Consider the following 54,968-nt stretch of genomic DNA (forward strand, 5'->3'; position numbering starts at 1 on the left):
CGATCGTTGCGGACGACCGTGCGTCCGCTGAGTGTGTCCGGGTGCCGGTCAGGGCAGCACGGCGGGCATGGTGTCCCACCCGCGGACGGTCGAGGTCGTCGACATCCGGGCCGCGGCGAGGTCGACGTCCCATTCCGGGAAGCGTCGTAGCACCTCTTCGAGGGCGATCCGTCCCTCGAGGCGGGCCAGGGCCGCGCCGAGGCAGAAATGTGCGCCGATCCCGAATCCGAGATGGGGTTGTGGCGGGCGGTGGATATCGAAAAGGTCGGCGTCGGGCGGGAATCGGCGGTGGTCGTGGTTGGCTGCCCCGATGAGAAGCATCATGACGCTGCCCGCGGGTACGCGGTGCCCGTAGTGTTCGATATCGCGGGTGACGTAGCGTGCGGCATGGGGCGCCGGCGGTTCGAGGCGGAGTAGTTCCTCGATCGCCCGGGGGATCAGTCCGGGGTCTTCGGCGAGCTCGCGGCGCTGGCCGGGGTGTTGGGCGAGAACCTTGCCCGCCCAGCCGATCAGCCGTGTCGTGGTCTCGTTGCCGGCGCCGGCCACCACGTTCACATACATCAGCAGTTCGTCGCGCGTGAGCCGCCGTACGGTGCCCGTTTCGTCCTCGAACTCGACGTTGAGCAGTTCGGTCACGATGTCGTCGGAGGGATGTTTTTCTCGCCAGTCGATGTATTCGGCGAAGATCCGGCCGTCGTCCAATCCGTCCGAGGCTGCCGTCATGGGGCGGCCGTCTTCGGTGGACACCTGCGAATTGGAGTGGTCCCGGACCGCCTCCTGGATTTCTTCGGGGATGCCCAGGAGCATGCAGATCACTCGCATGGGCATGGGGGCACCGAGGTCGGCGATGAAGTCGAATCCGGTGCCGCCGACGAGGGGGTCGAGGCTGCGGGCGCAGAATTCGCGCACCATCGGTTCCAGCCTGCTGATCGTGCGCGGCGTGAACATCCGGGCCACGAGCCGGCGATGGATGTCGTGGCGGGGCGGGTCCTCCATCACCAACAGCCCCGGCGGGATCTCGATACCGGCCTTGATCAGTTCCAGGACGTTGCCGCGGCCGGAGCTGTAGGTGGCGGTATCGGACAGACAGCTGTTGACGTCGGAATACCGGCTCAGCGCGTAGAAGTCGTGTTGTTCGTTGTAGTACAGCGGCTTCTCTTCGCGGAGCCTGCCGAACATCGGGTACGGGTCGGCGATGAGACCCGTGTCGTAGGGATCGAAGAAGACTTCGCTGGTTGCGGGGACGGTCATTGCCGTCGCTCCTCCCTGGGAGTGCCTACCCGAGTACATCGGTTCACCTCGGGCGGCTTGTCGGTCATCGCTCGGCGAGCGGCCGAGTGTCCGGACCGTACTTAAGATACGGCCATGCCACTAACATACGGACTCGTATGTGAAGTTGTCAGGCGTATGCGGTTTTTCTTTTGGCAGGATGGTGCGATGGTGGAGCGCTGGACCCGGGAACGACGCACCGAGCACACGCGCAGCCTGCTCGTCGACGCGGCCCAGGAGGTCTTCGCCGCCAAGGGCTTCGGCGCGGCGAGCCTCGACGATATCGCTGCCGCCGCCGGCTACACGCGCGGAGCGATCTATGTGCATTTCAAGGCGAAGGAAGATCTCTTCCTGGCCGTCCACCAACGGTATTGGCGGCGCTTCTTCGACAACTTCACCGAACTGCTGACCGCGGTCACCGAAATCGGCGAGGCCGAACTCGCCGAAATCGCCGGACGGTGGCGCCGGCTCGCCGAGAGCGGCGGCGCCCAGCAGGCCGCGCTGGGTTACGAATTCACGCTCTACCTGCTCCGAAATCCCGCGGCCCGCGCCCGCGTGGTAGCGCAGCAGCAGCAGGTCCACGACGAGCTCACGGCCTTCATCGTCGAAAGCCTCGGCAAGCTGGGTGCCACACTCGCCATTCCGGCTTCCACGTTCGCGCAGATACTGATCGCCACGAGCGACAGCATCATGCTGGCCGCCGAATTGAACAACACCGACCTGTACCGGCCGGTCCTCGAGCTGTACACGGCGGTCATCACCGTGCCTTGACCGACCGTCCTGGGGATCGGGATATCGCGCGGCCGGCACGATGGCCACGACGCGGGTGTGGTCGGCGGGATGCGTGCTCCTGCCGGGTCGCCGCCCTCAGGAGCCGGATTCTCCGTTACCGCGAGCAAGGGCCTGTGGGCCGTACCGGGAGGAGATCAGGGACCAGGGTTCGGCGTAGGGGCCACGGTGTTCGAAGCGCCGCTGCAGGGCCAGGGCGGTGCGGATCGCCGGCCGCAGGAGGGGGCCGGTCGTGCGGAGGGCGGCGCGCAGGAAACGCGGCTGGGCCCCGGCGACCCACGCGACCGTCTCCGGCCAATCGTGCCGTTGGAAGTCCAGCAGCGCTTGTGATTCCGTGGTGTCGAACCAGCCGGTGAAGGCCCATCCCCGGTCGTCGCCGGGGTTGCCGGGCAGGCTTGCCGACGGTCCGAGCCGGCCGATGCCCATGGCTTCGAACATGGAATCCTCGACCTCGCGGTGGGTGTGGACATAGCTGTCGTTACCGGCGATGAGCAGTACTTTGCCGTCGATGCTGTCGCGGCGGCCGGCAGCGTTGGCGAAGGCGAGCGCGACGTCGCGGGCATCGACGCCGTGCAGCCGGTTGTCGCCGGGGGTCGCGCGGATGAGCACGAGATGATCGGCGTTGATACCGGCGGTGGTATCGGGGGACAGCACACCGCCCAGCCGCAGGAAGGCATGGGGCAGACCGCTGCGGGCGATGACGCCTTCGGCCAGTACCTTGTCCTCGCCGTACTGGTCGATCGGGGCCACGGGTGTTTCCGCGGTGATGCGTTCGGGATGACGATGCGGATTACGGGAACCGTAGACCGCGGCGCTGGAAGCGAACAGCAGCAGCGGTGCGGCCGGTAGCTGCCGACCGGCGTGTACCAGGTTCTCGGTGCCGCCGACATTGATCTTCCGGGCCAAGCGGGGATTGCGATAGGACTGCGGGGAGAACATGGCGGCCAGATGGATGATCGTGCCGGGGTGGTGGTCGCCGACGAGCGTCTCGACGGCGTCGCGGTCGAGCAGATCGGCGAAGTGTGTGCGCAGGGCGCCCGGTTGTCTTGCCGCGACCAGTTTTTCCGCGGTGGCCAGGGCGGTGCCGGTGCGCAGATCTGTGGCCACCACGGTATGTCCCCTGGACAGCAGGAGTTCGGTGACGCGTTTGCCGACCTGGCCGAATGCGCCGGTGACGAGGACGGGAGCGCTCATGGTGCCTTCTTTCACGCCGGCCCGCGGGAAAGGTGTGCAGCCACGGGAATTCGCAGGAGCGATGCGAGCCGTCGAGGAGGGGGCGTCAGGGGAGTTTGACGACGGATAGATACATTTCGAGGATCGGCCGGTAGAGGTCGATATCGTCGAGTTGGCTTCCGAGTATCACGGAATCGCTGGTGGCGATGAGGACGTGGGCGAAGGCCAGGGGAGTGATCGTCAGGCTGCCACCGACGCGTTCGAGGTTCTCGGCGACGAATGCGGCGAGCTCTTCGGCCACTTCCAGTCTCTTGGCCGCTACGCGCGCGCGGGCCTCCGGATTGCGCAGGAGATAGAGGCTGAACTCGTGCCCCAGTGCGGCGTGTTCGGCCCCGCGGTCGCGGCCGAGCCGGCGCCACCGTTCGGCGACCCGGTCGAGTTCGTGCGGCCCCACCGCGGTGACGGTCGAGAGGACCTCGGAGAAGTTGTCGAAGTAGCGGCGCCAGTATCGGTCGCTCACCGCCAGGAACAGCTCTTCCTTCACCGAGAAGTGTTTGTAGATGGCGCCTTTCGTATAGCCGGCCGCGTGGGCGATGTCGTCGAGGGTGGCTGCCGCGAAACCTTTTTCGGCGAACACTTCCTCGGCGGCATCCAGGAGGAGCACACGGGTGCGTTCCAATCGCCGTTCTTTCGTCCAACGCTCGACCACGCGTTCGATCCTAACATGGATCTCAGATACCTATTGTGACTCCAGATACCCATTGGTATCTTGGCGGAGGGCCGGATGCCGGAACAGGCAGACCGCCGCGGAAGACCGACTTCCGTTGGGCGCCGGTGGTATCGAGCGCATCGCGGAGTCGCCGCCGGCGGCGAGCCGGCCCGTGAGCGCTGCGGAACGCAATCCAGAAGGGGCAGTTGCATGAGCGAACTGTCGAACGAGAAGACTCCCCAGATCACCGAGACCATCGGCGATGCGAAAACCCTGGGCACCCAGAAACGGCAGGTGAACAAGGGCATCTACCTCTGGGCCACCGCCGGCGGGCTGATCCTGGCGCTCCAGGTGTATGTCTGGACCAGATGGGTCACCGGCCCTTATTTCGAGCGGGTGCCCACCGGCCCGAACGATCCGCCGTTGCTCATGAAGACGATCCTGAGCATCTGGACGGCGGGCGTCCTGATCGGTTTCCCCATCGCCATCTACTGGTGGATCATCAGGCCGTGGTGGCGCGAGCGCCGGATCACCCTGGACGGCATACTGCTGGCGTCCATGGGCCTGATGTTCTTCCAGGACCCGTTCCTGAACTATGTGAACACGTGGTGCACGTACAACACCTGGATGTTCAACAGGGGGTCGTGGGCACCGCACGTTCCGGGCTGGGTATCGCAGGAGGAGCCGGGCGCCCAGGTCGCCGAACCGCTACTGATGAACGTCCCGGGTTACGCATGGGGCGTGCTGCTCATCACGATCGGCGTGTGCTGGTTCATGCGGAAGGTCAAATCGCGCTGGCCCGGAATCAGCAACCTCCAGTTGGTCGGCGTCACGTTCGCATTCACCTTCGTCCTCGACTTCGTCATGGAAGGCTTGGTGCTTTTGCCGCTCGGGCTCTACACCTTCCCGGGCGCAATCCAGTCGTTGTCGGTCAACGCGGGTCACTACTACCAATGGCCGATCTACGAGGGCCTGATGTGGGGCGCGGTGCAAGCGGGCCTGGCCTGCCTGCGTTTCTTCACCGATGATCGCGGACGCACGATTGTGGAGCGCGGGATCGACCAGGTTCGAGGTGGTGTCGTCCGCCAGCAGCTCACCCGATTCCTGGCCATCTTCGCCGCCGTGAGTGCGATCTTCTTCGTCTTCTACAACCTTCCCGCGCAATTGGTCGGCCAGCACGCGGATCCCTGGCCCGAAGATATCCAGGAGCGTTCGTACTTCACCGGTGGTATCTGCGGGGAAGGAACAGACAGGCCCTGCCCCCATCCCGATCTGCCGATGCCACGCAACGACTCCGGGTACATCAACAAAGACGGTGAGCTCGTCCTTCCGGACGGAGTCGAGGTTCCCAAGATCGTGCCGTTCCAGCCGGAGGACTGATATGCCGACCACAGCCACAGCCACAGCGGTGAGCCGCCCCGGCGTGCAGCCACCGTTCTACCGGGCGGTCGGAGACGAGGCGGAAGTATTCCGCGCGGCCGCCTGCCAGGGACTGCCGGTCCTGTTGAAGGGCCCCACCGGTTGCGGGAAAACTCGCTTCGTGGAGGCCATGGCGCACGAACTCGGCCGCCCGCTGATCACCGTCGCCGGCCACGAGGATATGACCTCCGCGGATCTGGTGGGCCGATTCCTGCTCAAAGGCGGCGAAACGGTATGGGTCGACGGCCCGTTGACCCGCGCTGTCCGCGAAGGCGGTATCTGCTATCTGGACGAGATCGTGGAGGCGCGGCAGGACACCACGGTGGTCATCCACCCGCTCGCCGACCATCGCCGCGAGCTGCCCGTCGACCGGCTCGGCACCACGGTGCCGGCGGCGCCGGGATTCCAGCTGGTGATCTCCTACAACCCCGGATATCAGAGTGTCCTGAAGAACATCAAGGAGTCCACCCGGCAGCGATTCATCGCGATCGAACTCGGTTTCCCACCACCCGATATCGAGCGGGAGGTGGTGGCGCGGGAGGCCGGGGTCGCTCCGGAGATCGCGAACTCCCTGGTAACACTGGGTAATGCCATCCGGAATCTGGAGGGATCGCCGCTGCGCGAAGCGTCCTCGACCAGGATGCTGATTCTGGCCGGATCGCTGGTGGCGGGTGGGCTGAGCCTGCGCGCCGCCGTCCGGTCGGCAATCGTTCGAGCGCTGTCCGACGATCCGGATATCGTCCGAGCCCTCGGTGAACTCGCGGACGCCGTCCTGCCGTCGTCATGACCGCAGCCGAAGCGGAAGGTCCGGAACGGTTCCGGCTCCTCGCGACCTTCCTGGCCGGCCGGTCCGTCGCAGTAGCGGCGGCCCCGGCGGGCCAGGCCGCATATACCGACGGTGACGCCGTCTTCGTATCCGCGGGCCGGCCGGGCGCCTATCAGCGCAGTGAAGTACTGGTGCAGTGTGCTCTACTCCGGGCGGGAAGCCTCGACCCACGTGTGGTCAAGAGGCTGCGGGGGCGTCCGCACGTCGCGCGCCGCTATCTGGCGCTCGAAGGCAGGCGAGGGCTCACCGAGCTCGCCCGCCACGTTCCGCTCGCCGCCGCGCTCGCACCGTACGGGGAAGCGGCCACCGCCGCCGCCGGCGAATCACTCGACCTCGCCAGAGGTAAGGCGGTGATAGCCGAGCCACCGGAGTGGTTCGGGGTGATCGAACCCACGCGATTGCTGAAAGCGGGCAGCGGACCGAGCGCCCGGGCGACCGATAAAGACCTGCGGCTGGAATTCGATCTCCCCGAACGGGCCGAGCCCGAGGACGACGACGAAGACAACGACCCGGAGGGAAACGGCACCAGCCGCATTCTGAAACTGTTCGAAAACCCCATGGTCAACTCGGAGAAGCTCGCCGATCTGCTGCGGAAACTGCTCGGCACTTCGCGTGCTTCCGGTGACAGCGATGCCGGTGCCCAGATGCGGGCCGGATCCGTTCGGCGGGGCCGTACGGCCAGTGGCGACGCCCGTCCGCTGCCCACCCCGATCACATTCGTGGTCGACGGAAAACCCGGTGCCGTCACCGGAACAGGCGGAGCGTGGTACCCGGAATGGGATGTCCACGACAACCGGTACCGGCCCGAGTGGTGCCGGGTCCTGGACTTCCCGCTGACCACCGCCGCCGATACCTCCGCCGCCGCCGTCCCGCACGACGAGATGCTCCGGCGCCGGCTGGCCCGGGTCGGCCTGGGCCCCAAGGTGCTACGCCGGCGTCCCGACGGAGAAGAACTCGATATCGACGCCTTGCTCGATCTGGTCGTCGATATCCGGTCGGGCCACTCGCCGGCGGAGAACGTATACGCCGAAACCCGCAAACTCGCCCGCAATCTCGGTGTCCTCATCCTGTTCGACACGTCCGGTTCCGCTACCGATACCGATCCCGACGGTCTCGCCGTCCACGAGCACCACCGTCGCGCGGCCGCCACCCTCGCCGCGACGCTCGAGGAGCTGGGTGACCGTGTCGCCGTCTATGCATTCCGCTCCGACAGCCGCCACGCCGTCCACCTCGCGGCGATCAAAACCTTCGCCCGGCGGTTCGGCGCCGTCGAGCGTGCGCGCCTCGCGCAACTCGAACCTTCCGGCTACACCAGGCTCGGTGCCGGTATCCGCGGTGCCGGGCGCATTCTCGATACCGAAGCGGGCACACCGTATCGCCTGCTGCTCGTTCTCACCGACGCCCTGCCGTACGACCACGGTTACGAAAGCCGCTATGCGGAAGCCGATACCCGCAAGGCGGTCGACGAACTGCGCGCCGACGGGATCGCGAGCCTTTGCCTGACCATCGGCGCGGCCACCACCACCGACACGCTCGAACGCGTCTTCGGCCCGGGCGGATACGCCGACGCCGCGACGCTCTCCGGCCTGAGCCCGCATATGGACGAGTTGTTCTCGGCGGCGCTGCGCGAACTCAGCGCGCCGAAACCACGAGGCAGGTGAACGGCACCGAGTTCTCGCCCTCGAAAGGAAACAGCAGTGGACACAGAACAGCAATCGGCGGACTCCGCTCGGGCCCGCAAGGTCTATCACTTCGACCGCCATACTCCGGAGTACCGGGGCAGATTCGCCGCGATCACCCGGGAGATGCACGAGAAATGCCCGGTGGCCTGGACCGAAACCCATGGCGGTCATTGGGTCGCCGCCGGTCACCGGGAAGTGTTCGAACTCGCGCGGTGCCCGCATGTATCCAACGATCGCGACTACAAGAACGAGCGCCGCGGGTATCTCGGCATCACTATTCCGTTCGCCGAGACCCCGATGCCGATGCGTAACGGCATCTTGGAGATGGACGATCCCGAGCATCGGCGGTTCCGGGCGGTGCTCAACCCGTACCTGTCACCGAGTGCCGTCCGCCGGTGGGAGCCCTTCACCGATGAGCTGGTGCGGGCGTGTCTCGACGAGAAGATCGAGTCCGGCCGGATCGACTTCGTCGACGGTCTCGCCAATATCGTCCCCGCCGTCGTCACTCTCGGCATGCTCGGGATTCCGCTCGAGAAGTGGGTCGTCTACAACGAACCCTCGCACGCGGTGGTGTACACCCCACCGGATTCACCCGATCGGGAACGGGTGCAGGAACTGAACATGGCGATGGGCCTGGACCTGCTGGCGAACCTGCACGAGATCCGCGAGCACCCGCGGCCCGGACTGATCGACGGTCTGGCCCGACTGGAGATCGACGGTGAGAAGCCCGAAGATATCGATCTGCTCGGGATGCTGGGCCTGCTCATCGGCGGCGGGTTCGATACGACAACCGCGCTGACCGCGCACTCGCTGGAATGGCTGTCCGAGCATCCGGCCGAGCGGGAAACCCTCAGTCGTGAGCGCGAGCTTCTGCTGAACCCGGCGACCGAGGAATTCCTGCGTTACTTCACCCCCGCACCCGGTGACGGCCGGACAATCTCCGCGGACTGCGATATCGCCGGCCAGCGCTTCGAGGAAGGCGAGCGGCTGTGGTTGTCCTGGGCGATGGCGAACCGGGACCCCGCGGTGTTCCCGGACCCGGACACCGTGGTTCTGGATCGTAAAGGTAATCGGCACACCAGCTTCGGTCTCGGTATCCACCGTTGTATCGGATCCAATCTCGCGCGCACGGTGTTCAAACGGATGCTGGTGGCAGTGCTGGACCGCATTCCGGATTTCCACTGCGACCCCGAGGCGACCGTGCACTACGACACCATCGGTGTGATCCAGGGGATGCGCAAACTGCCCGCGACGTTCACACCGGGCCGCCGTTCGGGGCCGGGGTTGGACGACACACTCGTCGTCCTGGAACGGATGATCGACGAACAGGGGCTCGCCGCCCCGGTCACCGCCGGATCGTGATCGCGTACCCGGCCGGGGGCGTAACCGGCCGGGGCGATTACTCGCCGACGCCCCGGAGAGCTGCCGATTCGCAATATGGGGCACTAGCGGAAAACGTCTCATATGACGCAGACTGGGCGGATACAGAACACCGGTAGCGCTGCACCGGTGGCGGGATCCGAGGGGATGCGAATCGATGAGTCACGAGGAAAGCGGCCTACCGGACGGTCGGAGCACTGTCGCCGGTATCGATACCGAGCGGGTCACCGCCTGGTTTGCCGACCATATCCCGGGGGTCGTGCCGCCGCTGGGGTTCGATCTGATCACCGGCGGCCGGTCCAACCTCACCTATCGCGTCCACAACGATGGATACGGCGCGCGCTGGGTGCTTCGCCGGCCGCCCACCGGGAACGTCCTCGCCTCCGCGCACGATGTCGTGCGCGAGTTCCGGATCCTCGACCTGCTCGCGGGGACCCGGGTTCCCGTTCCTCCGGTCCTCGGGTATTGCACCGACCATGCCGTGACCGGTGCGGATTTCTATGTCATGGAATACGTGGACGGTATCGTTCCCGACAACAGCGAATCCGCCGCCGTGATCCCCCGGGCGTCCCGGGCCGCCCTCTCCCGCAACATCATCGACACGCTCGCCGCCGTCCACGCTGTCGATACGACGACCGGACGGCTGGCCGAACTGCGCAGGCCCGGTAGCTATCTGGAACGCCAACTGCGCCGCTGGCACCGCCAGCTCACCGCCGGCGGTGTCGGTCCCGGGCCGATCTGGGAGGTCCACGACCTGCTCGTCCGCCGGATGCCGGGCGAACGCTGGACCGGGATCGCCCACGGCGACTTCCGGCCGGGAAACCTGCTGATCGGGGCCGATGGAACCGTGCGCGCGGTGCTGGATTGGGAGCTGTGGACCGTCGGCGATGTCATGGCCGATATCGGCTGGCTCACCACTGCCTGGACCTCGGCCGAGCCGTTCGGGTGGGCTCCGGATCCCGCCGAGGGCTACCTCGACATCGACACGGTGCTGTCCCGTTACGCCGACATCACCGGCAGGTCTCTCGACGATCTGCCCTATTACCGGGCCTTCGCGCTGTGGCGGTTGGCAGCCATCGCGGAGGGGGTATCGGCGCGGTTCCGTGCCGGAGTGATGGGCGAGCAGGAAATCGACGTGCCGGAGCTGGCGGAGCGGCCCGCGCGGCTCGCCGAATCCGCTCGCGCGATCCTGAACGGCTGAACGATCAGCGGCTCACTCTCGAGCCCGGCCGGCAGTGCGCGATGCCGAAGCCGTCGGAGCGGTCGGCGGTGTGTCCGCCCCCCCGTGCCGGCGAGGCGGGTCTCGGTGGCGAATGGCGGTTGTGTCAGGCGAGGGCCTCGGTAGCGGCGGTTCCGGTAGCGGGTTCGTCGTGGTCGGACAGGCCGAGGCGGAGATGTTCGCTGTGGTAGACGGCCTGATCGAGCAGTTGCGCTACATGGTTGTCGTAGAGGCCGTAGACGATGCTGCGGCCCGAACGGGTGCCGGTGACCAGGCCGAGATTACGCAGTAGCCGGAGCTGATGGGATACCGCCGACTGTTCCATGCCCACGGCTTCGGCGAGTTCGGAGACTGCGCGCGAACCTTGGCGGAGTTCGGTGAGGATCAGTAGCCGGCTGGGGGTTGCGAGCGCCTGAAGTGTGGTCGCCACGCGCGCGGCGGACTCGGCGTCCAATCGCGCGGCGGGCCGGTCGCGGCCTTCGACCCCATGTCCCATGACCGTAGAGTCTAGCTCACTGTTATTGAATAGATGAAGACGTGTTCATTTATTCTGTTATGGTGGGCCGCCGTGCTCCGACCCTCTGGAGGTTTCTCGTGGTTTCGACCACTGCCACGTCCCGCCGACCGGCTGCCGCGCCGCAGGCGCCGCCGCGGCGAACCGGGCTGTTCGCGCTCCCCGAGGCGCACTGGGCGGGCGCAGCTCTGGTCCTTTTCCTGCTGGGCTCGGTCACGCAATGGCTGGGTGCACCGGCGTGGCTCTGGTGGGCGCTGTACCTGGCCTGCTATGTCACCGGAGGGTGGGAGCCGGGCCTGGCCGGCCTGCGGGCCTTGCGCCGGAAAACACTCGATGTGGATCTGCTGATGGTGGTCGCCGCCGTCGGTGCCGCGGCGATCGGTCAGGTCCTCGACGGTGCGCTGTTGATCGTCATCTTCGCGACTTCCGGTGCCCTGGAGGCCCTGGCCACAGCGCGGACCGAGGATTCCCTGCGCGGACTGCTGGACCTGGCTCCCGATACTGCCACCCGGCTCACCGCGGACGGCGGCGAGGAAACCGTCGAGGCCGTCGATCTGGCGATCGGCGATGTGATCCTGGTACGCCCCGGCGACCGGATCGCCGCGGACGGGACGGTGACCGCCGGTGCCGGCGAAGTGGATCAGGCCACGATCACCGGCGAATCGATGCCGGTGGACAAGTCCGCCGGCGACGAGGTGTATGCCGGAACCCTCAACGGCACCGGCGCCCTGCGGATCCGGGTGGACCGCCGCGCCGAGGACTCCGTGGTGGCCAGGATCGCCGGACTGGTCGAAGAGGCCGGCCGGACCAAAGCGAAAACTCAGCTGTTCATCGAGAAGATCGAGCAGCGTTACTCGGTGGGGATGGTCGCGGTCACCCTCGCCGTCTTCCTCCTGCCGCTCCTTTTCGGCGCCGACCTGCAATCCGCGCTGTTGCGCGCCATGACATTCATGATCGTCGCGTCACCGTGCGCGGTGGTGCTGGCGACGATGCCGCCGCTGCTGGCCGCCATCGCCAACGCCGGCCGGCACGGTGTGCTGGTCAAATCCGCCGTGGTGATGGAACAACTCGGCACGACCACCCGCGTGGCCTTCGACAAGACCGGTACGCTCACCCGCGGCGTCCCCGAGCTCACCGAAATCCGGCCACTGCCCGGAAGTCTCTTCGCCGAGGAGCAGATCCTGCGGCTGGCCGCGGCCGCCGAATACGGCAGCGAGCATCCGCTGGCCGGTGCCGTCGTGCGTGCTGCCCGCCGCCGCAGCCTCTCGCTGCCCACCGCCACCGAATTCGTCTCCCGCCCGGGACGGGGTGTGTCGGCGCTGGTCGACGGCCGTTCCGTCCAGGTCGGCGCCCCCGCCGTGCTGGCCGGCGTCACCGATCCGGCAGTTGCCGAGGTGTATGCACTCGTCGACGACCTCCAGCAGCGCGGGAATACCGCCGTGGTCGTCCTGTGTGAACGGAAACCCATTGCCGTTCTCGGGCTCACCGACGAGCTGCGCCCGGAGGCTGCTGCCGCGGTCTCCGGAGTCATCGGATCGACCGGCACCACACCGGTATTGCTGACCGGCGACAACGAGGCAACCGCCGGCCGGCTGGCCGGACAGGTGGCCATCACCGAGGTGCATTCCGGGCTCCTGCCCCAGGACAAGGTCGCCGCCGTGCGCAGGTTGGAAAGCGGCGGTGAGCGGGTGACCGTGGTGGGTGACGGTGTGAACGACGCGCCCGCCCTGGCCGCCGCCCACGTCGGGATCGCGATGGGCCGCACCGGATCCGACCTGACCCTGCAGACTGCCGACGCGGTGGTTGTCCGGGATGATCTGACCACCGTTCCCACCGTGATCGCGCTGGCCCGGCGGGCCCGGCGGATCGTGCTCGCCAATCTCGCAATCGCCGGTACCTTCATCGCTGTCCTGGTGCTCTGGGATCTCATCGGGCATCTCCCGCTCCCGTTGGGCGTGGCCGGCCACGAGGGGTCCACGGTGATCGTCGGACTCAACGGTTTGCGTCTGCTCAGCCGCCGGGCCTGGCGCCGGGCCGAACGGAGCAACGGGAGACGATCGGTCGCCGGAAGCCCTCGGTGACGGCTGTGCCACGCCCGGGTCGGGATGCGCTGACCGTCGTCGCCTTTCCGCTGCGTATCGGGCGCCGCCGTGCCCCGGAAAATCGGCGGCGTCGAAGTACTTTCGTCGTTTTCTCACGACGCCGTCCTATGTAGAATATGATTCTACCCATTGCGCGAACATGAATCTCTATGAGAAGAATGCAATTCTCATGAGGGTCGCGTCAGCCCGCATCAGACCGTGAAACGCGAGCCGGGCACCCCGCGGGTGCCGGGCCGGACGGTCGCGCGCTCCGGAAAGGCGAAGGTGGATGATGTTTTCCATCGTGAGGCGACTGGGCAGAGGCCTGCTGGTGGTCCTTCTGGTCACCCTGGCGGTCGTGGTGCTGCTGAGTTTCGCCCCGGGATCGGTCGCGGAGGCCATCCTCGGCGACGCCGCCACACCGGAAGCCGTCGCGGCGCTCAACAGCAAACTCGGCCTCGATGAGCCACTGTGGATGCAATACCTCAGCTGGATCGCCAATGCCGCCCAGGGTGATCTGGGAACCTCACCGCTCACCGGACAATCGGTGACAACGGCGATCACCGAGCGGTTGCCGGTGACGTTCCAGCTGGCCGCGATGTCACTCGTCATCGCACTGGTCAGCGCGGTCTTCCTCGCCGTGATCTCGGCGATGCGGCCGGGAAGCCCGGTCGACCGGGGGACCGCCGCGCTCTCCTCTGTTTTCCTCTCGGTACCCGCGTTCGTCGCCGGCCCGGTCCTCATCTACTTCTTCGCCGTGGAACTGGGCTGGGCCCCGGTGGCTGGATGGAACCGTATCGGTGACGGGATCGGGCTGAACCTGCAGTCCGCCCTGCTGCCGGCCATCGCGATGTCGTTGATGGAGATCGCCGCATTCCACCGGTTGCTGCGTACGGACCTGATCACCACTCTGCGTGAGGATTTCATCGGGGCGGCCCGCGCCAAAGGGATGAACGAATGGTACGTGATGTTCCGGCACGCGCTGCGCCCGTCGTCGTTCTCGCTGATCACCCTGGCGGGCATCAACCTCGGGCGCTTGATCGGCGGGACGGTGATCGTCGAAACGCTGTTCTCGCTACCCGGACTCGGCCAGTTGCTCGCCTCCTCGATCGTCTCCCGGGACCTGATCATGGTGCAGGGCATCGTCGCGTTCATGGCGGTCGTCTACGTCGTCATCAACATCCTGGTCGACTCGAGCTACGAGCTGATCGACCCGCGGGTCAGGAAGGTGGCCACGGTATGACCCGAGCCGAAGTCCGGATCGAGCGCGAGCAGCGGCTCGAAGGGCCGGAGAAACCGGAAGTCCCGCGGGTACGCACACCTCGCTCGATAGTGGTGTACCTCTCCTACGCCTGGTTGTTCGTGATGATCGCGGCGGCGATCTTCGCCGACCTGCTGCCCTTGGCGTCGTATTCGGTCCCGGTCGGCCCACCGCGGCAACCTCCGCAACTCGGATCACTCGATCTCCTGGCCGGTACCGACAATCTGGGGCGGTCGATGCTGTCCCGGTGCGTGTACGGCGCCCAGGTGTCGCTGCTGATCGGTACGGTCGCGACTCTCATCGGCTCGGCACTCGGGTCGAGTATCGGGATGCTGGGCGGCTATTTCCAGAAACGCACGGATGCGGGCATCCGGTTGCTCAGCGATACGATGCTGGCGTTCCCGCCGCTGATCCTGCTGATGGCGCTGACGGCGGTCTTCGCCCCGGGCCTGGGCACCCTGATGGTCGGCCTCTCACTGATCATCATCCCCTCGTTCATCCGGCTCGCCCGCGCGAACACGCTGACGTGGACGGCCCGGGAGTTCGTACTCGCCGCCAGGAACATGGGTGCCGGGCACGGCCGGATCCTGGGCCGGGAAATCCTGCCGAATGTGCTGCCACCGCTGCTGGCGTATCTCCCGATCGTCATGGCGGCGCTCATCGTCGCAGAAGGATCGCTGAGCTTTCTCGGGCTCGGCATCCCACCCCCGACACCGAGCTGGGGCGGCATGATCTCCGACGGCAAGGACAGTCTTGCCACCGCACCGCATCTGGTCTTCGTGCCCGCCGCGGTCATCTTCTGCACCGTTTTCGCCTTGAACCAGGCGGGCGACCACCTGCGTGGCCGGTTCGATCGCACGATGCGCGACTGACATTCCGCCGCTTCTTTTCTCGCTTCTCCTCTGAGAGGAACAATGATGTTCCGACAATCGCTCTTTCGTTCGATCGCTGTGTGTTGCACCGCTCTCATCCTGGCCGCCTGCGGCGGAACCGGAGCAGTCACCGGCACCGGCCCCGGCGGCGATCCGGTGGCCGGCGGTACCGCCCAGATCACCCAGATCAGTGAACCGCGCACCCTCGACCCGGTTGCCATGGGAAACCAGTGGGTGATCAACGCGTTGCTCGGCAACGCCCTGTACGGGACGTTGATGGTCAACGATCCCGATAGCGGGGAAATCGAATACACCATGGCGACCGGCTTCGCCACGCGAGACGGGGGCACCACATTCGATTTGACGTTGCGCCCGGATCTGCGGTTCTCCGACGGGACCCCGCTGGATGCGGCGGCCGTGAAATACAACTGGGACCGGTTCCCCGACCCGGCCAACGGATCGTCCTATGTCGAGGATGCGGCGGTGATCGCGGCGACCGAGGTCGTGAACCCGACCACGCTGCGGGTGACGATGCGGCACCCGATACCGCATTTCGCCTACACCATCGTGGAAAGTTCGATGAACTGGATCGCCTCGCCCCGGGCACTGCAACCGGGGCGTGCCGCCTTCGACCGTGCCCCGGTGGGCGCCGGCCCGTTCACCCTCGAGCGATGGGCACGCCAAGATGTGATCGAGCTCGTCAAGAACCCGCAGTACTGGGATGCGCCGAAACCGTACCTCGACCGGATCGAGCTGCGCACCTCCGGCGACTCCGTCCAGGGCTACAACACGCTGATCAGCGGTGGTTCCGACGTGATCATCAGCTCCAACTGGGGAAGTATCGAAAAGCTGGAGAATCAAGGCTTCCCCACCGCCGTTTCGCCGCTGCACGGCGGACAGCACCTGTCGCTGAATATGCGGCGCGCGCCGTTCGACGATGTCCGCGCCCGCCGGGCCGTCGCGGCCGCCCTCGATGTGAACGCGCTCAACCTGACGATCTACAACGGAAGCGGGGAACTCCCGACCACGCTGTTCCGCGAAACCTCCCCGTACCATGCGCCGGATCTGCCCCTGGACACGCACGATCCGGCGACCGCGCAACGGTTGTTCGACGAGCTGGCGGCCGAGGGCAAGCCCGTGAAGTTCACTTACACCACCACCGCGCAGACGGAGAACCGGCTGCTGGCGGAAAGCGTCCAGGCTCAGCTCAGCGCGTTCGACAATGTCGAAGTCGAAGTGGAGGTCATCGATATCATCGATCTGATCAAGCTGCGTTATACGCACGATTTCGACGTGATGACCGGCGGCGCGTTCTTCGACGATCCCGAGCCGCGACTGGGCACGGCCTTCCACGGGGACTCGAGCCGCAACACCGCCGGTATCGACGACGAGACTTTGAACGCGGCACTCGATACCGGCCGGACGTCGACGGATGTGGAGCAGCGCAAGGCGGCCTACCGGACGGTTCAGGAACGGTTGATCGAACTGATGCCCGCCATCTTCTACACCCGCACTGTCGCGGGCGCCGCCACCGGGAAGAACGTCGGCGGCCTCACCATGTACGGCGCCGGCTCGGTCCGGCCGGAGGAGCTGTGGATCGCCGAGTAGCGGGCAGGTCCCGAGGAGAGCTGAGAACCATGACTGCTCAACCGAATCTGCAGGTGCGAAACCTGCATACCTATATCAGTACCGAACGCGGTGTCGTGCGAGCGGTGGACGATGTGTCCTTCGATGTCGACCGCGCTCAGGCACTGGGCGTGGTGGGTGAATCGGGATCCGGGAAGTCGGTGATGGCCCGGGCGATCATGGGCCTGCTGCCGCCACGCGCCGGATACTCCGGGGAGGTGATGTTCCGCGGCCGGAATATCCTCGCGCTGTCGAAGAAGGAGAAGCTCGACATCTGGGGAAAGCAGATCGCCATGGTTTTCCAGGACCCCGGGCGGTCGCTCAATCCGGTCGTACGCGTCGAACGCCAGCTCACCGAAGGCATGCGCAAACACCTGGGAACCGGCCGTTCCGAAGCGAGAACGCGCGCCCTCGAGCTCCTGCGCGAGGTCGGGGTTCCGGATCCGGAACGGCGGCTACGCAACTACCCGCACGAGATGTCCGGTGGGATGCGGCAACGAGTGATGATCGCCATCGCCCTGGCCTGCGAGCCCGACCTGCTGATCGCCGACGAACCGACCACCGCCCTGGATGTGACGATCCAGCGGCAGATCCTCGACCTGCTGCGCCGCGTGCAGCGGGACCGGGGGATGTCGCTGATGCTGATCAGCCACGACCTGTCGGTGGTCGCGGGTCGCACCGACCGGGTGTCGGTCATGTACGCCGGGCGGCTCGCCGAATACGGCGCAACCCGGCAGGTCTTCACCGCCCCTCGCCACCGTTACACCCGGGCCCTGATGGATGCCACGCCGACGATCGGTCGCGAGCGGTACGCCCCACTGCGGCTGATCGAGGGCGGCTTACCGGATCCCGCAGCACCGCCTCCGGGCTGCCGGTTCGCGCCGCGGTGCGGCCACGTCGCAGATGAGTGTCGCGAGGATCCCGGCCCCGCGCTGACCGAAATCGCCGCGGACCACTCGGTGGCGTGCGTGCATCCGGTTCCCGGAACCGCAACAGTCCCTTCGAAATCCGGTGGTGATATCCATGGCGGGTAGCGGAGCCGCGCATCTGCGCGACGAGCCGGCGCTGCTCAGCGTCCGAGACCTGGTGGTCGAGTACGACACCGACGGCGGGACCGTTCAGGCGGTGTCGTCGGTCAGTTTCGATGTGCTACCCGGCGAAACCCTCGGAATCGTCGGGGAATCGGGGTGTGGGAAGTCTACGACCGGCCGGGCCGTACTCCGCCTCGACAAGCTGAACTCCGGCCGGATCGCCTTCGCCGGCGAGCAGATCGACGAGGCCGACGGTCGCCGCATGCGTACGCTGCGGCGCGAGATGCAGATGATCTTCCAGGATCCGGTGGCCTCACTGAATCCGCGCAGGCCGGTACGCGATATCGTGGTCGAGGGCTTGGCCGTGGCCGGGAAATCTGCGGACGAACGCGAGTCGACGTCCGAGGAAGTGCTGGCGAAGGTCGGGATAGACGAGCGGCTCGCCGGTTCGTTACCCCGGCAACTGTCCGGTGGTCAGGCTCAGCGTGTCGCGATAGCGCGGGCGCTGGCCGTCGGTCCCCGGCTGCTGATCTGCGATGAACCGGTATCCGCGCTGGATGTCTCGGTGCAGGCGCAGATCCTCAATCTCATTTCCGAGCTCAAGGCCGAATACGACCTGACCGTGGTGTTCATCAGCCATGACCTCGGTGTCGTGCGCACGATCAGCGATAACGTCATGGTCATGTACCTCGGCAAGGTATGCGAATTCGGCGACGCCATCGAGGTGTACGACAACCCGGCACATCCCTACACCAGGGCGTTACTCGATTCGGTACCACTCGCCGACCCCGAGGAAGGTTTCGCGGGGCCGGCGCTGGCGGGTGATATTCCCTCACCACTGGCACCACCACGCGGCTGCCGTTTCCGCACCCGCTGCCCGTACGCTCAGCAGCGGTGCGCAGAGGAGGAACCCGAGGTCCGGGAGGTCCGGCCGGGGCAGTATGCCGCCTGCCATTTCCCGCTGAGCGAAGCCTGAGCCCGAATTCTCCGCTCGGTGTCACCGATAACGCAGCGGAGCGAATAACGCCCACAGTCGAAACACCGGCCCCTGTTTCGGCGCGGAGATATCCGGCTCGGCGGTGCTTTTACCGATAGCGAATTCTGTGCCGGGGATGCAGGAAACCTCGGCTCGTTATCGCGATCAGCGAGGAGTTTTCCGACGCATTCCGGCGCCGTCTCGAGCGACGGTGACAGGCCGTACCGCGGAGAATCCGTGAGTGAGAGCGACGCTATCGCACCGGATCCGGGTCGAACCGACCCGTGTCCGACTCGGCAGTCGTCCGCCGACTCGGGCACGCAGCACGATCGCAAGGTGTGCCGGCTCGGTCGAGCCACGTGCGCGCCCGTTGAGCCGAGGTGGTGCGGAGACGATCTGCCTAGGTGCGGCGGTCGCGCCTTCCGTCGACGATCACACCGGCGGCCGCCTCGAACGGTTTCACAATGGTCGTGAAGTCCGAGTCCGGGCCCTCGGATTCGGTGGTCGCCTCCCAGCTCCGGGCGACCGTTTCGGCGAGTTCGGTGGGAGTGCCGAGCTTCGCGGCCTCCTCTAGGTAGAGCCGGACGTCCTTGGTCATGAGCCCCGTGGCGAAGCCGAAGTCGAAGGTGCGGGGCAGCACCGAGCGCGGGAATTTGTCCCGGCTGGCATGGGTCGCGCCCGAGCCGGCGTTGAGTACATCGATCATGACGGTGGGGTCCAGGCCGGCCTTCACGCCCATGACCAGCACTTCGGCCGTGGCGGCCAGGGTGGCGGCGGCCATCAGATTGTTGATCAACTTCATCGTCTGGCCGGCACCGGGCTCGGTGGCCACGAGATACGGCCGGCCCAACATCTCGAGAAGTGGCGTGACGGAGGAATATTCGTCCGCCGGCCCCGACGCCATGAGGGCAAGGGTGCCGTGACGAGCTCCCGCGACACCGCCGCTCACGGGACAGTCCAGCATGGCGATCCCGCGATCGGCCAGCAGTGCCGCCAGCTGCCGGGCGGTATGCGGGCCGATGGTGGAGAGTTCGACGAGCCGGCGGATCCGGGAACCGTGAATGACGCCCTCGCGTCCGGTGGCGACTTCCAGGGCTGCCTGTGGTGTCGGCAGGCTGGTCAGCACCGTCTCGGCGCGGTCGGCCACGTCCGCGGGGGAGGTCGCGGCGGCGGCGCCGAGCGCGACCGCACGGTCGATCGATTCGGCGCGGGCGTCGAACACTACGAGCCGGTGCCCGGTTTCCCGCAGCCGGGCGGCCATCGGGAACCCCATGTTGCCCAGCCCGATCAAGCCGATGTCCACGGTGCCCACTAGTCGTTGTCCGTCTCGGCGAATGCTTCCCGGGCGATCCGGAAACCGTCGACCGCAGCCGGTACACCGGCGTAAACGGCGACCTGCAGCAGTACCTCACGGATCTCGTCGCGGGTCACCCCGTTGTTGAGGGCTGCTTCGACGTGGGTGCGCAATTCGTGCGGCCGGTTGAGTACCGAGAGCATGGCGAGGTTGAGCATGGAACGCGTTTTCGGCGAAAGTCCATCGCGCCCCCATACCGCTCCCCAGCAATACTCGGTGACGAGGTCCTGCAGCGGCCGGCTGAAATCGTCGCCGGCGGCGTTACGGACGTAGTCCGCGCCGAGCACCTGGGTGCGGATCCGGCGACCCTTGTCGTAGGTGTCCTGGTTCATGGACGGCTTTCCTGCCTGTAGTGGGTGGCGGCCCCGGGCCGGGGCTTAATTCCAGGCCTCGTCGCCGGCGAGCGTCGTGCGGTGCATGGTCCGCTCGGAGGCCGGATCGTAGGGCAGGGCCCGGTGCAGCATGCCGGTGTTGTCCCAGATCACCAGGTCACCGGCCGACCATTCGTGGGTGTAGCGGAAACGGTGCTGGGTGGACCACTCCAGGAGTTCGTCGAGGAGTTCGCGGCTACGATCCGGCGCCATACCGACGATATGGTCCGCGGTGGCGCCGATGACCAGCGAGCGCCGGCCGTCGCGGCGCCGCCATACCAGCGCGCTCTCGTGGGTGGGGATCCGGCGCCACTGGGCGAGTTGCTGTTCGGTGGGGTCGGGGTGCACCGCGCGCTGCGCCGCCTCGAGGCTGTGCACCACCCGCAGGCCCGCACAACGTTTGCGTTCGCTCTCGGGCAGGTTCTCGTAGGCGGCGTAGGTGCTGGCGAATTCGGTACCGCCGCCGACCATTGCGACGTGCCGTGCGGTGAGCATGGTGGCCTTTGCGGGTACCCGGTTCGTGGTGTCGTCGATATGCCAGCAGAAGGTTCCCTCGAGGTATTCGGCGGTGGGGTTCTTGGCGGGATCCAGCGAAACAGTGAAGATCTCCCGGCCGCCGGGCGCCAGCACGGTGCCCAGTTTGCGGCTCAGTTCGAGCTGAGCCGAGTCGTCGAGGTGGGCACCGCGAATCAGCAGTACGCCGCGCCACTTGATCGCCTCGCGGATCCGGGCGACCGTGGTATCGGACAGTAGATCGCCGGCATCGATCAGTTCGGCTCCCAGTTCGGGGCTCAAAGCCACTGTTTCCGTCATCGGAACATCTCCTGACATTGTTGTGCGTCATGCTTCTCGGACCGGCGGAGGCAGCCGATCGGCGCGAGGGGCGACCAGAACCGGTGGGGGCGTGACAGTTTCACCACTACGGTTTTGGTTGCCGTGACCGCGTCGAGGGCCGCAAGGCCCTTCTCCCTGCCGTACCCGGATTTCCGGAACCCGCCGAACGGCAATTCGACACCGCCGCCGGCACCGTAGGTGTTGACGTAGACCTGTCCGGCGACGACTTCGGCCGCCAGCCGGTGCGCGCGGGAGAGGTCCCGGGTCCACAGCGCTGCCAGCAGGGCGTACTCGGTGCCGTTGGCCAGCGCGAGTGCTTGGTCGTCGTCGGTGAATGTGTTGACGGTGAGCACCGGTCCGAAGATTTCCTCCTGTGCGATGGTGGCCGCCGGATCGACCCCGTCGATGAGCGTCGGTGGGAAGTAGCAGCCTTCGGACAGGTGATCGCCGGCGGGAACGGCGCCACCGCAGAGGATTTCGCCCTGGGTGAGCCCGTCTACCATTGTGGCGACCCTCGTTTGTTGTTTGCGGGAGATCAGCGGTCCGAGCCCGGGATCGTCCCGGCCGCGACCGAGGGTGACCCGGGCGAAGCGCTGGATCACCTTGTCCACCAATGCGTCGTGGACCGATTCCTCCACGAGTAGACGTGAACCCGCCGAACAGGTCTGTCTGGCGTTCTGCAGGATCGCCCTGGTGACGAATTCCGCCGCGATATCCAGATCGGCGTCGGCGAAGACGATCTGCGGGGATTTGCCACCCAATTCCAGAACGGCCGGTACCACGCGCTGTGCTGCTGCGGCGGCTACCTCCGAGCCGATACGGGTGGAACCCACCCCGAGGGCGCGGGAGGCCACTTGGATACGCCCGATCTCGAGTCCGCGCATCATCTGCCCGAATCCCCGGCCCTCGGTGCCCCCGAGGAGTGCGTCGGCGGGGACCCGGAAATCGTCGAAGGCGAGTTCACAGCTTTCCACGCCTTTGTATCCGAGCTTGGGGAGATCCCGGGAGACGGCGAACCCGGGCCCGGGTTCCGCCAGTAGAACGCTGATGCCGCGGTGTGCCGGGACCGCCGCCGGATCGGTCTTGCACAGCAATGCCACCAGCCCGGATCTGCGTGCGTTGCTGATCCACGTCTTCGATCCGTTCACGACATAGGTGTCACCGTCGCGGCGGGCCACGGTGCGCAGGGCCTGCAGGTCCGAGCCGCCGCCCGGCTCCGTCAGTGCCATCGTCGCCCGTAGTTCGCCGGTCGCCAGTCGCGGCAGATAGCGATCCCGCTGCTCGGCGGTTCCGTAATCCAGCAGCAGTTTCGCTACGACCGTATGGCCTCCCATCGCCCCGGCCAGGCTCATCCAGCCGCGGGAGAGTTCCTCGGTGACCAGGGAATAGCAGGTCGTGGAGACCTTGCCGTCGCCCCACGGTGCCGGGATCGCCAAACCATATATCCCGATCCGCTTCATCTGCTCGATCAACCGCTCCGGGTAGATGTCGGCCTGTTCGAGCCCGTGTGCCACCGGTTCGACCTCACGGTCGACGAAATCACGGACCGTGGCGACGAACTCGGCCTCGTCATCGTCGATTCCGTAGCTGTTCACGACCTCGCTCGTCACCGGACCAGCCGTCCGGTGCGGGCCAGGTCGCGGCCGTGCGGTAGGCGCCGCGAGGCGAGGCCGGTGCGGAAATCCTCGGTGGCTGCTACGGCCTCGGCCTCGCCGCGGACGTCCCGCAGCGCCTGTCGTTTGAAAGCGCGGGCGGCGTGACTGAGCCGGTGGGTGGTGGATTCGGTTCGGCCGACGGCTTCCTCGGCGTACCGGCGTCCCCAGATCGAGACCTCGATCAGCCCGCGGTCGAGGCACTCCTGGACTCGTCCGCGTAGCCGGGCCTCGGTGGTTATCAGTGCCGCCGAGATCGCTACTGCCTGCGGCTGTGGCCCCCGGTGCCGATGGGCGAGCACGGAATCCAGGTCGAGTGCTCGTGCGCCCAGGATCCAGGCCGGGCGTGGATTGCCCAGATCGCCGGCGACCACCGTAACCTCCCAGCCGGCCATCGAGAGATCGAATATCCGCCCGCCTGCCGCGTTCACTGCATCGTCCATGCTGATCCCCAGCACCGCCAGGCGCGGCCGCAGGGGCTGGTGGGCCGGGCTGTGGAAGTACGCGAGGGTGCCGATGCGCGTCACGTCGTCCGGTGGCGGTGGCAGCGTGGAGGCGGATGGAGTCATGAGTTCTCCCTCGTTGCGGAGCGGCCGGAACGGCGGGTGCCGGAGAGTCGGCTCCGTTATAAGTATCCGATCCCGTATACTTTTAGCATAGGGCCCGGACGGCGAGGAAGTGATTGTTTTCGAGCCATGCTTCAGCGCGGCGTCGCACCGCGGAGGAACAGCCGGACGGCATGCCGGAGGTGGCGTTCCTCTTGTTGCTTCGACCGGAAGAGTCCGAAATCGGCCATCCTGCCCGGAACCAGTTCCACCATTGCGAGGAAATGTTCGGCGGCCGTCTCGATATCCTCGACGTCGACAGTGCCCTCGGTGGTGCCGCGACGCAGTACTCGGACAACCGCCCGCTGCCGCCCGGACCACATCATCGAATCCGTGCTGACCGCGAATTCCGGGAACCTGGCCGACTCGTTCATCGCGATCCGCATCAGGCGGACATTCTCCGGGTCGAGTGCGCGGTCGAGGGCCACCCGGCCGATCTCGAGCAGCGCTGTCTCCAGGTCCTTGTCGTCGACGGCGGGAGCATCCTCGGGGGAGTCGTATTTCGACAGCGCCCACGGAATGACATCGGCGAACACGGAGCGTTTGTCCGGGTAGCGCGCGTACAGTGAACGTTTCGTGATCCCGGCCTTCCGGGCGATGGCCTCCATCGTCGCGCCGTCGTAGCCGGACTCCAGGAACGTGGCGACCGCGGCCTCGCGGACCGCCTGGTTCAGCTTCTTGGCCTCGGCCTGTGTGGGTCGGCCGCGTCTCGTCTCCACCATATGGGCAGCCTATCGTCCGGCCAGGGTATAATATACGCTAAAGTATACTTATTTTGCGAGGCCGTTCCGCTCCGTCGGCGCGGTATGTATTCCCGCACCACCTGGATCGGAGTGCTGATGACGATTCCGCCCACCGCCGACAGCCCGGGGCCCGGTGTGCGGCCTACCGCCGAGGGGATCGTTTCCGGATTGGACTTGACCGGCCGCACCTGTGTGATCACCGGGGCCTCCGCCGGCCTCGGCCGGGAATCCGCTCGCGCCCTCGCCGGCGCCGGGGCCCACGTCGTCCTGACCGCCAGGCGTGACGATGCCCTCGAGGCAGCTGCTGCCGAGATTCGCCGGGAAATTCCCTCGGCGCGGCTGTCGACCGTCGTCCTGGATCTGGCTTCGCTGGACGGGATCCGGGTCGCCGCCGCGCGGATTGCCGAACTCGCACCGGCAATTCATGTGCTCATGAACAACGCCGGAGTGATGTTCACACCGTTCGCCCGCACGGCCGACGGGTTCGAAGTGCAGATCGGCACCAACCATCTGGGTCACTTCGAACTCACCCGACTGCTCCTCGACCGGCTGCGTGCGGCCGACGGGGCCAGAATCGTCAACCTCGCCTCGGAGGGGTACCGGCTCGCCGACGTCGACCTTGCCGATTCGCAATGGGAGAAACGGGACTACGACAAGTTCCTGGCCTACGGTGCGTCCAAAACCGCCAACATCCTGCATGCCGTCGAACTCGACCGGCGGCTGCGCGATGACGGAATTCGCGTCTGCGCGGTACATCCGGGCCGGGTTGCCACCCGGCTGGCCCGTCATATGACCCGCGCGGATATTGCCTCGGTTCCCGTTGCCCGGGCGAAAACGCCTGGCCGGTCCCGTCCCGATCACGGTGTTCGCACACCGCAGGAAGGTGCCGCGACCCAGGTGTGGGCGGCGGCGCATCCGGAGCCGCTCGGCCTCGACGGCGTGTACTTCGCGGACTGTGCTACCCAGCTCGATATTGCAGGCTATGCGGTGGACGCCGATCGGGCGGCGCAGTTGTGGGAACTCTCCGAACGGTTGTGCCGGTAAGGTTTCAGCGCGGCCGCAGGCCGTCGAGTAGTAACCGCACCATGAACTGCACGCGCTGGTCGAGTTGTGCGGCACTCGGCGCGCGACCGGCTTCGATACTGCGTACCTGGGTGCCGACGACCATGCTCATGAACGCGCGCGCGGCGAGGTCGGTATCGGTGGTGGTGATCTGTCCGGCCGCCGCGGCGCGGTCCAATACCTCGGCGACGAACGCGACGACCGGTCCTGTGTTCAATGTGGTGCTGAGGGTGAAGATTTCGGGGAAACGCACGTTTTCCAGAGCGAGGATCCGGTGCAGCCGGCGACCGTTCGGGGTCATGGCCTGATCGATCCGGAGTCGCGCGACCGCCTCCAGTGTTTCGGCGAGATCGCCGTTGTCCAAGCTCTCCAGCACTTCTCGTGGTACGGCCTGTGCTTCGATCGCGCGCCGGACGGCGGCGAGGAACAGGGCAGCCTTGTCGGTGTAGCGGGCGTAGACGGTGCGCTTGGCCATATGGACCCGAGTGGCGATCAGCTCGATCGTGGTCTGCTCGTAGCCTCGTTCGAGGAACAGGTCCAATGCGGTGTCCAGTAGTTCCACCTGTCGCGCACGGGCTTGTTCCTGTGTCGGACGTCCGGCTCCCCGCGGCCGATCGCGCCCTTCGCTCGTCGTCTCCACAGACGTCAGTTCATCGTATTCGGTCCATGGGTGTCGAGCGGGGTGCTACATTAATGACACCTGACAGGTGCTATTAAATCGCAGGGGTACGTGATTCTCGAAGGGTGGCCCATGATTCCGGCCATAGAACAACTGACCGAACTTGCCGACGACCCGAACCGGTTCGATCACTCTGCTGCCGAGCTGCATGAGCTGCAGATCGCGGCACTGAACGAGCGGTTCGAGGGGCGGCGCGATCGGATCGGTCTACTGAAACACCGCGCGGACGAAGCAGGCATCACCGAGATCTGCCGGTTCGAGGACATGGTCGCGCTGTTGTTTCCACACTCGGTCTACAAGAGCTACCCGGAGAGCTTCCTGACCGCGCACCGATGGGACCGGCTCGGCAAATGGCTGGGAACACTGTCCTCCCATCCGATCGCCACGATCGAGACAGCGGATATTCCCGGCATCGATCAGTGGATCGAGCGGCTGCACCAGGCGGGCCACTATGTGTCCTGTTCCAGCGGGACAACCGGGAAACCCGCCATGCTGCTCGCCTCCGAGGCCGATATGGCGTGGTCACGCCGAGACACCGTCAATCTCTTCGCCTGGGGCTCCGGTGTTCCACCGGCCCGGGACAGGCGAATGATGGGAATCGGCCTGACGGCGTCGGTGCCCAAGAACATCGTCATCGGTAAAGCCCAGCAACAGGCGTACGGCGATCCGGAGAAGGATGCGTTCCGATTGCCGGTATCACCTCTCACAGTCGAGGCGATGACCGGCCAGGTGCGGCTACGCCGCATGATCGCCGACGGCACCGCGTCACCGGACGAGCTGGCCGCCTATGAGCGGACGTCGGCGCAGCGCCAGGCCGAACTCGACCGAGCGCTGATCGCCGGCGCGGAGGCGATGATCGAACACCGCGCGGAAAAGCTCTACGTCTCGGGGATGTGGAGCACCCTGTACCAGGTCGCGGCGCTGGTCCGGGAGCGCGGTTTCGGGTCCGCCGATTTCCATCCCGACAACTGCATCTATGTGGGCGGCGGCCTCAAACGGGCCCAACTACCTTCCGATTACCGGCAATTCGTGTACGAGACGTTCAACATCCCACCCGGCCGGGAGTTCCAGAACTATTCCATGCAGGAGCTCAATTCCGGCATGCCGAAGTGCCGGGGCGGAAATCGCTATCACATTCCGCCGTGGGTGGTGCCCTTCGTACTCGACGACGCGGGCGAAACCCTGGTGTCCCGCGGCCGGGGCGAAGTGGAAGGGCGGGCCGCCTTCTTCGACCTTTCGCTCGACGGCCGCTGGGGCGGAATCATCACCGGAGATCGGATCGTCGTCGACTTCGGGCCGTGCACCTGCGGCAACAAGGGGGCGTCGATCGCCGACTCCATCGTCCGCTACGCCGATATGGCCGGCGACGACAAGATTGCGTGCGCCGGTACCGCCGACGCCTATGTCCGGGGGCTCGTATGACCGCCATCGAATCGCAGCAGGCCGCCGACACGGCGTTGTCCGCGCCGTTCTTCTTCCGCGGCGAGGTGGTCGAAGGCGCTGCCGCCGTACACCGGTCACGGGATCTGGGGGTGTCCTTCGCGACGCCCGAACTCGCCATGGACCGTGTGGTCGCTCCCCGAAGTGAGGTTCCGCCGCTGCTCGATGTAGCGCTGGACGAGATCGTCGACTTCCTGGTGGAGGCCGGACGGCGGATCCGCGACCCACGCAATCCCTTCGTCCGTGACTGCATCGACCGTATGTCGGCAACCCACACCTTGCCCCGCGCGCTACTGGAGGCCCAGGTGACAGGCGCCGCCGCCTACCTGGACAAGCAGGTGCTGCACGCGGTCGTCGAGCAGAACTTCCCCGATCCGAAAGCGCTCGACGAATGGATCCCCAAACAGGACTTCCTCGGTCGCAAAAGCTTCGTCCGGGCTTTCGCGCCCCGGTTGGTCCACGTACTGCCCGGGAATTCACCCGGGCAGGCGGTGAAGTCCATCGCACAGGGGGCGCTGGTCAAGGCGATCAACCTGTTCAAGATGTCGTCCAGCGATCCGTTCACCACGGTGGCGATCCTGCGAGCCATGGCGGATATCGATCCGGAGCACCCGGTGGTGCGGTCGATGTCGGCCATCTACTGGCGCGGCGGGGACGCGGCAGTCGAGCGGGTGCTCTTTCGCCCACAGTATTTCGACAAGATCGTTGCGTGGGGCGGCGGCGACGCCATCGACAATGTCGTCAAGTATCTCGGTCCGGGATTGCAGCTGGTGTCGTTCGACCCGAAAACGTCGATATCCATGGTCGGCCGGCAAGCCTTCGAGACCGAGGCGGCGCTCGAGCACGCCGCCGGGCTCGCTGCCGGCGATGTCATGGTGCTGAACCAGGACGCTTGTGTCGCGAGCCGGTTCGTTTTCCTGGAGGCGGACGAGGAGCAAGCGGACCGATTCTGCGACCGGCTGTACCGGCGGATCGCCGAACGCGCGACCGTATCCGGAGGCTACCGGCCGTTGGACGCGGAGCTGAGGGAGGAGATCCGCACCCTCGCGCTGCTCGACGACGAGTTCTGGGTATGGGGTGCAACAGACGGAACGGGCGCGGTGATCCGCTCCGGCGCCCCGGTCGATTTCCATCCGGTCGGCAGAACCGTCAACGTGGTCTCGGTGGAATCGCTCGACGCGGCGATCCGCCATGTCACCGTCGCGACCCAGACCGTCGGCTTCTTTCCCTTCGACCGGATGCCGGATTTCCGCGATCGGCTCGCTGCCGGGGGTGCGCAGCGCATCGTCCGTCTCGGGGAGGCGGGGCCCAGCACGATCGGCAACCCGCACGATGCCATGTATCCACTGCACCGCTTCGTTCATTGGATGGTTCACGAGGACGGGACAGTCGCGGCGTCGCCGTGATCCAGGCGGCGGCTGTACGAATCGGTCGAAACCGCCTCCACAAGCAGAATGGGATTCTACTCTGAAGTAGAGTCACGTTTCCCGCACTCGTAGCCGACGCCCCGGCTTCCGGCGACCTTGTTCTCCGGCAATGCCGCCGTACGACACCGGCGCACGCGTGCCGGATGGTTGGAGTTCACCATGCGCACAATTCCCCCAGACCTCGCCGGACGGTATGAAGAGCAAGGGTGGTGGACCCGCGACAGCCTGGGCGATCTACTGGCCCACGGTCTCGCCTCCGCGCCGGATAGCGCCTTCCGCGTGCATTCGGATACCCGGCCCTTCACCGGCACCTTCCGGGATGTCGAGCGGGTGGCGCGCCGGTTGGCCACGGGCCTGCGGGACCGCGGTGTGGAGCCCGGGGATACCGTCGCGCTTCAACTACCCAACTGGATGGAGGCCGCGGCCGCGTTCTGGGCAGCCTCGCTCCTGGGCACGGTCGTGGTGCCGATCGTGCACAGTTACGGTTCGCGGGAAGTCGGCCATATCGTGCAGACGGTGCGGCCCAAGGCGTTCTTCGGTGCCGACCGTTTCGGGAACCTGGTGTACGACCCAGCGGTATACGCGGATGTGCCGATCGTGGGCGTCGTCGGTGGAAGCGATCCTCGCCACCGATTCGAGGCGCTGCTCGCCGACGAGCCCTTTTCCGGTGTGGCACAGGTGGATCCCGCCGGGCCCGCGGTGATCGCCTTCACCTCCGGTACGACCCGGGTGCCCAAGGGAGTCGTCCACAGTCACCGGACGCTGGGCTGTGAGACCCGGATGATGTCGCAACGCTTTCCGGACGATCTGGGGCCGTTGATCAACGCCGCACCCATCGGCCATTTCATCGGTATGCTCTCGGCCCTGCTCGTCCCGGTTCTGGAAGGTGTCTCCATCGACCTCACCGATGTCTGGAATCCGGGGCGCATCCTGGAGGTGATGACCACCTACGGTGTCAGCCTGGGCGGCGGTGTGCCCTACTACGTCACCAGCCTCATCGATCATCCGGACTGCACCCGTGCGCACCTGGACCGGCTGAAGTATCTCGGTATGGGCGGCGCGCCCGTCGCCGCGCCGGTGGCCGAGCGGCTGACCGGCATGGGCCTGACCGTCTACCGGTCCTATGGCAGCACCGAGCACCCGTCGATGACCGCCTCCCACTGGACCGCGCCAGAAGCCAAACGGATCTACACCGACGGTGCTCCGCAACCCGGTGTCGAACTCCGGTTGTCCGAAGACGGCGAGATCCTCAGCCGCGGACCGGATCTGTGCCTGGGATATCTCGACGACACCCTGACCGCGGCCGCGTTCGACGAGGAGGGCTGGTACCACACCGGCGATATCGGCACCCTCGACGCCGACGGCTACCTCACCATCACCGACCGTACGACGGACCTGATCATCCGCGGCGGGGAGAACATCAGCGCGCTCGAGGTCGAAGAGGTGTTGCTGACGGTGCCCGGAGTGACCGAAGCAGTCGCGGTCGCCGCCCCGGACGTGCGACTGGGCGAACATGTCGCGGCAGTACTGCGGCTACAACCCGGCACGACCGCACCGTCGCTCGAGGATCTGTGTGCCTACTTCGCCGACGCCGGGCTGGCGAAACAGAAGTGGCCGCAGGAGGTCCATGTGGTCGACGACTTCCCCCGCAGCCCCAGCGGCAAGGTGCAGAAGTACAAGATCCGGCAGAGCCTGGCCGCGAACTGAACCGGGCGAGGTTCCGGGGGCCGAGATCCGCTCGGCACCCGGAACGTCGCCTTCACACGCCGAGGAGATCGAGGCTTTCGTGCCGGGCGACGGCCGTGGCCAGCCGTCCGGTGAGGTGCTCGATGATCGGCCGGTCGACCGCGCGGGTCATCGACCACAGGTAGAGCCCGTACGGCAGATGTGCACGGTACAGCCACCAGGCAAGTTCCCGGTCCGGCGGTTCGACCCCGTGGGCGGCCAGCCGGTGGAGGTAGTGGTCGAGTAGATCGCGTTCGGTCCGGGCGAGTTCGTCCGGGGTCAGGACAGTCGCCAGATGGTAGGCGATATCCTGCGCCCAGTGGCCGCTCTGCACCACCTGCCAGTCGATGAGACCCGGGCTCCCGTCCGGCATTTCGTAGATATTTCCGGCGTGCAGATCACCGTGGACCAGACATCGCGCGGAGGAGTTGCCCAGGGTGTCCATGGCCGCCATCGCCGCCAGCAGCCGGTCCGCGCGCCGCACATCCTCCGGGATACCGGCCGCCCGGCCGTCGTCGAGGAGCGGTTGCAGCTTCTCGACAGTCATATGCCCGGCCAGTGAGGCCAGCCGTGGTGGAAACAGCCCGCTCGCGTCCGGGCGCTTGTCGTCCCAGGTCGCCGCGTGCAGGGCAGCGAGCTGATCGAGGGTTTCCGCGGCCTGGGTGGCGCCGTAACCGACCAGGGGGTCGAGGAACCGGGCGCCCACCGCCACCAGATCGTGCATGAGAACCAGTGCGTGTCCGGTGTTCTCGTCCACGGCGGCGTGCACGCACGGCGGGGTGCGCACGGGCAGATCGTGGGCGAAGTCCCGGTAGAAATCCGCTTCGGCGCGCGAACCGCGGCGGTGCTGCGGGTTGAAATAACCCTTGGCGCACAGCGCCGGGGGAGCGCCGGCCGGATGCGCGTAGGTCACACGGAAACGCAGTTTGGTCGCCACCGTTTCGATCCGCTCGGCCACCTCGGTCGCCGTCGGAACCACCCCGGGATAGCCCGATTGCAATACGGTGGTGAGCCATTCGGGTGACAGCACGACCGCTTCGTCGAACGGCGCGGGCCCGGCAGGTGTCGTCACAGGCCCTCCTGCGGTTCGGGGATCCCCACCAGTTCGCAGGCATGCCGCAGAAAGGAGTATCGCCGGGTGCCGGTATCGACCGGCGGCAGCCGGAGAACACGCCGGGTGCGGAGGCTGAGCAGACCCGCTTTGAGGCAGGCGAATACCTCGTGCCACCGCAGATCATCGGCACGCAGCCCGGTCAGCTCCTGCCACAGGTCGATCGTTTCGTCCCTGGTCCCGAGCCCGTCGAGCCGGGGGACACCGAGGCCTGTGCTGCGGGCTTCGTCGAACACCAGCCACCAGGCGAGGTCGGCGACCGGGCCGGCCAGTGACGCCTGCTCCCAGTCCATGACCGCGGATACGCGGAAGTCCGGCCCGAAGGCGATATTGCCGATACGGGCGTCACCCCACGACAGTCCCGGTACGGAATCCGCGGGCTGATTGTCGGTGAGCCACTGCAGCAGAGTGTGGACCGTATCCGGAATGTCGTCCTCCAGCGTCCACCGTGCGTGGGCGCTCCAATAGGCGAGCTGCTGCTGATCACCCGAGGCCCCGTACTCGGGACGGTCGACGAAATCGACGGCGCCGGCCGGGACCCGATGGATCGCAGCCAACTGGCCCATCGCGTCTTCCCACAGTGTCCGCCGCTGCCCGGGGGTGGCGTCCGCGAGGAACCCGGACAGGTTGTACACGGGCATACTCACCGGCACCGAACCGGTGACCCGTCGCATCAGATAGAACGGCCGGCCGAGCACCGACGGATCCTCTTCCAGCCACAACGGTTCCGCGACCCGTACGTCGCTGTGTTGCCGCAAGGCCACCAGAATCTGGTGCTGGATACGGAACTTCGGGTCGAGGAACATCTGGTACTCGGAGGCCGGCGCGACCCGCAGTACCACCGGCTCGATACCCCGGCCGGAATGCAGCCGGACGAAGACGGTCTCGTTGGATACTCCGGCACCCTGCGGATAGGCCGGATCGTCGATCTCGACGGCGGTGACCTCGTGTCGTGCCGCCAGCCACGAATGCAGGATCGTGGCGGTGGTATCCAGATCACGACCTTTGGGAAATACAGGCGCGTGCTTCATTGCTGTGCCCCGTTATTCATCAGGTGGACGACCGCCGAAAGCGGTCGAACAGAATGTCCACAATTGTTCGGTGACGGCTTCGATGTTCTCGCGCGGCGCATACGCGAAATGGTGGTAGACCGACATCACCAGGTTCACCGCCAGCCAGGCATCGGCGGCCGGATCGTTCGGGCGCAACAGTCCCGATTCGGCCGCGGCCCGCAACTCCTTCTCGAGCAATGCGGCGAAAGGTCCGTTGACCTGCGCCATTTCCTCCGGAAAAATTTGGTAGAGGCGCCAGTGTTCGGCCGTGATGAATTGTCGTGCGGTGCCGCTCTCGTCGGTTCGTAGCGATCGCAACGCTGCGAGGATGTAGAAACGCAGGCGCGCCACCGGATCCGGTAACTTGCTCGCCGCCGCCGCCATTTCGGCCATCCGGTCGGCGATCACATCTTCGAGGACGGCGAGAAGGAGATGGTCTTTACTGGGGAAATGCCGGTAGAAGGTCTGCAGGGCGATCCCCGCCTCCTTCGACAATTCCTGCGTTGTGAAAGCGGACCCCTTGACCTCGATCAACCGCTGCGCGGCCGCGACGATCCCCTGCGCCTGCTCGATGGTGCGGGCCCGCGAGCGCCGGACCGACTGCGATTGATCCGCGGCCCGGTCGGCCCATCCGGGCGGCGAAGTGCTCGGGGCGTCGGGTCGGGCGGACCTCTTGTGTGTCGACACGCCTGAAGTCCTATCACGACGGGCTGAGCACGACGAGCGGGATGACGCGGCTGGTACGGGTCTGATAGACGTCGTAGTTCGGCCAGTATTCCGTGGCCAGCCCCCACAGGCGCGGCCGTTCGGCCGTGGTCGCGGTGCGCGCCGTCACCCGGAACCGCTGCGCTTTGACCTGGATCACCGCCTCGGGATTCGCTCGCAGATTCAGATACCAGGCCGGATGCTTCGCGGCGCCGCCGGCCGAGGCCACGACCAGGTAATCTGCGCCGTCTCGGCCGTAGATCAGCGCCGAGGTGCGAGACCGGCCGGTTTTCCGGCCGGTGGTTGTGAGCAGCAGGATATGGGTGCCGTTCCATTCGTATCCGACTTCGCCGTCTGTTTCCTCGTATCTGGCGACGTGGGGGGCGCCGACCAGGCTGAGGTCGGGCGGCCGGTAACCGGGTTCGTTCATCGACTTCCTCCTCTTTCGGGACCGATCGGCTCAGCCGAAAACCACCGGTATCTCGGTCGGTCCGCGCTCGTACATTCCGATGAAACGGGTGGGTTCGGCGTCGGGATCGGCCCGCAGATTCGGCAGCCGGTCGAGCAGGGCGCCGATCCCGGTCATCATTTCGGCCTTCGCGACATGCATGCCCAAACAGGCGTGAGCTCCGCCGCCGAAGGCGAAGGAGGGCCGCAATCGCCGGGTGATGTCGTATTCGTCCGGATCATCCCAGCGTGCGGGGTCCCGGTTCGCCGCCCCGATACACAGGTGCAGGACCGATCCCGCGGGTAGCGGCACGCCCTGCAATTCGGTGTCCCGGGTGACGTACCGGGAGAACATCGGATCGGTCGGGGTCCAGCGCAGCGCCTCGTCGATGGCCGGCCGCAGCAGCGATCGGTCCGCCGCGACCGCCGCGAGCACCTCCGGCCGCTGTAGCAGCGCCGTGAGCGTGATCCCCATCTGTTTCCAGGTGGTGCCGGATCCGGCGGCCAGCAGCAGCACCACGAAGGAGTGGATCTCGGCGTCGGTGAGCCGCTGTGTGGTGCCGTCCTCACCCGTCAGTTCTGCTTCGACCAGCACACTGATGAGGTCCTCGCCCGGTGCCTTCCGGCGCTGCGCGACGATCGGCCGGATCAGCTCCACCACGGCGTCCGGCCGGCCGAGTGCCGCCCGGAACTCCAGGGCCTGCTCGACCGGGACACCGAAGCTACCGGTGATCGTCAGCACCGGGATGGCCGCGCAGAAATCGACGTTCAGTTCGGCGCGGCCGTCGGCGGCGAAGCCGTCGATCAACTGATGGACGGTCTGCTCGATCCAATTACGTATCCACCATTCGGCCTTCGCGGGAACGAAAGACGGCTGGACGAGTGCCCGGTAACGCCGGTGCTGCGCCCCGTTCATCGAGATCATGCTGTTGAGGGCGTCGAGTCTGCCCGTGTTCGGATCGACCGGTCCCGGCGCGGAGGCGAACACGTCCGGGTTGCGGTAGGCAGTGTCGCAGGCGGCGAAGCCGAAGGCAGAGAAATGTGGGCGGTCGGGCTGCGGTAGTCCGCTGAACACCGCCGGGCCCGGGTATCCGGTCAGCTCGTGCACAGTGCCCGGATGCACCTCGGCTTCGGCGCGCAGCCGATGCCATATCGGGTAGGGATCGTCCCGGTATCCACCGCCGGTCTGGGCCAGGTAGGCACCACGTAGATCGAACAATTCGCGCACGCGGTCGCGATTCAAGGTCGGTGCAGGATTCATTCGATTCACCTCGCCACGTATCCGCCGTCGACCGGAAACAGGACTCCGGTGATATTCGCGGCGCGATCGGATACCAGGAATACGGCTGCCTCCGCGCAATCCTCCGCCGTGATCGGACGCCCGAGCGGATGGTTGGCGGCGGTACTCTCGGCCAGTTTCGCAGTTGTCTCCGCGCTGTTGTCGAGCCCGCCGGCCGCCATGAAACCGGTATAGGGCATTCCGGCCGGGCAGAGAGCATTGGCGCGGATCCCGAAGGGAGCACCCTCGATCGCCACCGCTTTGGTGAGCTGGTGCACGGCACCTTTGGTCGCGGCGTACACCGCGCCGCCCCAGGCGACCAGGCCTGCGACCGACCCCGTGTTGAGGATGACACCGCCACTGCCCTGCCGTTTGAATTGGAGTACGGCATAGGTGCAGCCGAGGAACACCCCGCCGATATTCACCGACACCAGGCGCTGGAAATCCTGGAAGGTGTGGTCCTCGAGCGCGGCACCCAGGCGCGGTGTCGGGATGCCCACATTGTTGAAGACGATATCTACGTGGCCGAACCGGTCGGCGGCGGTGGCGATCATCTCGGCGACATCCCGTTCACGCGTGACATCGGTTTCGACCGCGAAGGCCACTCCGCCGGCGGCTTCGATCCGGCGTGCGGTTTCCTTCGCGTGATCGAACTGGATATCGGCGCACACCACCGAGGCACCTTCCTCGGCGAATCGCTGGGCCGAGGCGGCGCCGACGCCGGAGCCGGCGCCGGTCACCACCGCGGTTTTTCCTTCGAGCAGCACGTGGCTCACCCTTCTCGTTCGACAGTGGCGATATCGGTGATCGCCAGGCTCAGTGCCCCGGTCGGGCAGCTGTCCACGGCCGTGCGGACCTGTTCCACTGGATCTGCCGGCGGCTCGCACAGAACCGCCAGCCCCTCGTCGTCCTGGGTGAAACTGCCCGGTGCGTAGGCCGCACAGACGCCGCAGCCGAGGCAGCGTGTCCGGTCGACAATGACACTCCAGCCCGGCATCTCAACCCGCTGCCCGGACCGGCGGTTCGGCAGGAGTGAACCGGTAGAGGCGCTCGGCGTTGCCGCGCAGAATCTTGTACTGCGTCGCTTCCGGCAGATGGTCGATCTGCTTTTTCACGGCGTCGATGCAGTTCGGCCAGGTGGAATCCGAATGCGGGTAATCGGTTTCGCACATGATGTTGTTCTCGCCGATTTCGGCGATGCTCGCGATACCGTGCGTATCCTCGATGAAACAGCCGAAGATATGGTCGCGGAACGTCTGGCGGATATCGAGGGTGTCCAGGTCGACGCCGTTGCTGCCGGCGTGGTCACCCCAGTTCATTCCCCGTTTCACCCAGTGCCGCTGTTTGTCCAGGACCTGCTCGGCGCGCTCCAGGAAGTACGGCATCCACCCGATCTCACCCTCGGACAGGGCGATCTTGAGATTGGGGAAGCGCTGGAACATCCCGCTGAACAACCAGGACAGCATCGCGCCGGAGGTCCGGGTCGCCCCCCAGGCCAGGTTGGCCAGGAACGGGGCGTCCTTCGAGATCTGCGGAACTGTCGAGGACGAACCGACGTGCATGGAGACGACCAGGTCCAGATCGTTGGCCGCGGCCATCACCGGGTCCCAGTAGCCGCCGGGATCGTGGATCGTCGGCAGGCCCAGCGGTGCGGGGTTCTCCGAGAACGCGAAGGTGGTGGCGCCTTTCGCGGCGCAACGTTCCAGTTCCCGCACGGCCAGCTGCGGATCCCACAGCGGGATCAGGACGAGCGGGATATAGCGGCCCGGTGCCGCGCCGCACCAATCCTCGATCACCCAGTCGTTGTAGGCCTTCAGGCAGACCAGGCCGAATTCGCGATCGCCGGCCTCCATGAACAGCTGGCCGCAGAATCGGGTGATCGTCGGGAAGCAGAGGGAGGCCAGGATTCCGGCCCGGTTCATATCCTCGATCCGCGCGGCCGGGTCGTAACAGCCAGGGCGCATTTCACTGTAGGACAGTGGTTTCGGACTGAATTCCTCCTTCTCCTTACCCGCCACCGCGCTCAGACCGGAACTCGGGAACCGTTTACCGTCGTAGACCCAGCAGTCCACGCCGTTGTCGTCGAATTCCATATGCGGTGCCCGATCTCGGTCAGCGCGCGGGACGCGGTCCACCCACAGGTTCGGGGGTTCGAGAATGTGGTCGTCGACCGAGATCAACCAGTCGAGTGCGAGTTCGGTGGACATGATTACTCCTTCGGGTCGGGACGCTCGCTCACCGGAGTTCGCCGATGACGAGGTGTTTGACTTCTTGGAAGGCCCGGATGCCGTCCGGGCCACGTTCGCGGCCGAGGCCGCTCTGCTTGTAGCCGCCACTGGGGGCGTAGGCGCTGAACAGCGCGGTGTTGACATTCACCGCGCCGGTGCGCAACCGGCGTGCGACTGCCGTGGCGGCGGCGGCATCGACCCCGTACACCTGACCGGACAGTCCGTACGGGGAGTCGTTGGCGATCCGCACGGCGTCGTCGATATCCCGGTAACCCAGGACCGACAGGATCGGGCCGAAGATCTCCTCCTGCGCGGCCGGGTTGCCGTTGTCGGGAACATCGAGCACAGTCGGTTCGAAGTAGTAACCGCGCGGGAAGCCGCTGGGCCGGCCACCGCCCTGTACCACGGTCGCGCCCTTGTCCACGGCGCGCTCGACGATTTTCTCGCACCGCTGCCGTTGCCCGGCACTGATGAGCGGGCCGATCGTGGTCGACGGATCGGCGGGTGCACCGACGACGAGGCCGGCATAGGTCCGGGAGACCAGCTCGAGTACTTCGTCCTTGTGCTCACGGGGTACGAGCATCCGAGTCGCGGCGACGCAGGCCTGTCCGGCGGTACCGCCGATCACGGCCGCGGCGCCGGTCGCGACCTTGCCGACGGCGTCGTCGAGATAGATCTGCGCAGATTTTCCGCCGAGTTCGAGCGCGACCCGTTTCAGCGTGGGCGCTGCCTGCGCCATGATGGTGCGGCCGACCGCGGTCGACCCGGTGAACGACACCATATCCACCGCGGGATGGGTGGTGAGCAATTCCGCGCCGGCGGACGCGGATTCGACCACCACGCTGAGAACGCCACGGGGAAGTCCGGCAGCCTCGGCGGCGGCACCGAAGACCAGCGACGAGATCGGCGTCAAGGGACTCGGCCGCAGAATCACCGAATTACCTGCCATGAGCGCGGGAACGAGCTTCTGCAGCGCCATGATGAACGCCGCGTTGTACGGGGTGATCGCCGCGACGACACCCACCGGCTCATGTCTGCGCAGGCTGAGCGCCACCCGTCCGCGGACGAGTTCTTCGACGGGTACCGGATTCGTTTCCTCGTGCGATAGGGACAGGTAGAGGTCGATCATGCCGCGGGCCATGGCCAGCCCCGAAAGGAATTGGGAGCGTTCGGCGAACATCCGTGGCTGTCCGGCCTCGGCGACCATGGTCGCCACCAACGGCTCCCGCATCGTCTCGAGATACGACAGCAGCGCTCGCAGCACGGCGGCCCGTTCCCCGGCCGGCGCGTCGGCCCACACACCACTGTCGAAGGCGCGCCGTGCCTCGCGTATTGCGCGCTCGATCTCGGGCAGGGGAGTGGCCGGTATCTCGGCGACCCGGGACTCGTCGGCAGGATTTTCGACGGCGAAGGCTTCGTCACCGGTCACGCGATCGCCGGCGATATACGAGCGGTGGTCCGTGAGGATGTTTTCCATGGTTCGGGCTCCTGTTGCCGCGGCGTGCGTTTCAGCCGGGTTCGGTGGTGTAGGCGACGACGCCGCCGTAATGGGGCGAAGACTGACAGGCCAAGGCGGTGGTCACGCCGGCACGTGTGCGGTCGCCGGCACGACCGGCCAATTGCAGATAGCACTCCAACATCTGCGGAATGCCGTGCATGCGGCCGTTACCCAGCGCCCCGCCGCCCGACAGCGCCGGTAGACGACCGGGTACATCACTGTCGATACCGCCGTCGCGGACGAAACTGTGTGCCTCCCCGGGCCGGCAGAACCCCAGTGCTTCCAGCCAGAAATAGACGAACGGCGAGAATCCGTCGTAGAGCTGCGGCAGGTCGACCCGGGCGGGGTGTATACCCGTCGCGTCCCGGAGGCGCCGGGCCACGATCTCGCCACCCGCCATGATGTCGTCGAGCGGCCAGTGCAGCGCCGTCCGGTGCGGAGGAGGCGGACTCTGCGCGTAACCGGACACATACACGGGGCGGTGGGGGAGGTCGCGGGCCCGTTCGGCGGAAGTGAGCACGAAGGCAGCGGCCCCGTCCACGGGCAGGTCGCAATCGAAGCGACGCACCGGATCACTGACCATCGGCGCTGCCAGGTATTCGGCTGTGGTGAGCGGTTTTCCGTACCAGTGCGACCACGGGATCCGTGCGCCGTTCTTCCGCGCCTCCACCACGACCGCGGCCAGCGTGCCGGGATCGGCCCGGTACCGGTTCAGGTACTCCCGATAGGGGAAGGCGATCATCGGCAGCGGACCCCCGAATCCCTGCGGTGCGGTCCATTGCTGGGTGCCCGCGGCCGCTGTCATCGGATTGTCGTGGTAGCCACCGGCCGGGTTGTGCAGGGCGCGGTGTACGACGACATAGTCGGCGGCGCCGGTGCTGATCGCGTTCGCCGCCAGTGCTATCGCACCGGGAATCTGGCCGATACCGGTGAACCCGGCGATATACCGGGGCGAACCACCCATCCGCGCCGCCAGCCAGTCCGCCGATACCGCACTCACCCCGTCGGTGACACGGTGACCACCGGCGGTCGGGAACAGTGCCGAGGTGACGAATCCGTCGATCTGTTCCGGCCGCAACCCGGCGTCCGCGACCGCCGCCCGCGCCACCTCGACGGTGAGAGCGCCGAGTGGACGTTCGCTGCGGCGGCGAATGCTGCTGTGCGCGTAGCCGGCGACAGCGACGTGCCCGCGGAACTTGCCGGTCACGACGATCCCCCAGGGGCCAGGGCGAAGGCCGGGACCGCTGTTCCCGGCGCGATATCCTCGAACGCCGCCCGCACCGGCATCCCGTCGCGCAGGACGGTATCGGGGTCGTCGAGGAGCCGGCCGATCATCCGCAATCCGGCCTGTTCGGCCAATTCGACATCGACCAGCAGATAGGGCACGTCGCGGGCGAAGCCGGCCAGCGACGCCCGGTGCACCACCGTCCAGGACCGTACGACACCCCGGCCACTGACACGTTCGAAGCGGAATACGGGATCGGCGGTGCCGCAGTGGGAACAGATCGCATCGGGCGGTATCTCGAAGCGGTCGCACCGGGCGCAGCGGGCGATCGCGAGTTCATGCCGTGCCGCCGCGGCCCAGTACGGCGCCGAACGGGCGTCGGGGACAGGGAGCGGCCTAGTGGGCGTCGTCACGGGACCACCCCGGCATCCTGGAGTTCGGCGATATCGCTCCACGAATACCCCAGTTCCAGCAGCAGGTCCTCGGTGTGTTCACCGTGTTCCGGTGCCCGCCGCATGACCGGGGGCTGCTCGTCGAATTGCACCGGTCCGGTGGGGAGCCGGTACGCCGGGCCGGTTCCGGTGTCGACGTTCCCGAGATAGTCGTTGGCCAGTACTTGAGGATCCTCGAGGAGTTCGCCGACCGACTGCACGGGGGCCCACGGCGCGTCCAGCCGCGACAGCAACTGTTTCCACTCCTCGAAGGTGCGGCGCGCGAATTCCGCGTCGAGTTCGGCCACGCATTCCGCGCGGTGCGCCGCTCGCGCCGCCATATCGGCGAAGCGCGGATCGTCCCGCAGATCGGCGCGCTGCACGAGATCGCAGAACTGCACCCAATACCGGTCGGCCTGGAGGAAGACGAGCTGGATATGGCGGCCGTCCTTGGTGCGATAGGAACCGACCAGGGGATTGGGCGAAGCACCGCGCCCGGTCACCACGACGGGGGAGTTGCCCGCCAATGCCGCGAGTACATCGGAGGACAGCATCCACATCGCGGTCGCGAGCAGTGACACATCGACCACCGACCCGCGACCGGTGCGCTCCCGCCGCAACAGCGCGGCCGCCATCGCGAAACCCAATGCCATCGCGCCGTTGCGGTCACCCATCGCGCCGCGCTGGCTGATCGGATACTCGCGGTCGGTCGGTGTCAGAACATAGGCGGGGCCACCCTGCGCCCAGAACGCCGAGGAATCGTAGCCCGGTTTATCGGCCTCGGGCCCGCGGACGCCGTAGCCGTGACCGCGGGCGTAGACGAGACGCGGGAACCGCCGCGTGAGTTGTCCGGCATCGAGTCCCAGCCGGCGGAGCGCCCCGGGCCGGAAATTCGTGAGGAAGACATCGGCCGTCGCGAGCAGTTCGTCGAGCAACTCCCGGCCCCGGTCGGTCTGCAGATCCAGCGAGACCGAGCGTTTTCCCCGGTTGGCCAGGGCCACCGACAGATTCACTCCGCCGCTGTCGGAGCCGATGCCCTGGGTGGCGAGGTTGCGGTAGGGGTCGCCGTCGGGGCGCTCGACCCGGATGACATCCGCTCCCCAGTCCGCCAGCAGTGCCCCGGCCACCGGGACGAAGACCCACTGCGCGAGCTCCACCACGCGGATCCCGCTGAACGCGTCGTTGTCCATCGCTGCCTCCGCATGTAGAACCACAGTCTACTTGAGTGTAGAACGCAGTTCTCTTTTGTGGAGCAGAATGAAGAGCTTCCGGAGAAATGATGCTCTGGGGGTACTGCGGTGGAGGTTCGAACATCCACCTGTGTCGTCTGGGTCCCCGGTCCGATGTGGCCGCGCCGGGTGGTGCTCGCCCGGTGTGTCTCGCGGTGTTTCGTGAATCCCCTGAGTTGGCTCATCCGATCGCATACCGTGAAGAATGTAAGTCTCTGATTCGAAGAGGGAGGTTTCCGACTGTGTGCTCGGAGCGAGGCGAACTACTCATGCTCGTCGTACCGGAGTCCCTCGACGCCCAGTCGACCGGAATGCCCGGATGAGCGACGAAACCCAGATCTCGGCACTGCTCTACCGGTACGCCCGCGCCGTCGACACCAAGGACTGGGAGCTGTACCGCTCGGTGTTCACCGCCGACGCCTACATCGACTACTCGTCGGCCGGTGCCGCTGTCGGCAGCCGCGACGAGGTCGTCGACTGGTTCGCCGCGAATCTCGGTGCCTTGCCGTGGAGCATGCACTACATCACCAATATCGAAGTACTCGCGCACGGTCCCGAGACCGCGACCGTGCGCGCCATGTTCTACAACCCCATGCAACTCCCGGGTTCGAGCGAAGTCAGCGCCTGTGGCGGTTACTACCACCACGAACTGGTTCGTACCGCCGACGGTTGGCGCAGCCGGGCGCTGCGCGAGGAGAACGTGTGGTTCACCGGCCGCGGCCAGGGCAGTTCGGCTCCGAAGGAGAACCGATGACCGAAACCGTCGAAACAACACAGCATCCGAGACCTCCCGAGGGCGACTGGCTGGGTACGAAGTTCCTGCGGTTCGATCGCGAAGGCCCGTTCGGAGTCTGCACCCTCGACCGGCCCGAGGCGCGCAATGCGATGACACCGGCAATGTACTTCGGCATCAAATACGCGGTCACGCACGTGGGTTCCGATCCCGACCTGGCCGGTTTGTTGATCACCGGCACCGGCGATGTCTTCGCTCCCGGCGGCGATATGGGCGGTGGTGGTGGCGACAACTGGATGACCTTCGGTCGCGCACTGGGTATGGACGCGCTGCCCTTCGACACGTTGCGTCAATCGGCAAAACCCGTGGTGGCCGCTGTCAACGGGTTGTGCCAGGGTGGTGGCCTCCAGATCGCCTTGTGCGCGGATATGGCCGTCGTCAGCGACAGGGCCACTTTCCGGGTCCCCGAGCTCTACCGCGGGATTGCGGACACGTACTACAGCCATATGCTGGCCCGGCTCATCGGACCGGTCCGAACCCGCGACCTGATGTTCACCGGACGCACCCTGTCGGCCCGGGAGGCGCTGGACTGGGGCATGATCGCCCGCGTCGTCCCGCACGACGACCTGCCCGCCGCCGCCCGCGAGGTGCTCGCGCAGTGTTGCCGCACCGCACCGGGCGCCCGCACGGTGATCAAATCCAGTCTGGACAACTACATCGGCCTCTACGACCGCATCGGAATGCAGGCCGGGCTGGGCGCGCCCGAATCGATCGAGGGCTTCCGCGCCTTCAAAGAGCGCCGATCCCCGGACTGGGTGCACCCGGAATTGCGACTCGACGGACGTCTCTAGAGCCTGTCCTGTATTTCATCTATTTCATCGCAGCTCTCCTGGCTGCGATGACCTGGCACCGGATGGTGGTCAGAACCAGTGGTCGGCGAGCAATTCCAGGGAACGCTGCCGCACCGCGGGGTCATAGGCGTAGGTGACGGTGATGAGTTCGTCGGCGCCGGTGCGCTCGACGAACTCCGCCAGTTCCCGCACGACCGTCTGCGGCGCACCGACCGCCTTGATGCGCAGCATCGCGTGATCACGGCCGCCCTGTGCGGCAATCTGTTCCGGGTCGACGGGTGGCTGGAGCTTGCGGCGCCGGCCGCTGTGGAGATCGAGGAACATCTGCTCCAGCGTGGTGAACTCGCGCTCGGCGTCGGCGTCCGTCGGCGCCACCATGACGTTGATGCCCGCCATCAGGTACGGCTCGGTGATCTGCGCGGTGGGCGCGGAATCGGAGAATGTGTCCCGGTAGACCTGGACGGCCTCGTCCAATTGATCGGGCGCGAAGTGCGAGGCGAGAGCGAACGGTAGGCCGAGCTGACCGGCGATGGAGGCTCCGTTGACGGTCGAACCCAGGACCCAGATGGGGACCTCGGTGCCCGCGGAGACAGCCGAAACGATCGGGGCACTCCGGGCGGTTCCGTCCGCGCCGAACCAGCCCTGCAGATCGTAGATGTTCTCCGCGAAAGCCTGCGGTTCGCTGGAGGACCGGCTCAGCGCACGAGCGGTCATCATATCCGTGCCCGGGGCCCGGCCCAGACCCAGATCGATCCGGTCGCCGTACATATTGGCGAGGGTCCCGTACTGCTCGGCAACCATCAGTGGCGCATGGTTGGGGAACATCACACCGCCGGAGCCCACCCGGATCCGTTCGGTCACCGAGGCCGCTTGTGCGATCAGCAGCGAAGTGGCGCTGGCGGCGAGGTTGGCGGTGTTGTGATGCTCGGCGAACCAGAGCCGGCGGTAGCCGAGCCGATCTGCTGTCCGGGCGGCGTCCATCGAAGCGGCAATACCGTCGCGGGCCGTCGAGCCTTCGGGGATGGAGACAAGATCGAGAATGCTCAATGGCACGGACACTGGCGCGGCTTCCTCACGTTGACGACGTTGAATGTTGCCATGTCAACCATCGGGACCCGGGGTTGTATTCCGCGATCCGGCCGGGGCCCTAGCGTCTGCGCCCGCGGGCCGGCTTCTTTCCGGAGGGTGCCGGCTTCTTCTTGGACGGGCCCGGTTTCTTCGCCGGGCGCGGTCCCTTCCCCGTGGGCTGCGGCTTCCGCTGTTCCGGTTCGGTGCGCTTTCCGGCGGGTGACCGGGAGCTGTGCTCCGAGCGGCCGCGTACTACGCCGACGAACTCCTCCACCGAATCGGTCGTCCGGTCCGAGAGCCAGGCCAGGGCGATTTCGGTATCGCCGGTATCGGTCACCGTGCGGTAGATGAGGTCGCGCCGGTGGTGCAGGCGGGCGATCGAATGAGGCACGATGGCGACGCCGACTCCGGCGGCGACGAGTTCGAGGGCGCCTTTGACCGCGTCGATATCGGCGGTGTCCTGCAGGCGCTCGTCCGCGAGATCGGCCAGGGCGACCTCCTCGAACAGTGAGATCTCGTGATCCTTGGGGGCCACGACAACGGGCAGCTCGCGGTAGAGCGGGATCGCGTTCATACCCGCCCGGTCGATCGGCAGGCGGACGAAGCACATATCGACGCGGCCTTCGCGCAGCGCCGCCTCCTGGTCGGCCTGGGCAAGGGCGACCAGGTCGAGCGGGGTATCCGGAAACCGCCGGCCCCAGATCCGCTCCCATTTGGTGACGGTGACGCCGGGTACGAACCCGACGCGCAGCGTGGCGGGGGGAGTGGCCGCTGTGTCGTCTGCCGCGTTCTCGCTACCCGCGATGATGTCGCGCGCTTCCCGCAACAGTTCCTGTCCGGCATCGGTCAGCTGGGTCGGCTGGGCGCCGGGTACGAACAGTTTCGTACCGAGTTCGGTCTCCAGTTCGATGACGGTGTGGCTGAGCTTCTGGCGGGAGATATGCAATGCCTTCGCGGCGCGTGCGAAATGCAGTTCCTCCGCGACTGCGGTGAACCAGCGCAGACGCTGCACATCGATCGAGGAGAACCGGCTCATACCGGCAAGCGTATGGCACCGCGGAGTCCGGACCGGCTCGGCGGCCCGATACGCTGTGGCGGTGAGCCTGGACAAGAAACCGCAGATGATGAAGCCGCTGACCGCGGCGAACAAGCTCGGCATCTATCTTCCGGCGGCTCCCGAAGAGTTCCGCAACCGCCCGATCTCCCGGGCCGAGCTGGAAGAGCTCCGGACGAACCCGCCGCAGTGGCTCACCGATCTGCGCCGCACCGGCCCGTTCCCGCGTGACATCGTGGCCCGCAAGCTCGGTATCTCCAACAGTGGCCTGACCCGGGCGGGAGTGTCGGACTCGCTCACCGCCGACGAGATCGCCGCGTTCCTCGCGGATCCGCCGGAGTGGCTGATCCGCGAACGCGAAAGTTATGCCGCTGTGCGCGCCGAAGAGGAGCGGGTGCAGGCCAAGGAAGCCGAACGCCGCGCGGCGACCAACCGGGCGGCGAAGGGCTACTAGCGCGCCGCGCGGCGGACGCGAACCCAAGGCCAGGTCATCAGCGCCCATACGATGAGTAGCAGGACGGCGACGGTACCCAGGTACCAGGGCCACGGTCCGAGCACATCGAGCAGCGATGGGGTCCCGGGTTTCCGGTTGACGAACCCGTAATTGGTGCCGGCGAGGGAGTTGAAGACGAAGGTCACCCCGACCCATGCCACGGTGGCGGCCACGGCGAACCGATAGCTGCGCCAGTCCGGGTGCATACCCACGCCCCAGGTGAGGTATATCGCCGCCCAGACGACGAGCAGGTGGATCGCCCAGAACGCCAGGAACTCGTACTGCGGGAAATCGGGACTCTCGAGTGCCGGCGACACGAGTGCCTGCGTACTCAACGTCAGGCACCAGTAGTAGGTCAGCGCGTACGCCCAGCGTCGATGCGACCACAATGCGTAGCCGGCCGTGAGGGTCGCCAGATCGGTCAGGCGCAGCGGAACCGAGCGTTCGACGGCCGGGGGAAACATCAGGAACAGGTAGATCACCAGATACAGAACCAAGGTCACCGCACCGAATGCCCGGCTGAAGCGGCGTGCCGTCGCAGTATTGCGTTGCCTGCGCCCGAGCAGTACGACCGCCACTGCGCCCGCGGCGAATACGACGAGCACGATCCAGTGCGACAGTCCGTACGCGGAGAACTCCCTCGCCGTCGATGGCTGCACGCCTGGTCACTCTAATGGGGCAGCACGGTTTCGCCTTCCACATCGGCGCCGCCGCTGCCGGGGTGTGTCCGTCGCCCGGCGCCGGTGACCAGCGGCCGGGATCAGGTGCTCAGCAAGGTCCGGGCGACGAGGGTGATCTGCTGTACGGCACGGTCGCTGGTGCCGGTGGGCTGGAACAGGTGGCTCAGGGCGAGGCGGACGATCGCTTCCACTCTGGTGCCCAGATCGTCGTCGGCGAAGTTCTCGAGCCCGTACTGGGCCCGCACGATGGCGGTGAATGCGGCGGAAGCGCGGCCGAGGACGGGTTCCGGTTCGGTCATCAGTGTGGGCAGCAGCGCGGTGTCGGCGCCGGAGCGGCCCGCCAGAACGACTTTGAGCAGGGTGTTGTCGGCCGCCGCGCGCAATAGGTAATCGGCCGCGGCGGTGATCCCGGCAAGCAGGTCGTGGGGTTCGGTGGCGACGGTTTCGGTGACGCCGGCGAGGAAAGTGTCGAGCTCGGCGGCGACGACGACCTCTGCCAGTTCCTGTTTGGTGCCGATCTCCTTGTAGAGCACGGGCCGGCTCACACCGACTTCCTTGGCGATGCGGGACATGTTCACCGCTCCCCAGCCTTCGGTGCAGGCCAGCCGGCGTGCGCTGTCGATGATGCGCGCACGCAACAGGACGCGCATTTCGCTGTGGAAGTTCGGGGCGTCGGCCACGGCAGCCAGCCTACACTGCGCGGTCGCATGACCCATCGTTGACAATTCTGCCGATGGTGTCTGTAATGAATACACTTTATTGGAAAGTGTAAACAGTCGAGGTGGGTGGCTGCCCCGCTATCGGCCGGTCCGGTGGTCGCGATCGGCGGGTGCCGGTACCCGGGAAGACGAGGAGGGGCGACGATGACGACGTCCGCAAAACAACATTCCCCCGATGCGGAAACCACGCCCTGGCGCGACCGCAAACGCTATCTGTGGCTACTCGGACTGGTCGCGCCCACAGCGCTCCTGCTCGCCGCGGCACTGGTGTGGACGTTCAACCAGCTGGGCTGGCAACCGGTGGCACCCGTGTGGTGGTGGATCGGCCCGCTGCTGGTTTACGTGCTGTTGCCGATACTGGACCAGTTCTTCGGCCCGGACGGTCAGAACCCGCCGGATGAGGCGATGGAGCAATTGGAGCACGACCGGTACTACCGCTACTGTGTCTACGCCTTCATCCCGTTCCAGCTGATCAGCCTCGTCTTCGCCGCATACCTGTGGACCGCGGCGGATCTGTCGTGGCTGGGCATCGACGGTGGACTCGGGTTGTGGTCGCAGATCGGGGTCGCGCTGACGGTCGGGGCGATGGGCGGCGTCGGCATCAACACCGCCCACGAACTCGGTCACAAAAAACAAACACTCGAACGCTGGTTGTCGAAGATCACGCTGGCGCAGACCGGGTACGGGCACTTCTACATCGAACACAACCGCGGCCACCACGTCCGGGTCGCCACACCCGAAGATCCGGCCAGTGCCCGGTTCGCCGAATCCTTCTGGACCTTCCTGCCTCGCAGCGTATGGGGAAGCCTGCGGTCGGCGTGGTCATTGGAGCGAACCCGGTTGCGGCGTATGGGCAAAGGTCCGTGGACCCTGCGTAACGATGTCCTGAACGCCTGGTCGATGACCGTGCTGCTGTGGGGTGGGCTGGCCGTGGTGTTCGGTCCGGGCATCCTGCCCTTCTTGCTGATCCAGGCCGTCTACGGATTTTCGCTGCTGGAAACGGTGAACTATCTCGAGCATTACGGACTGCTCCGGCAGCGCACCGCCTCGGGCCGCTACGAACGCTGTACCCCGGAGCACAGCTGGAACTCCGACCATATCGTCACCAATATCTTCCTCTACCACCTGCAGCGGCACAGCGACCACCACGCGAACCCCACTCGCCGCTACCAGACCCTGCGCAGTATGGACGGCGCCCCCAACCTGCCGAGCGGTTACGCGAGCATGATCACCCTGGCCTACTTCCCGCCGCTGTGGCGGCGGGTGATGGACCACCGGGTCCTGGACCATTACCGCGGCGATATCACCAGGGTGAACATCCAGCCCGGCAAACGCGACCGCGTGCTTGCCGAATACGGGAGCGCGAGCTGATGGCCGCCTACCTCTGCCCGGTCTGCGACTACCGCTACGACGAGGGCACCGGCGCGCCCCGGGAAGGATTCCCGGCGGGAACGGCGTGGTCGGCGATTCCCGGCGATTGGTGCTGCCCCGATTGCGGAGTGCGGGAGAAACCGGACTTCGAACCCGTCGACCTGCCGGAAGGACGCTGATATGACCACCGGATACAAGCTCTTCCAATGCGTGCAATGCGGTTTCGAATACGACGAGGAACTGGGCTGGCCCGCGGACGGTATCGCGCCCGGAACCCGGTGGGAGGATATCCCCGACGACTGGTCGTGCCCGGATTGCGGTGCGGCGAAAAGCGATTTCTTCATGGTGGAGGTCAGCCGCCCCTGACGATCGTCGCTGACTGCTCGCGTCGAGGCGCGCGAGATCATCCGGCGAGATGGGCCCCGGTCCCTGGTGGATCGGGGCCCATCGCTGTCGGTGGATTCGATTGTCGTGCAAAAGCAGTCGTGGGGGCGGTATCGGCAGGTAGCATCCAGCGGCGGCCGGCGATCGGGCTGCCCGCGCGTTTACGTTGTCCGGCAGGAGGGTTCGAGCAGTGAGATCGAAATACCAACGGGCACAATGACGTCCCGCCGAGGCGAAGCCTGTACCGGTCTGGAAAACTGAAGCGCGGCGAGTCTCGTCCGCGCACCGATGGGCTCGTGATATCGACCGAGCTGCAGCGACAGGAGGAGGGGGATGAATCTCTGCGGCGTCATCGCCGGAAATGGCCGGCGGCATCACGTCCGGATCTTCCCGCGACCGGACAACTGCCGGCTCGGCACGTAGTTGAACCGAACCGCTGTGACCCTCCCACGGCGACTCATCGAAAGGCAGGTCCCACGATGACCACGACCTCGGAGCGTTCCGCATCCTCGACCGGGCAGGAGGTGCGCGAGATCGACGCAGTCGTCGTCGGAGCCGGATTCGCCGGCCTTCACATGCTGCACAAGTTACGTGGACTCGGACTTTCGGTGCAGGTGTACGAAGCGGGCGACGGGCTCGGCGGTACGTGGTACTGGAACCGCTATCCGGGCGCACGCGTCGATGTGAAAAGCATGTACTACAACTACTCCTTCGATCCCGAGCTCGAGCAGGAGTGGGAGTGGACGGAGAAGTTGCCGCCGCAGCCGGAACTGCTTCGCTACATCAATCACGTCGCGGACCGTTTCGATCTGCGTAAGGACGTGCAGCTACGCACCCGGGTCACCGATGCGGTCTACGACGAGTCCGCCGCGCGATGGCGGGTCACGACCGATCGGGGCGAGGTCGTCTCGGCGCGGTTCGCGATCATGGCGACAGGCTGCCTGTCGGTGCCGAAAATGGTGGAAATACCGGGTATCGAGAAGTTCCGGGGCCGCAGCTTCCACACCGGCAACTGGCCCGAACAGGACGTGGACTTCACCGGCCGACGGGTCGCGGTGATCGGTACCGGTTCCTCCGGAGTGCAGGTCATTCCGCTCGTGGCCGAAGCGGCCGAGCAGCTCACCGTGTTCCAGCGGACCGCGAACTATGTTCTGCCCGCCGGTAATCACGCCCTCGATCCCGAGTTCCAGCGCGATATCAAGTCGCGCTATCGCGAGGTGCGCAAGGCCAACCGGGAATCGTCGTTCGGCATCGCGCGGCCCGAAGCCACCAAGGGGGCGCTCGAGGTGAGTGAAGAGGAGCGGAATGCCTTCTATCGGGCGGTATGGGAGGACAAGGACAGCGAGCTGGTGAGCATGCTGACCGGATTCACCGACACACTCGCCGACGAAGCCTCCAACGAAACTGCCGCCCAGTTCATCCGCGACCGCATCGCCGAGATCGTGACGGATCCGGCCACCACCGAACTACTCCAGCCCACCGGCCTGTTCGGCGTCAAACGCCCGGTACTGGGCACGAACTACTACGAAACCTTCAACCGCCCCAATGTTCGGCTCGTGGACGTACGCGCGACGCCGCTCACCGAGGTCACCGAGTCCGGACTCGGGACGACACGCGAAAGTTTCGAGTTCGACGACATCATCTACGCCACCGGGTACGACGCGATGACCGGTGCGCTGAACGCGATCGATATCCGCGGCCGCGGTGGTGTGTCGTTGCGGGAGAAGTGGGCCGACGGGCCCGTAACCTACCTCGGTCTCACCGTATCGGGCTTTCCGAACCTTTTCACGGTCACCGGTCCGGGGAGTCCGTCGGTTCTGTCGAACATGATGGTGTCCATCGAACAGCACGTCGACTGGATCGCGGACGCGATCGAAACGATGCGGTCCAAAGGCGTTACGGCCATGGAGGCCCGAACCGGTGCGGAGCAGGAATGGACGCGGCACGTCGACGAAGCCGGCAATATGACGCTCTATCCGAAGGTGGACTCGTGGTACGTGGGTTCGAATGTGCCCGGTAAGCCGAGGGTGATGTACGCATACATCGGCGGTGTCGGAGCGTATCGCGAAAAATGCGAACAGGTCGCCGCCGACGACTACGACGGATTCACTCTGACACAGTGACCGAGGACCTACCCCGGGTGGCGGGCGCCGCACGACGCCCACCACCCGGAGGTAGCCGTACGTACCGCTGTCAGACGAGACGCATCGGCGGGCACGCCGGAAACTGAACCGGTAGAGCGGCCAATGCGCGGTGGAACTGACCCTGCCGCCAAGGTAGTTGCTGCGCAGATCCTTGCGGCTGGATCTCCGGGAGGGCGTCGAGCAGCAGGTCGATGGCCTGCGCGGCGATCGTCTGCGCGAGGGTTTGGGCCGGGCAGCCGTGCGGACCGCCTCCCCATGCGAGGTGCGACCGGTTGCCCTTCCGGTCACCGCCTACGACGGTGGGATCGTTGTTGCACGCGGCCAAGCTGATAACTACCGGTTGATCGGCCGGCAGCCACGTATCGCCGACGAGTTGCGGCTGCCGGGGGTAGCTCACGCACCAGTTCGCCAGCGGCGGATCCTCGAACAGCACCTCGTCGATGGCGTCCCGGGTGGACAGGGCGCCGCTGAGCAGCTGACCCCCGTATTGATCGTCGGTCATCAACAGCAGCAACGTATTGAGGATGAGATTGCAGGTGGGCTCTGTACCCATCGAGAACAGGAGCGCGGCCTGATTCACCATTTCCATGGCATCGAGCCCGTCCGGGTGTTTCAGTAGCTCCGAGGTCAGATCGTCGCCCGGCACGGCCTGCTTCTGCTGGACAACCCCGATCAAAGCCTCGACGAAACGCTGCTGCCCCTCTTCGGCACCCACCCCCTCCATCATCGCCGCCATCCCCTCGTAAGCCGCGGCCGCGGCGTCTTCGGGAAAGCCCATGAGCTCACTCAGGACCCGGAAGGTCAGCGGATACGCGTAGTCCGTGTTCAGGTCCGCGGTGCCGCGCTCGCAGAAGCTGTTGATCAGCACATCGGCGGCCCGGGCAACCGCGTCGTGAACCATGTGCAGGTCGACAGTGTCCAATGCTGCGATGATGGTGCGCCGGTACCGCTCGTGTTCCACACCTGCGGTTCGCAGCGCATTCTGGCGGTAGCCCAGCATCGGCAACATCGGCGAGTCCGCGGGAGCGTTCTTCTCCCATCGCCGTGGGTCGGCGGGGAAATGGAGCTCGTCGTTCAGAATCTGCATGGCCACCTGGTAACCGATCACGAGCGTCGCCGGTACACCCGGAGAAAGCTCGACCGGCACCAACGGGCCGTGCGGTCGCATACTTTCGTAGGCGCGGTGCGGATCGGCCGCGAACGCTGGGCTGTCCAGCCGGAAGTGCGGGCCGGCGGATACCGGCGGCCCGTGCGCGATCGAGGATTCTCCCTGTGGATCTGTAGTGCTCAAAACGTGATTCCCCCGCGCGGTACCGCGTTGTGTCCCCTTCGGCCCGGCGAGGGGCGGCCTGGCATCAGTAGTGTGGGCATGCTGGCGCATACTACCGGGAGTTGTTACATACCAAGCATTTTGGTGAATCGAGTGCTATGGCTCGGTGTGCGCACATGGCTACTGATGAATCCGTGTGCGTCGTTGCGAGCACCGATCCCGTACAGCCGATAATGCCGGCGGCCGTGGTTGTTGCCGCGCGGCGGCTCGGCGCGACCGGCGCAATGCACGCACTCGGCTGCTCCCCTGGCGGATGGGTCGAGTCGCCGGACCGTGCAGCACCGGCATGGTGCATTCGGCACCGTCACGACCGACTCCCACTGAGAGGGATTGTTCGAGCGCGGTAGGCCGGGCCGTCCAGCACCATGAAGGTGGGTGCCGTGCTGAATCACGGTCCGAGGAAAGGAATTCACGATGGGTGCCGTGCGCTTCGATGAGGAATGCGATGTCGTGGTCGTCGGGGTGGGGGCGGCCGGCTCGGCAGCGGCGTTGAGCGCGCACGCGGCGGGGGCGCGGGTCGTGGTGCTCGAGAAGGCGGACGCGGCGACAGCCGGCGGCAATACCCGGGTGTCCGGAGCGGGATGGTTCATCAACCGTGATCCGGAGCGGGCCGCGGTGTTCCTGCGTTCGCTGTGCGGTCCCTATCCTGTGGCCGATGACGTAGTAGAGGCGTGGTCCCGCGAAACGGCGCTGAATTCCGAGTGGCTGCGCGCACTCGGAGCAGAGGTAGGCGCGAGTTCGCAGTACCATACGGAGCCCGAGTACGGCACTCTGGACGGCAGCGATTGCTACGCGGGTATGGACACCGTCGGTGCGCAGATGGGTGAATTCCGGCTCTACGACTTCCTACTCGGCGCTCTCACCGGCGCCGGCATCGACGTGCGTTTCTCGACAGCGGCCGAGGAACTCGTCACCGAGGCCGGAACGGTGACCGGCGTGGAAACGGCCGGCGGGCACCGGATCCGTGCCCGCGGCGGCGTCGTACTGGCGACCGGAGGGTTCGCCGCGAATACCCGGATGGTCCGCGATTACCTCGGGCTGAGCGATGCGCCGATCTGGGGATCGCCGCACTCGACGGGTGACGGCCACCGCATGGCGCAGCGCATCGGCGCCGACCTGTGGCATATGGACAATATGATGACGATCACCGGGGTACGTATCGACGACGGACCGGGCGTGTTCCTCGCCCTCTGGGCCGCCCGCAACTATCTGTTCATCGGTCCGGACGGCCGGCGATTCGTCGATGAAACCGCCGAGAACCGGCACGGTCACATCTCCCGCAACGGCGCTCTCGAACTCTTCCCGCTGCGCCCGTTCCATCTGATCTTCGATGAGCGAATGCGTGCCGCGGGTCCGTTGAGTCCGGCGCGCGAGGTACTTCCGGTGGGTTGGAAGCTGCTGATGGAGAAGTTTTCCTGGAGCGCCGACAACAGCGACGAGATCGCCTCCGGACTGATCCGGCGCGCGGATACGATCGCCGAACTCGCCACGCTCGCCGATGTGGATCCGGCGACCCTGGAACGCACGGTCGTGCGCTACAACAATGCCTGCGAAATAGGCCGCGACGACGGTTTCGGCCGTTCGCCCGCAACGCTCGCGCCGGTATCGGAGCCGCCCTTCTATGTGCTGGACGTCGCGCCCCTGCTCGGTTGGAGCAACGGCGGCCCGCGCCGTGACGGACGGGCCCGAGTCGTGGATGTGGACGGGACTGTGATCGCGGGCCTTTACGCTGCCGGTGAAGTGAGTTCGACGTACAGCTGGGCCAAGGACGGCGGGTTCCATATCGCCGACGCCCTGGCCTTCGGCCGGATCGCGGGTCGTGAGGCTGCGCGCCGGGGCGGCACCATTTCTTGAACGAGGACAGGGTTCGATGCTGCCCGGCGCGCTGGGTCGGGGCAGCATCACCGTCGTCTCTCTCCGGACCGCGGTGCAATCGAGGGTCGTGCCGTGCTAGCCGGCCGCCGCGGCGGCGCCGGCGCCACCGTCGCCGTACCGGACGTGCCTGGGCCCGCGCCCGTTATCGCTGGACGGCTCCGCCCGGTGGGCTCGACGGTTCGGCGCCACCGTGCCGCGGCGACTTTTCGCAGCCGGGGTCTTACCTCCCGGCTACTGGGAGGCCCTCGGGTCGGCTCGCGGGCAATGCTGTTCATTAGGGGAGTGTCGGGAACCGGAAGGAGCCGAGGGTGAGTTCGGAACGAATCGTGGTGGTGACCGGTG

Annotated in this window: 52 protein-coding genes; 24 read left to right on the forward strand and 28 right to left on the reverse strand. The window is 66.5% G+C overall.

Annotation, left to right across the window (positions count from 1 at the left end; all coding sequences use genetic code 11):
* Positions 1 to 48 precede the first annotated feature (48 nt).
* Complete coding sequence (locus ON22_RS28800) at positions 49 to 1,251, reverse strand: cytochrome P450 (RefSeq protein ID WP_033245534.1); 1,203 nt, start codon at positions 1,249 to 1,251, stop codon at positions 49 to 51.
* Between the two features lie 186 nt (positions 1,252 to 1,437).
* Between ON22_RS28800 and ON22_RS28805 the strand changes: the two genes are divergently transcribed.
* On the forward strand, positions 1,438 to 2,040 hold the full coding sequence (locus ON22_RS28805) for a TetR/AcrR family transcriptional regulator (protein ID WP_033245768.1): 603 nt from the start codon (positions 1,438 to 1,440) through the stop codon (positions 2,038 to 2,040).
* Positions 2,041 to 2,136: 96 nt separating this feature from the next.
* Here ON22_RS28805 and ON22_RS28810 read toward each other — a convergent pair whose 3' ends face one another.
* Positions 2,137 to 3,252, reverse strand: coding sequence for an NAD-dependent epimerase/dehydratase family protein (locus tag ON22_RS28810; protein ID WP_033245767.1), 1,116 nt, complete (start codon positions 3,250 to 3,252; stop codon positions 2,137 to 2,139).
* 85 nt (positions 3,253 to 3,337) lie between these two features.
* Complete coding sequence (locus tag ON22_RS28815) at positions 3,338 to 3,940, reverse strand: TetR/AcrR family transcriptional regulator (protein WP_033245533.1); 603 nt, start codon at positions 3,938 to 3,940, stop codon at positions 3,338 to 3,340.
* A 210-nt stretch (positions 3,941 to 4,150) separates the two neighbouring features.
* On the opposite strand from ON22_RS28815, the gene ON22_RS28820 reads away from it, so the two are divergent.
* From ON22_RS28820 to ON22_RS28840, 5 genes are all read left to right on the forward strand, one after another.
* Complete coding sequence (locus ON22_RS28820; protein ID WP_033245532.1) at positions 4,151 to 5,320, forward strand: spirocyclase AveC family protein; 1,170 nt, start codon at positions 4,151 to 4,153, stop codon at positions 5,318 to 5,320.
* 1 nt (position 5,321) lies between these two features.
* Positions 5,322 to 6,146 (forward strand): CbbQ/NirQ/NorQ/GpvN family protein, encoded by an 825-nt coding sequence (locus ON22_RS28825; RefSeq protein ID WP_033245531.1) that lies wholly within the window; start codon positions 5,322 to 5,324, stop codon positions 6,144 to 6,146.
* Positions 6,143 to 7,846: a nitric oxide reductase activation protein NorD gene (locus ON22_RS28830; RefSeq protein ID WP_033245530.1), complete on the forward strand. Its 1,704-nt coding sequence runs from the start codon at positions 6,143 to 6,145 to the stop codon at positions 7,844 to 7,846. Before ON22_RS28825 ends, ON22_RS28830 begins: the two co-directional genes overlap by 4 nt.
* A gap of 36 nt (positions 7,847 to 7,882) precedes the next feature.
* Positions 7,883 to 9,229, forward strand: coding sequence for a cytochrome P450 (locus ON22_RS28835; RefSeq protein ID WP_033245529.1), 1,347 nt, complete (start codon positions 7,883 to 7,885; stop codon positions 9,227 to 9,229).
* Positions 9,230 to 9,404: 175 nt separating this feature from the next.
* Positions 9,405 to 10,448, forward strand: a complete 1,044-nt coding sequence (locus ON22_RS28840) for a phosphotransferase family protein (protein WP_051158230.1) — start codon at positions 9,405 to 9,407, stop codon at positions 10,446 to 10,448.
* Positions 10,449 to 10,572: 124 nt separating this feature from the next.
* Here the strand turns inward: ON22_RS28840 and ON22_RS28845 are convergent, their stop codons facing one another.
* Positions 10,573 to 10,962, reverse strand: coding sequence for an ArsR/SmtB family transcription factor (locus ON22_RS28845; RefSeq protein ID WP_033245528.1), 390 nt, complete (start codon positions 10,960 to 10,962; stop codon positions 10,573 to 10,575).
* 98 nt (positions 10,963 to 11,060) lie between these two features.
* On the opposite strand from ON22_RS28845, the gene ON22_RS28850 reads away from it, so the two are divergent.
* The 6 genes from ON22_RS28850 to ON22_RS28875 all read left to right on the forward strand — a co-directional run bounded on the left by ON22_RS28850 (position 11,061) and on the right by ON22_RS28875 (position 18,827).
* On the forward strand, positions 11,061 to 13,061 hold the full coding sequence (locus ON22_RS28850; RefSeq protein ID WP_033245527.1) for a heavy metal translocating P-type ATPase: 2,001 nt from the start codon (positions 11,061 to 11,063) through the stop codon (positions 13,059 to 13,061).
* Between the two features lie 292 nt (positions 13,062 to 13,353).
* Positions 13,354 to 14,304: an ABC transporter permease gene (locus tag ON22_RS28855; protein WP_255218568.1), complete on the forward strand. Its 951-nt coding sequence runs from the start codon at positions 13,354 to 13,356 to the stop codon at positions 14,302 to 14,304.
* Positions 14,301 to 15,194, forward strand: a complete 894-nt coding sequence (locus ON22_RS28860) for an ABC transporter permease (RefSeq protein ID WP_033245525.1) — start codon at positions 14,301 to 14,303, stop codon at positions 15,192 to 15,194. The genes ON22_RS28855 and ON22_RS28860 overlap by 4 nt, the downstream gene beginning before the upstream one ends.
* A 45-nt stretch (positions 15,195 to 15,239) precedes the next feature.
* Complete coding sequence (locus tag ON22_RS28865) at positions 15,240 to 16,802, forward strand: ABC transporter substrate-binding protein (RefSeq protein ID WP_197039694.1); 1,563 nt, start codon at positions 15,240 to 15,242, stop codon at positions 16,800 to 16,802.
* A gap of 29 nt (positions 16,803 to 16,831) precedes the next feature.
* Complete coding sequence (locus ON22_RS28870) at positions 16,832 to 17,854, forward strand: ABC transporter ATP-binding protein (RefSeq protein ID WP_033245523.1); 1,023 nt, start codon at positions 16,832 to 16,834, stop codon at positions 17,852 to 17,854.
* Entirely contained in the window at positions 17,844 to 18,827 is a 984-nt protein-coding gene (locus ON22_RS28875; RefSeq protein ID WP_033245522.1) for an ABC transporter ATP-binding protein, read from the forward strand. The genes ON22_RS28870 and ON22_RS28875 overlap by 11 nt, the downstream gene beginning before the upstream one ends.
* Positions 18,828 to 19,227: 400 nt before the next feature.
* Here the strand turns inward: ON22_RS28875 and ON22_RS28880 are convergent, their stop codons facing one another.
* The 6 genes from ON22_RS28880 to ON22_RS28910 form a co-directional block, all read right to left on the reverse strand.
* Complete coding sequence (locus ON22_RS28880; protein WP_033245765.1) at positions 19,228 to 20,130, reverse strand: NAD(P)-dependent oxidoreductase; 903 nt, start codon at positions 20,128 to 20,130, stop codon at positions 19,228 to 19,230.
* Positions 20,131 to 20,138: 8 nt separating this feature from the next.
* Entirely contained in the window at positions 20,139 to 20,513 is a 375-nt protein-coding gene (locus ON22_RS28885) for a carboxymuconolactone decarboxylase family protein (RefSeq protein ID WP_033245521.1), read from the reverse strand.
* A 45-nt stretch (positions 20,514 to 20,558) separates the two neighbouring features.
* Complete coding sequence (locus ON22_RS28890; protein WP_033245520.1) at positions 20,559 to 21,365, reverse strand: TauD/TfdA dioxygenase family protein; 807 nt, start codon at positions 21,363 to 21,365, stop codon at positions 20,559 to 20,561.
* A complete protein-coding gene (locus tag ON22_RS36420; protein WP_086007828.1) occupies positions 21,362 to 22,966 on the reverse strand; it encodes an aldehyde dehydrogenase family protein in 1,605 nt (534 codons plus the stop codon). Before ON22_RS36420 ends, ON22_RS28890 begins: the two co-directional genes overlap by 4 nt.
* A 26-nt stretch (positions 22,967 to 22,992) precedes the next feature.
* Positions 22,993 to 23,607: a hypothetical protein gene (locus tag ON22_RS28905; RefSeq protein WP_156052355.1), complete on the reverse strand. Its 615-nt coding sequence runs from the start codon at positions 23,605 to 23,607 to the stop codon at positions 22,993 to 22,995.
* Positions 23,608 to 23,738: 131 nt separating this feature from the next.
* Positions 23,739 to 24,365 carry a TetR/AcrR family transcriptional regulator gene (locus ON22_RS28910; RefSeq protein ID WP_033245518.1) on the reverse strand — a complete coding sequence of 209 codons (627 nt, stop codon included), beginning with the start codon at positions 24,363 to 24,365 and terminating at the stop codon, positions 23,739 to 23,741.
* A gap of 117 nt (positions 24,366 to 24,482) precedes the next feature.
* Between ON22_RS28910 and ON22_RS28915 the strand changes: the two genes are divergently transcribed.
* Positions 24,483 to 25,430: an SDR family NAD(P)-dependent oxidoreductase gene (locus tag ON22_RS28915; RefSeq protein ID WP_051158236.1), complete on the forward strand. Its 948-nt coding sequence runs from the start codon at positions 24,483 to 24,485 to the stop codon at positions 25,428 to 25,430.
* Between the two features lie 4 nt (positions 25,431 to 25,434).
* Here ON22_RS28915 and ON22_RS28920 read toward each other — a convergent pair whose 3' ends face one another.
* Positions 25,435 to 26,010: a TetR/AcrR family transcriptional regulator gene (locus tag ON22_RS28920; RefSeq protein WP_231508669.1), complete on the reverse strand. Its 576-nt coding sequence runs from the start codon at positions 26,008 to 26,010 to the stop codon at positions 25,435 to 25,437.
* Positions 26,011 to 26,199: 189 nt separating this feature from the next.
* Between ON22_RS28920 and ON22_RS28925 the strand changes: the two genes are divergently transcribed.
* From ON22_RS28925 to ON22_RS28935, 3 genes are all read left to right on the forward strand, one after another.
* Positions 26,200 to 27,549: a hypothetical protein gene (locus ON22_RS28925; RefSeq protein ID WP_033245516.1), complete on the forward strand. Its 1,350-nt coding sequence runs from the start codon at positions 26,200 to 26,202 to the stop codon at positions 27,547 to 27,549.
* Positions 27,546 to 28,973, forward strand: coding sequence for an acyl-CoA reductase (locus ON22_RS28930; RefSeq protein ID WP_033245515.1), 1,428 nt, complete (start codon positions 27,546 to 27,548; stop codon positions 28,971 to 28,973). Before ON22_RS28925 ends, ON22_RS28930 begins: the two co-directional genes overlap by 4 nt.
* A gap of 180 nt (positions 28,974 to 29,153) precedes the next feature.
* A complete protein-coding gene (locus ON22_RS28935) occupies positions 29,154 to 30,701 on the forward strand; it encodes an AMP-binding protein (protein WP_033245762.1) in 1,548 nt (515 codons plus the stop codon).
* 52 nt (positions 30,702 to 30,753) lie between these two features.
* Here the strand turns inward: ON22_RS28935 and ON22_RS28940 are convergent, their stop codons facing one another.
* From ON22_RS28940 to ON22_RS28995, 12 genes are read right to left on the reverse strand one after another with little or no spacing between them, the layout of a single operon-like run.
* Positions 30,754 to 31,791 carry a phosphotransferase gene (locus ON22_RS28940; RefSeq protein WP_033245514.1) on the reverse strand — a complete coding sequence of 346 codons (1,038 nt, stop codon included), beginning with the start codon at positions 31,789 to 31,791 and terminating at the stop codon, positions 30,754 to 30,756.
* Complete coding sequence (locus ON22_RS28945; protein WP_033245513.1) at positions 31,788 to 32,861, reverse strand: phosphotransferase family protein; 1,074 nt, start codon at positions 32,859 to 32,861, stop codon at positions 31,788 to 31,790. Before ON22_RS28945 ends, ON22_RS28940 begins: the two co-directional genes overlap by 4 nt.
* A gap of 12 nt (positions 32,862 to 32,873) precedes the next feature.
* The gene (locus ON22_RS28950; RefSeq protein WP_051158233.1) at positions 32,874 to 33,569 is read right to left on the reverse strand and encodes a TetR/AcrR family transcriptional regulator; all 696 of its coding nucleotides are present in this window, start codon (positions 33,567 to 33,569) and stop codon (positions 32,874 to 32,876) included.
* Positions 33,570 to 33,582: 13 nt separating this feature from the next.
* Positions 33,583 to 34,017 carry a nitroreductase family deazaflavin-dependent oxidoreductase gene (locus tag ON22_RS28955; RefSeq protein WP_033245512.1) on the reverse strand — a complete coding sequence of 145 codons (435 nt, stop codon included), beginning with the start codon at positions 34,015 to 34,017 and terminating at the stop codon, positions 33,583 to 33,585.
* Between the two features lie 30 nt (positions 34,018 to 34,047).
* Positions 34,048 to 35,295 carry a cytochrome P450 gene (locus tag ON22_RS28960; RefSeq protein WP_033245511.1) on the reverse strand — a complete coding sequence of 416 codons (1,248 nt, stop codon included), beginning with the start codon at positions 35,293 to 35,295 and terminating at the stop codon, positions 34,048 to 34,050.
* Positions 35,296 to 35,300: 5 nt separating this feature from the next.
* Entirely contained in the window at positions 35,301 to 36,080 is a 780-nt protein-coding gene (locus ON22_RS28965; RefSeq protein WP_197039693.1) for an SDR family NAD(P)-dependent oxidoreductase, read from the reverse strand.
* A 5-nt stretch (positions 36,081 to 36,085) separates the two neighbouring features.
* Positions 36,086 to 36,310, reverse strand: a complete 225-nt coding sequence (locus ON22_RS28970; RefSeq protein ID WP_051158234.1) for a ferredoxin — start codon at positions 36,308 to 36,310, stop codon at positions 36,086 to 36,088.
* 1 nt (position 36,311) lies between these two features.
* The gene (locus tag ON22_RS28975) at positions 36,312 to 37,520 is read right to left on the reverse strand and encodes an amidohydrolase family protein (protein WP_033245509.1); all 1,209 of its coding nucleotides are present in this window, start codon (positions 37,518 to 37,520) and stop codon (positions 36,312 to 36,314) included.
* A gap of 28 nt (positions 37,521 to 37,548) precedes the next feature.
* Positions 37,549 to 39,018, reverse strand: a complete 1,470-nt coding sequence (locus ON22_RS28980; protein ID WP_033245508.1) for an aldehyde dehydrogenase family protein — start codon at positions 39,016 to 39,018, stop codon at positions 37,549 to 37,551.
* 31 nt (positions 39,019 to 39,049) lie between these two features.
* Positions 39,050 to 40,246: a thiolase family protein gene (locus ON22_RS28985; RefSeq protein ID WP_033245507.1), complete on the reverse strand. Its 1,197-nt coding sequence runs from the start codon at positions 40,244 to 40,246 to the stop codon at positions 39,050 to 39,052.
* Entirely contained in the window at positions 40,243 to 40,677 is a 435-nt protein-coding gene (locus ON22_RS28990; protein ID WP_033245506.1) for a Zn-ribbon domain-containing OB-fold protein, read from the reverse strand. The genes ON22_RS28985 and ON22_RS28990 overlap by 4 nt, the downstream gene beginning before the upstream one ends.
* Positions 40,674 to 41,909, reverse strand: a complete 1,236-nt coding sequence (locus ON22_RS28995; RefSeq protein ID WP_306306622.1) for a CaiB/BaiF CoA transferase family protein — start codon at positions 41,907 to 41,909, stop codon at positions 40,674 to 40,676. Before ON22_RS28995 ends, ON22_RS28990 begins: the two co-directional genes overlap by 4 nt.
* 334 nt (positions 41,910 to 42,243) lie before the next feature.
* Here ON22_RS28995 and ON22_RS29000 point away from each other — a divergent pair, with 334 nt between their 5' ends.
* Together ON22_RS29000 and ON22_RS29005 are read left to right on the forward strand one after the other, a co-directional pair.
* Positions 42,244 to 42,678, forward strand: a complete 435-nt coding sequence (locus ON22_RS29000) for a nuclear transport factor 2 family protein (RefSeq protein ID WP_051158235.1) — start codon at positions 42,244 to 42,246, stop codon at positions 42,676 to 42,678.
* Positions 42,675 to 43,508, forward strand: coding sequence for an enoyl-CoA hydratase/isomerase family protein (locus ON22_RS29005; protein ID WP_033245504.1), 834 nt, complete (start codon positions 42,675 to 42,677; stop codon positions 43,506 to 43,508). The genes ON22_RS29000 and ON22_RS29005 overlap by 4 nt, the downstream gene beginning before the upstream one ends.
* Before the next feature lie 69 nt (positions 43,509 to 43,577).
* On the opposite strand, the gene ON22_RS29010 is transcribed toward ON22_RS29005, so the two are convergent.
* Together ON22_RS29010 and ON22_RS29015 are read right to left on the reverse strand one after the other, a co-directional pair.
* The gene (locus ON22_RS29010) at positions 43,578 to 44,567 is read right to left on the reverse strand and encodes an LLM class flavin-dependent oxidoreductase (RefSeq protein ID WP_033245503.1); all 990 of its coding nucleotides are present in this window, start codon (positions 44,565 to 44,567) and stop codon (positions 43,578 to 43,580) included.
* An 88-nt stretch (positions 44,568 to 44,655) separates the two neighbouring features.
* Entirely contained in the window at positions 44,656 to 45,612 is a 957-nt protein-coding gene (locus ON22_RS29015; protein WP_033245502.1) for a LysR family transcriptional regulator, read from the reverse strand.
* Between the two features lie 61 nt (positions 45,613 to 45,673).
* Between ON22_RS29015 and ON22_RS29020 the strand changes: the two genes are divergently transcribed.
* On the forward strand, positions 45,674 to 46,084 hold the full coding sequence (locus ON22_RS29020; RefSeq protein WP_033245758.1) for a DUF5997 family protein: 411 nt from the start codon (positions 45,674 to 45,676) through the stop codon (positions 46,082 to 46,084).
* Here the strand turns inward: ON22_RS29020 and ON22_RS29025 are convergent.
* Both ON22_RS29025 and ON22_RS29030 read right to left on the reverse strand, forming a co-directional pair.
* Complete coding sequence (locus ON22_RS29025; protein ID WP_033245501.1) at positions 46,081 to 46,782, reverse strand: YwaF family protein; 702 nt, start codon at positions 46,780 to 46,782, stop codon at positions 46,081 to 46,083. The two genes, ON22_RS29020 and ON22_RS29025, sit on opposite strands and share 4 nt — an antisense overlap.
* Before the next feature lie 101 nt (positions 46,783 to 46,883).
* The gene (locus ON22_RS29030) at positions 46,884 to 47,483 is read right to left on the reverse strand and encodes a TetR/AcrR family transcriptional regulator (RefSeq protein ID WP_033245500.1); all 600 of its coding nucleotides are present in this window, start codon (positions 47,481 to 47,483) and stop codon (positions 46,884 to 46,886) included.
* Positions 47,484 to 47,666: 183 nt separating this feature from the next.
* On the opposite strand from ON22_RS29030, the gene ON22_RS29035 reads away from it, so the two are divergent.
* The 4 genes from ON22_RS29035 (at position 47,667) to ON22_RS29050 (ending at position 51,400) form a co-directional block, all read left to right on the forward strand.
* On the forward strand, positions 47,667 to 48,893 hold the full coding sequence (locus tag ON22_RS29035; RefSeq protein WP_033245499.1) for an alkane 1-monooxygenase: 1,227 nt from the start codon (positions 47,667 to 47,669) through the stop codon (positions 48,891 to 48,893).
* Complete coding sequence (locus ON22_RS29040; RefSeq protein ID WP_033245498.1) at positions 48,893 to 49,072, forward strand: rubredoxin; 180 nt, start codon at positions 48,893 to 48,895, stop codon at positions 49,070 to 49,072. Before ON22_RS29035 ends, ON22_RS29040 begins: the two co-directional genes overlap by 1 nt.
* Position 49,073: 1 nt before the next feature.
* On the forward strand, positions 49,074 to 49,259 hold the full coding sequence (locus ON22_RS29045) for a rubredoxin (protein WP_033245497.1): 186 nt from the start codon (positions 49,074 to 49,076) through the stop codon (positions 49,257 to 49,259).
* Between the two features lie 542 nt (positions 49,260 to 49,801).
* Positions 49,802 to 51,400 (forward strand): flavin-containing monooxygenase, encoded by a 1,599-nt coding sequence (locus tag ON22_RS29050; RefSeq protein WP_269322837.1) that lies wholly within the window; start codon positions 49,802 to 49,804, stop codon positions 51,398 to 51,400.
* A gap of 70 nt (positions 51,401 to 51,470) precedes the next feature.
* Here the strand turns inward: ON22_RS29050 and ON22_RS29055 are convergent, their stop codons facing one another.
* The gene (locus ON22_RS29055; protein ID WP_033245496.1) at positions 51,471 to 52,712 is read right to left on the reverse strand and encodes a cytochrome P450 family protein; all 1,242 of its coding nucleotides are present in this window, start codon (positions 52,710 to 52,712) and stop codon (positions 51,471 to 51,473) included.
* A gap of 453 nt (positions 52,713 to 53,165) precedes the next feature.
* Between ON22_RS29055 and ON22_RS29060 the strand changes: the two genes are divergently transcribed.
* Positions 53,166 to 54,605, forward strand: a complete 1,440-nt coding sequence (locus tag ON22_RS29060) for an FAD-dependent oxidoreductase (protein ID WP_033245495.1) — start codon at positions 53,166 to 53,168, stop codon at positions 54,603 to 54,605.
* Positions 54,606 to 54,968 lie beyond the last annotated feature (363 nt).

Origin of the sequence: Nocardia carnea NBRC 14403 (genome assembly GCF_000308515.1) — a bacterium.
Classification (GTDB): domain Bacteria; phylum Actinomycetota; class Actinomycetes; order Mycobacteriales; family Mycobacteriaceae; genus Nocardia; species Nocardia carnea.

Coding starts and splice junctions, on each gene's coding strand:
- ON22_RS28800 (WP_033245534.1), bottom strand. CDS start 1,251: ATGACCGTCCCCGCAACCAGCGAAGTCTTCTTCGATCCCTACGACACG.
- ON22_RS28805 (WP_033245768.1), top strand. CDS start 1,438: ATGGTGGAGCGCTGGACCCGGGAACGACGCACCGAGCACACGCGCAGC.
- ON22_RS28810 (WP_033245767.1), bottom strand. CDS start 3,252: ATGAGCGCTCCCGTCCTCGTCACCGGCGCATTCGGCCAGGTCGGCAAA.
- ON22_RS28820 (WP_033245532.1), top strand. CDS start 4,151: ATGAGCGAACTGTCGAACGAGAAGACTCCCCAGATCACCGAGACCATC.
- ON22_RS28825 (WP_033245531.1), top strand. CDS start 5,322: ATGCCGACCACAGCCACAGCCACAGCGGTGAGCCGCCCCGGCGTGCAG.
- ON22_RS28830 (WP_033245530.1), top strand. CDS start 6,143: ATGACCGCAGCCGAAGCGGAAGGTCCGGAACGGTTCCGGCTCCTCGCG.
- ON22_RS28840 (WP_051158230.1), top strand. CDS start 9,405: ATGAGTCACGAGGAAAGCGGCCTACCGGACGGTCGGAGCACTGTCGCC.
- ON22_RS28845 (WP_033245528.1), bottom strand. CDS start 10,962: ATGGGACATGGGGTCGAAGGCCGCGACCGGCCCGCCGCGCGATTGGAC.
- ON22_RS28855 (WP_255218568.1), top strand. CDS start 13,354: ATGTTTTCCATCGTGAGGCGACTGGGCAGAGGCCTGCTGGTGGTCCTT.
- ON22_RS28860 (WP_033245525.1), top strand. CDS start 14,301: ATGACCCGAGCCGAAGTCCGGATCGAGCGCGAGCAGCGGCTCGAAGGG.
- ON22_RS28865 (WP_197039694.1), top strand. CDS start 15,240: ATGTTCCGACAATCGCTCTTTCGTTCGATCGCTGTGTGTTGCACCGCT.
- ON22_RS28870 (WP_033245523.1), top strand. CDS start 16,832: ATGACTGCTCAACCGAATCTGCAGGTGCGAAACCTGCATACCTATATC.
- ON22_RS28875 (WP_033245522.1), top strand. CDS start 17,844: ATGGCGGGTAGCGGAGCCGCGCATCTGCGCGACGAGCCGGCGCTGCTC.
- ON22_RS28885 (WP_033245521.1), bottom strand. CDS start 20,513: ATGAACCAGGACACCTACGACAAGGGTCGCCGGATCCGCACCCAGGTG.
- ON22_RS28890 (WP_033245520.1), bottom strand. CDS start 21,365: ATGACGGAAACAGTGGCTTTGAGCCCCGAACTGGGAGCCGAACTGATC.
- ON22_RS28905 (WP_156052355.1), bottom strand. CDS start 23,607: ATGACTCCATCCGCCTCCACGCTGCCACCGCCACCGGACGACGTGACG.
- ON22_RS28910 (WP_033245518.1), bottom strand. CDS start 24,365: ATGGTGGAGACGAGACGCGGCCGACCCACACAGGCCGAGGCCAAGAAG.
- ON22_RS28915 (WP_051158236.1), top strand. CDS start 24,483: ATGACGATTCCGCCCACCGCCGACAGCCCGGGGCCCGGTGTGCGGCCT.
- ON22_RS28925 (WP_033245516.1), top strand. CDS start 26,200: ATGATTCCGGCCATAGAACAACTGACCGAACTTGCCGACGACCCGAAC.
- ON22_RS28930 (WP_033245515.1), top strand. CDS start 27,546: ATGACCGCCATCGAATCGCAGCAGGCCGCCGACACGGCGTTGTCCGCG.
- ON22_RS28935 (WP_033245762.1), top strand. CDS start 29,154: ATGCGCACAATTCCCCCAGACCTCGCCGGACGGTATGAAGAGCAAGGG.
- ON22_RS28945 (WP_033245513.1), bottom strand. CDS start 32,861: ATGAAGCACGCGCCTGTATTTCCCAAAGGTCGTGATCTGGATACCACC.
- ON22_RS28955 (WP_033245512.1), bottom strand. CDS start 34,017: ATGAACGAACCCGGTTACCGGCCGCCCGACCTCAGCCTGGTCGGCGCC.
- ON22_RS28960 (WP_033245511.1), bottom strand. CDS start 35,295: ATGAATCCTGCACCGACCTTGAATCGCGACCGCGTGCGCGAATTGTTC.
- ON22_RS28970 (WP_051158234.1), bottom strand. CDS start 36,310: ATGCCGGGCTGGAGTGTCATTGTCGACCGGACACGCTGCCTCGGCTGC.
- ON22_RS28975 (WP_033245509.1), bottom strand. CDS start 37,520: ATGTCCACCGAACTCGCACTCGACTGGTTGATCTCGGTCGACGACCAC.
- ON22_RS28980 (WP_033245508.1), bottom strand. CDS start 39,018: ATGGAAAACATCCTCACGGACCACCGCTCGTATATCGCCGGCGATCGC.
- ON22_RS29000 (WP_051158235.1), top strand. CDS start 42,244: ATGAGCGACGAAACCCAGATCTCGGCACTGCTCTACCGGTACGCCCGC.
- ON22_RS29005 (WP_033245504.1), top strand. CDS start 42,675: ATGACCGAAACCGTCGAAACAACACAGCATCCGAGACCTCCCGAGGGC.
- ON22_RS29015 (WP_033245502.1), bottom strand. CDS start 45,612: ATGAGCCGGTTCTCCTCGATCGATGTGCAGCGTCTGCGCTGGTTCACC.
- ON22_RS29035 (WP_033245499.1), top strand. CDS start 47,667: ATGACGACGTCCGCAAAACAACATTCCCCCGATGCGGAAACCACGCCC.
- ON22_RS29040 (WP_033245498.1), top strand. CDS start 48,893: ATGGCCGCCTACCTCTGCCCGGTCTGCGACTACCGCTACGACGAGGGC.
- ON22_RS29045 (WP_033245497.1), top strand. CDS start 49,074: ATGACCACCGGATACAAGCTCTTCCAATGCGTGCAATGCGGTTTCGAA.
- ON22_RS29060 (WP_033245495.1), top strand. CDS start 53,166: ATGGGTGCCGTGCGCTTCGATGAGGAATGCGATGTCGTGGTCGTCGGG.